This is a genomic window from Streptomyces sp. C (assembly GCF_000158895.1).
In the GTDB taxonomy this organism is placed as follows: domain Bacteria; phylum Actinomycetota; class Actinomycetes; order Streptomycetales; family Streptomycetaceae; genus Streptomyces; species Streptomyces racemochromogenes.
Genome location: NZ_GG657750.1, coordinates 2,864,029 through 2,916,917 on the forward strand (window position 1 = coordinate 2,864,029; position 52,889 = coordinate 2,916,917).

Annotated in this window: 73 protein-coding genes, 1 tRNA gene and 1 pseudogene (1 of these 75 running past the window's edge); 24 read left to right on the forward strand and 51 right to left on the reverse strand. The window is 67.9% G+C overall.

Going from position 1 to position 52,889, the window contains the following annotated elements; genetic code table 11:
• Positions 1-13: 13 nt before the first annotated feature.
• Complete coding sequence (locus tag SSNG_RS12685; RefSeq protein ID WP_042803406.1) at positions 14-1,435, reverse strand: peptidoglycan-binding protein; 1,422 nt, start codon at positions 1,433-1,435, stop codon at positions 14-16.
• Positions 1,436-1,661: 226 nt separating this feature from the next.
• Between SSNG_RS12685 and SSNG_RS12690 the strand changes: the two genes are divergently transcribed.
• A tRNA-Lys gene (locus tag SSNG_RS12690) sits at positions 1,662-1,735 on the forward strand.
• A 63-nt stretch (positions 1,736-1,798) separates the two neighbouring features.
• On the opposite strand, the gene SSNG_RS12695 is transcribed toward SSNG_RS12690, so the two are convergent.
• Both SSNG_RS12695 and SSNG_RS12700 read right to left on the reverse strand, forming a co-directional pair.
• Complete coding sequence (locus SSNG_RS12695) at positions 1,799-2,485, reverse strand: class F sortase (RefSeq protein ID WP_007264228.1); 687 nt, start codon at positions 2,483-2,485, stop codon at positions 1,799-1,801.
• The gene (locus tag SSNG_RS12700; RefSeq protein WP_007264229.1) at positions 2,482-3,081 is read right to left on the reverse strand and encodes a hypothetical protein; all 600 of its coding nucleotides are present in this window, start codon (positions 3,079-3,081) and stop codon (positions 2,482-2,484) included. Before SSNG_RS12700 ends, SSNG_RS12695 begins: the two co-directional genes overlap by 4 nt.
• A gap of 508 nt (positions 3,082-3,589) precedes the next feature.
• On the opposite strand from SSNG_RS12700, the pseudogene SSNG_RS12705 reads away from it, so the two are divergent.
• Positions 3,590-3,991 (forward strand): annotated as a pseudogene (locus SSNG_RS12705) (TIGR01457 family HAD-type hydrolase); the annotation flags it as partial.
• Between the two features lie 106 nt (positions 3,992-4,097).
• On the opposite strand, the gene SSNG_RS12710 reads toward SSNG_RS12705, so the two are convergent.
• The gene (locus tag SSNG_RS12710) at positions 4,098-4,877 is read right to left on the reverse strand and encodes an HAD-IIA family hydrolase (protein WP_007264231.1); all 780 of its coding nucleotides are present in this window, start codon (positions 4,875-4,877) and stop codon (positions 4,098-4,100) included.
• A gap of 256 nt (positions 4,878-5,133) precedes the next feature.
• Here SSNG_RS12710 and SSNG_RS12715 point away from each other — a divergent pair, with 256 nt between their 5' ends.
• Positions 5,134-6,330 (forward strand): hypothetical protein, encoded by a 1,197-nt coding sequence (locus SSNG_RS12715; protein WP_007264232.1) that lies wholly within the window; start codon positions 5,134-5,136, stop codon positions 6,328-6,330.
• On the opposite strand, the gene SSNG_RS12720 is transcribed toward SSNG_RS12715, so the two are convergent.
• Together SSNG_RS12720 and SSNG_RS12725 are read right to left on the reverse strand one after the other, a co-directional pair.
• Complete coding sequence (locus SSNG_RS12720) at positions 6,327-6,689, reverse strand: hypothetical protein (RefSeq protein WP_241695030.1); 363 nt, start codon at positions 6,687-6,689, stop codon at positions 6,327-6,329. The genes SSNG_RS12715 and SSNG_RS12720 overlap by 4 nt on opposite strands.
• Before the next feature lie 14 nt (positions 6,690-6,703).
• On the reverse strand, positions 6,704-7,918 hold the full coding sequence (locus SSNG_RS12725; RefSeq protein ID WP_007264234.1) for a helix-turn-helix transcriptional regulator: 1,215 nt from the start codon (positions 7,916-7,918) through the stop codon (positions 6,704-6,706).
• A gap of 158 nt (positions 7,919-8,076) precedes the next feature.
• On the opposite strand from SSNG_RS12725, the gene SSNG_RS12730 reads away from it, so the two are divergent.
• Genes SSNG_RS12730 through SSNG_RS12735 form a run of 3 tightly spaced genes read left to right on the forward strand, consistent with a single transcriptional unit; the run spans position 8,077 to position 8,724 of the window.
• The gene (locus SSNG_RS12730; protein ID WP_007264235.1) at positions 8,077-8,310 is read left to right on the forward strand and encodes a hypothetical protein; all 234 of its coding nucleotides are present in this window, start codon (positions 8,077-8,079) and stop codon (positions 8,308-8,310) included.
• Positions 8,300-8,464 carry a hypothetical protein gene (locus SSNG_RS42035; protein ID WP_165364996.1) on the forward strand — a complete coding sequence of 55 codons (165 nt, stop codon included), beginning with the start codon at positions 8,300-8,302 and terminating at the stop codon, positions 8,462-8,464. Before SSNG_RS12730 ends, SSNG_RS42035 begins: the two co-directional genes overlap by 11 nt.
• Positions 8,461-8,724: a hypothetical protein gene (locus SSNG_RS12735; RefSeq protein WP_007264236.1), complete on the forward strand. Its 264-nt coding sequence runs from the start codon at positions 8,461-8,463 to the stop codon at positions 8,722-8,724. Before SSNG_RS42035 ends, SSNG_RS12735 begins: the two co-directional genes overlap by 4 nt.
• Before the next feature lie 81 nt (positions 8,725-8,805).
• On the opposite strand, the gene SSNG_RS12740 is transcribed toward SSNG_RS12735, so the two are convergent.
• The 20 genes from SSNG_RS12740 to SSNG_RS12825 all read right to left on the reverse strand — a co-directional run bounded on the left by SSNG_RS12740 (position 8,806) and on the right by SSNG_RS12825 (position 20,390).
• The gene (locus SSNG_RS12740; protein ID WP_007264237.1) at positions 8,806-9,081 is read right to left on the reverse strand and encodes a hypothetical protein; all 276 of its coding nucleotides are present in this window, start codon (positions 9,079-9,081) and stop codon (positions 8,806-8,808) included.
• Positions 9,082-9,145: 64 nt separating this feature from the next.
• Positions 9,146-9,418, reverse strand: coding sequence for a hypothetical protein (locus SSNG_RS12745; protein ID WP_042800920.1), 273 nt, complete (start codon positions 9,416-9,418; stop codon positions 9,146-9,148).
• Positions 9,419-9,450: 32 nt separating this feature from the next.
• Positions 9,451-11,595, reverse strand: a complete 2,145-nt coding sequence (gene nrdJ / locus SSNG_RS12750) for a ribonucleoside-triphosphate reductase, adenosylcobalamin-dependent (RefSeq protein WP_241695031.1) — start codon at positions 11,593-11,595, stop codon at positions 9,451-9,453.
• A 2-nt stretch (positions 11,596-11,597) separates the two neighbouring features.
• The gene (locus SSNG_RS12755; protein ID WP_007264240.1) at positions 11,598-12,005 is read right to left on the reverse strand and encodes a hypothetical protein; all 408 of its coding nucleotides are present in this window, start codon (positions 12,003-12,005) and stop codon (positions 11,598-11,600) included.
• Positions 12,002-12,385, reverse strand: coding sequence for a hypothetical protein (locus tag SSNG_RS12760; RefSeq protein WP_007264241.1), 384 nt, complete (start codon positions 12,383-12,385; stop codon positions 12,002-12,004). The genes SSNG_RS12755 and SSNG_RS12760 overlap by 4 nt, the downstream gene beginning before the upstream one ends.
• Complete coding sequence (locus tag SSNG_RS12765; RefSeq protein WP_050779612.1) at positions 12,382-12,702, reverse strand: hypothetical protein; 321 nt, start codon at positions 12,700-12,702, stop codon at positions 12,382-12,384. The genes SSNG_RS12760 and SSNG_RS12765 overlap by 4 nt, the downstream gene beginning before the upstream one ends.
• On the reverse strand, positions 12,699-13,892 hold the full coding sequence (locus tag SSNG_RS12770) for a hypothetical protein (protein WP_042800921.1): 1,194 nt from the start codon (positions 13,890-13,892) through the stop codon (positions 12,699-12,701). Before SSNG_RS12770 ends, SSNG_RS12765 begins: the two co-directional genes overlap by 4 nt.
• Before the next feature lie 3 nt (positions 13,893-13,895).
• Entirely contained in the window at positions 13,896-14,099 is a 204-nt protein-coding gene (locus SSNG_RS12775; protein WP_007264244.1) for a hypothetical protein, read from the reverse strand.
• On the reverse strand, positions 14,096-14,461 hold the full coding sequence (locus SSNG_RS12780; protein ID WP_007264245.1) for a hypothetical protein: 366 nt from the start codon (positions 14,459-14,461) through the stop codon (positions 14,096-14,098). Before SSNG_RS12780 ends, SSNG_RS12775 begins: the two co-directional genes overlap by 4 nt.
• Positions 14,458-15,126, reverse strand: coding sequence for a hypothetical protein (locus SSNG_RS12785; RefSeq protein ID WP_007264246.1), 669 nt, complete (start codon positions 15,124-15,126; stop codon positions 14,458-14,460). Before SSNG_RS12785 ends, SSNG_RS12780 begins: the two co-directional genes overlap by 4 nt.
• A gap of 246 nt (positions 15,127-15,372) precedes the next feature.
• Positions 15,373-15,525 (reverse strand): hypothetical protein, encoded by a 153-nt coding sequence (locus SSNG_RS42040; protein WP_007264248.1) that lies wholly within the window; start codon positions 15,523-15,525, stop codon positions 15,373-15,375.
• Complete coding sequence (locus tag SSNG_RS12790) at positions 15,522-15,899, reverse strand: hypothetical protein (protein ID WP_007264249.1); 378 nt, start codon at positions 15,897-15,899, stop codon at positions 15,522-15,524. Before SSNG_RS12790 ends, SSNG_RS42040 begins: the two co-directional genes overlap by 4 nt.
• Positions 15,900-15,915: 16 nt before the next feature.
• Positions 15,916-16,779, reverse strand: coding sequence for an AAA family ATPase (locus tag SSNG_RS12795; protein WP_042800922.1), 864 nt, complete (start codon positions 16,777-16,779; stop codon positions 15,916-15,918).
• 13 nt (positions 16,780-16,792) lie between these two features.
• Positions 16,793-17,176 carry a deaminase gene (locus SSNG_RS12800; protein ID WP_042800923.1) on the reverse strand — a complete coding sequence of 128 codons (384 nt, stop codon included), beginning with the start codon at positions 17,174-17,176 and terminating at the stop codon, positions 16,793-16,795.
• Between the two features lie 63 nt (positions 17,177-17,239).
• Positions 17,240-17,677: a hypothetical protein gene (locus SSNG_RS12805; protein ID WP_007264252.1), complete on the reverse strand. Its 438-nt coding sequence runs from the start codon at positions 17,675-17,677 to the stop codon at positions 17,240-17,242.
• Entirely contained in the window at positions 17,674-17,799 is a 126-nt protein-coding gene (locus SSNG_RS44805; RefSeq protein ID WP_277752145.1) for a hypothetical protein, read from the reverse strand. Before SSNG_RS44805 ends, SSNG_RS12805 begins: the two co-directional genes overlap by 4 nt.
• A gap of 4 nt (positions 17,800-17,803) precedes the next feature.
• Positions 17,804-18,292: a hypothetical protein gene (locus tag SSNG_RS12810; RefSeq protein WP_007264253.1), complete on the reverse strand. Its 489-nt coding sequence runs from the start codon at positions 18,290-18,292 to the stop codon at positions 17,804-17,806.
• A 45-nt stretch (positions 18,293-18,337) separates the two neighbouring features.
• Positions 18,338-19,270, reverse strand: a complete 933-nt coding sequence (locus SSNG_RS12815) for a hypothetical protein (RefSeq protein WP_007264254.1) — start codon at positions 19,268-19,270, stop codon at positions 18,338-18,340.
• Positions 19,267-19,692, reverse strand: coding sequence for a hypothetical protein (locus SSNG_RS12820; RefSeq protein ID WP_007264255.1), 426 nt, complete (start codon positions 19,690-19,692; stop codon positions 19,267-19,269). Before SSNG_RS12820 ends, SSNG_RS12815 begins: the two co-directional genes overlap by 4 nt.
• Before the next feature lie 248 nt (positions 19,693-19,940).
• Complete coding sequence (locus SSNG_RS12825) at positions 19,941-20,390, reverse strand: hypothetical protein (protein ID WP_042800924.1); 450 nt, start codon at positions 20,388-20,390, stop codon at positions 19,941-19,943.
• 204 nt (positions 20,391-20,594) lie between these two features.
• Between SSNG_RS12825 and SSNG_RS12830 the strand changes: the two genes are divergently transcribed.
• From SSNG_RS12830 to SSNG_RS12840, 3 genes are all read left to right on the forward strand, one after another.
• Positions 20,595-21,548 (forward strand): hypothetical protein, encoded by a 954-nt coding sequence (locus SSNG_RS12830; protein ID WP_007264257.1) that lies wholly within the window; start codon positions 20,595-20,597, stop codon positions 21,546-21,548.
• Positions 21,549-21,607: 59 nt separating this feature from the next.
• Positions 21,608-22,282, forward strand: coding sequence for a hypothetical protein (locus SSNG_RS37895; protein WP_050779613.1), 675 nt, complete (start codon positions 21,608-21,610; stop codon positions 22,280-22,282).
• Positions 22,283-22,437: 155 nt separating this feature from the next.
• On the forward strand, positions 22,438-22,683 hold the full coding sequence (locus SSNG_RS12840) for a hypothetical protein (protein WP_042800925.1): 246 nt from the start codon (positions 22,438-22,440) through the stop codon (positions 22,681-22,683).
• Positions 22,684-22,738: 55 nt separating this feature from the next.
• On the opposite strand, the gene SSNG_RS12845 is transcribed toward SSNG_RS12840, so the two are convergent.
• From SSNG_RS12845 to SSNG_RS12965, 25 genes are all read right to left on the reverse strand, one after another.
• Positions 22,739-22,948, reverse strand: a complete 210-nt coding sequence (locus tag SSNG_RS12845) for a hypothetical protein (RefSeq protein WP_007264260.1) — start codon at positions 22,946-22,948, stop codon at positions 22,739-22,741.
• On the reverse strand, positions 22,945-23,775 hold the full coding sequence (locus SSNG_RS12850) for a CHAP domain-containing protein (RefSeq protein WP_241695032.1): 831 nt from the start codon (positions 23,773-23,775) through the stop codon (positions 22,945-22,947). Before SSNG_RS12850 ends, SSNG_RS12845 begins: the two co-directional genes overlap by 4 nt.
• Before the next feature lie 67 nt (positions 23,776-23,842).
• Entirely contained in the window at positions 23,843-24,187 is a 345-nt protein-coding gene (locus SSNG_RS12855; RefSeq protein ID WP_007264262.1) for a DUF2746 domain-containing protein, read from the reverse strand.
• Complete coding sequence (locus SSNG_RS12860) at positions 24,184-25,494, reverse strand: tail fiber domain-containing protein (RefSeq protein WP_007264263.1); 1,311 nt, start codon at positions 25,492-25,494, stop codon at positions 24,184-24,186. The genes SSNG_RS12855 and SSNG_RS12860 overlap by 4 nt, the downstream gene beginning before the upstream one ends.
• Before the next feature lie 11 nt (positions 25,495-25,505).
• Positions 25,506-27,707 (reverse strand): siphovirus ReqiPepy6 Gp37-like family protein, encoded by a 2,202-nt coding sequence (locus SSNG_RS39510; RefSeq protein WP_241695033.1) that lies wholly within the window; start codon positions 27,705-27,707, stop codon positions 25,506-25,508.
• A complete protein-coding gene (locus SSNG_RS12875) occupies positions 27,707-28,549 on the reverse strand; it encodes a phage tail domain-containing protein (protein WP_241695034.1) in 843 nt (280 codons plus the stop codon). Before SSNG_RS12875 ends, SSNG_RS39510 begins: the two co-directional genes overlap by 1 nt.
• Positions 28,546-33,396 carry a hypothetical protein gene (locus SSNG_RS12880; RefSeq protein WP_007264266.1) on the reverse strand — a complete coding sequence of 1,617 codons (4,851 nt, stop codon included), beginning with the start codon at positions 33,394-33,396 and terminating at the stop codon, positions 28,546-28,548. The genes SSNG_RS12875 and SSNG_RS12880 overlap by 4 nt, the downstream gene beginning before the upstream one ends.
• Positions 33,397-33,400: 4 nt before the next feature.
• The gene (locus SSNG_RS12885; protein ID WP_007264267.1) at positions 33,401-33,673 is read right to left on the reverse strand and encodes a hypothetical protein; all 273 of its coding nucleotides are present in this window, start codon (positions 33,671-33,673) and stop codon (positions 33,401-33,403) included.
• Between the two features lie 104 nt (positions 33,674-33,777).
• Complete coding sequence (locus tag SSNG_RS12890) at positions 33,778-34,116, reverse strand: phage tail assembly protein (protein ID WP_042800927.1); 339 nt, start codon at positions 34,114-34,116, stop codon at positions 33,778-33,780.
• A 108-nt stretch (positions 34,117-34,224) separates the two neighbouring features.
• On the reverse strand, positions 34,225-34,968 hold the full coding sequence (locus tag SSNG_RS12895) for a hypothetical protein (RefSeq protein WP_007264269.1): 744 nt from the start codon (positions 34,966-34,968) through the stop codon (positions 34,225-34,227).
• A gap of 72 nt (positions 34,969-35,040) precedes the next feature.
• Positions 35,041-35,535: a hypothetical protein gene (locus SSNG_RS12900; protein WP_007264270.1), complete on the reverse strand. Its 495-nt coding sequence runs from the start codon at positions 35,533-35,535 to the stop codon at positions 35,041-35,043.
• Positions 35,535-35,933: a hypothetical protein gene (locus tag SSNG_RS12905; RefSeq protein ID WP_042800928.1), complete on the reverse strand. Its 399-nt coding sequence runs from the start codon at positions 35,931-35,933 to the stop codon at positions 35,535-35,537. The genes SSNG_RS12900 and SSNG_RS12905 overlap by 1 nt, the downstream gene beginning before the upstream one ends.
• Positions 35,933-36,268, reverse strand: a complete 336-nt coding sequence (locus SSNG_RS12910; protein ID WP_042800929.1) for a hypothetical protein — start codon at positions 36,266-36,268, stop codon at positions 35,933-35,935. Before SSNG_RS12910 ends, SSNG_RS12905 begins: the two co-directional genes overlap by 1 nt.
• Positions 36,265-36,723, reverse strand: a complete 459-nt coding sequence (locus tag SSNG_RS12915; protein WP_007264273.1) for a hypothetical protein — start codon at positions 36,721-36,723, stop codon at positions 36,265-36,267. Before SSNG_RS12915 ends, SSNG_RS12910 begins: the two co-directional genes overlap by 4 nt.
• Before the next feature lie 77 nt (positions 36,724-36,800).
• Complete coding sequence (locus tag SSNG_RS12920) at positions 36,801-37,862, reverse strand: hypothetical protein (protein ID WP_007264274.1); 1,062 nt, start codon at positions 37,860-37,862, stop codon at positions 36,801-36,803.
• 77 nt (positions 37,863-37,939) lie between these two features.
• Complete coding sequence (locus SSNG_RS12925; RefSeq protein ID WP_007264275.1) at positions 37,940-38,455, reverse strand: hypothetical protein; 516 nt, start codon at positions 38,453-38,455, stop codon at positions 37,940-37,942.
• Between the two features lies 1 nt (position 38,456).
• Entirely contained in the window at positions 38,457-39,617 is a 1,161-nt protein-coding gene (locus SSNG_RS12930; protein WP_007264276.1) for a hypothetical protein, read from the reverse strand.
• The gene (locus SSNG_RS12935; RefSeq protein ID WP_007264277.1) at positions 39,614-41,047 is read right to left on the reverse strand and encodes a phage portal protein; all 1,434 of its coding nucleotides are present in this window, start codon (positions 41,045-41,047) and stop codon (positions 39,614-39,616) included. The genes SSNG_RS12930 and SSNG_RS12935 overlap by 4 nt, the downstream gene beginning before the upstream one ends.
• 32 nt (positions 41,048-41,079) lie before the next feature.
• Positions 41,080-42,264 carry a terminase gene (locus tag SSNG_RS12940; RefSeq protein ID WP_241695035.1) on the reverse strand — a complete coding sequence of 395 codons (1,185 nt, stop codon included), beginning with the start codon at positions 42,262-42,264 and terminating at the stop codon, positions 41,080-41,082.
• Between the two features lie 128 nt (positions 42,265-42,392).
• Positions 42,393-42,728, reverse strand: coding sequence for a hypothetical protein (locus SSNG_RS43725; protein WP_241695036.1), 336 nt, complete (start codon positions 42,726-42,728; stop codon positions 42,393-42,395).
• A gap of 37 nt (positions 42,729-42,765) precedes the next feature.
• Positions 42,766-43,194: a hypothetical protein gene (locus SSNG_RS12945; protein ID WP_007264279.1), complete on the reverse strand. Its 429-nt coding sequence runs from the start codon at positions 43,192-43,194 to the stop codon at positions 42,766-42,768.
• A gap of 17 nt (positions 43,195-43,211) precedes the next feature.
• Positions 43,212-43,376 (reverse strand): hypothetical protein, encoded by a 165-nt coding sequence (locus SSNG_RS42045; protein WP_007264280.1) that lies wholly within the window; start codon positions 43,374-43,376, stop codon positions 43,212-43,214.
• The gene (locus SSNG_RS12950; protein WP_128637455.1) at positions 43,376-43,600 is read right to left on the reverse strand and encodes a hypothetical protein; all 225 of its coding nucleotides are present in this window, start codon (positions 43,598-43,600) and stop codon (positions 43,376-43,378) included. Before SSNG_RS12950 ends, SSNG_RS42045 begins: the two co-directional genes overlap by 1 nt.
• 325 nt (positions 43,601-43,925) lie before the next feature.
• Positions 43,926-44,144 carry a hypothetical protein gene (locus SSNG_RS43730; RefSeq protein ID WP_241695037.1) on the reverse strand — a complete coding sequence of 73 codons (219 nt, stop codon included), beginning with the start codon at positions 44,142-44,144 and terminating at the stop codon, positions 43,926-43,928.
• Between the two features lie 193 nt (positions 44,145-44,337).
• Positions 44,338-44,937 carry a DNA cytosine methyltransferase gene (locus SSNG_RS12965; protein ID WP_241695038.1) on the reverse strand — a complete coding sequence of 200 codons (600 nt, stop codon included), beginning with the start codon at positions 44,935-44,937 and terminating at the stop codon, positions 44,338-44,340.
• A 300-nt stretch (positions 44,938-45,237) separates the two neighbouring features.
• Here SSNG_RS12965 and SSNG_RS12970 point away from each other — a divergent pair, with 300 nt between their 5' ends.
• The 15 genes from SSNG_RS12970 to SSNG_RS13040 form a co-directional block, all read left to right on the forward strand.
• A complete protein-coding gene (locus SSNG_RS12970; protein ID WP_129593302.1) occupies positions 45,238-45,696 on the forward strand; it encodes a hypothetical protein in 459 nt (152 codons plus the stop codon).
• Positions 45,697-46,574: 878 nt separating this feature from the next.
• Positions 46,575-46,979: a hypothetical protein gene (locus SSNG_RS12975; protein ID WP_007264285.1), complete on the forward strand. Its 405-nt coding sequence runs from the start codon at positions 46,575-46,577 to the stop codon at positions 46,977-46,979.
• An 82-nt stretch (positions 46,980-47,061) separates the two neighbouring features.
• Positions 47,062-47,688, forward strand: a complete 627-nt coding sequence (locus SSNG_RS12980; RefSeq protein ID WP_007264286.1) for a hypothetical protein — start codon at positions 47,062-47,064, stop codon at positions 47,686-47,688.
• Between the two features lie 157 nt (positions 47,689-47,845).
• Positions 47,846-48,310 carry a hypothetical protein gene (locus SSNG_RS12985; RefSeq protein ID WP_042800933.1) on the forward strand — a complete coding sequence of 155 codons (465 nt, stop codon included), beginning with the start codon at positions 47,846-47,848 and terminating at the stop codon, positions 48,308-48,310.
• A 29-nt stretch (positions 48,311-48,339) separates the two neighbouring features.
• A complete protein-coding gene (locus SSNG_RS12990; protein WP_042800934.1) occupies positions 48,340-48,585 on the forward strand; it encodes a hypothetical protein in 246 nt (81 codons plus the stop codon).
• A gap of 71 nt (positions 48,586-48,656) precedes the next feature.
• The gene (locus SSNG_RS37900) at positions 48,657-49,196 is read left to right on the forward strand and encodes an antirestriction protein ArdA (RefSeq protein ID WP_050779615.1); all 540 of its coding nucleotides are present in this window, start codon (positions 48,657-48,659) and stop codon (positions 49,194-49,196) included.
• A gap of 56 nt (positions 49,197-49,252) precedes the next feature.
• Entirely contained in the window at positions 49,253-49,534 is a 282-nt protein-coding gene (locus tag SSNG_RS13000) for a hypothetical protein (protein ID WP_007264289.1), read from the forward strand.
• Between the two features lie 59 nt (positions 49,535-49,593).
• A complete protein-coding gene (locus SSNG_RS13005) occupies positions 49,594-49,779 on the forward strand; it encodes a hypothetical protein (protein ID WP_007264290.1) in 186 nt (61 codons plus the stop codon).
• Positions 49,780-49,807: 28 nt separating this feature from the next.
• Entirely contained in the window at positions 49,808-50,218 is a 411-nt protein-coding gene (locus tag SSNG_RS13010) for a hypothetical protein (protein ID WP_007264291.1), read from the forward strand.
• 16 nt (positions 50,219-50,234) lie between these two features.
• Positions 50,235-50,501, forward strand: a complete 267-nt coding sequence (locus tag SSNG_RS13015) for a hypothetical protein (RefSeq protein WP_042800935.1) — start codon at positions 50,235-50,237, stop codon at positions 50,499-50,501.
• A 72-nt stretch (positions 50,502-50,573) separates the two neighbouring features.
• A complete protein-coding gene (locus tag SSNG_RS13020; RefSeq protein ID WP_007264293.1) occupies positions 50,574-51,137 on the forward strand; it encodes a hypothetical protein in 564 nt (187 codons plus the stop codon).
• 17 nt (positions 51,138-51,154) lie between these two features.
• The gene (locus SSNG_RS13025; RefSeq protein ID WP_042800936.1) at positions 51,155-51,481 is read left to right on the forward strand and encodes a hypothetical protein; all 327 of its coding nucleotides are present in this window, start codon (positions 51,155-51,157) and stop codon (positions 51,479-51,481) included.
• Positions 51,482-51,558: 77 nt separating this feature from the next.
• Complete coding sequence (locus SSNG_RS13030) at positions 51,559-52,260, forward strand: hypothetical protein (protein ID WP_042800937.1); 702 nt, start codon at positions 51,559-51,561, stop codon at positions 52,258-52,260.
• 26 nt (positions 52,261-52,286) lie between these two features.
• Complete coding sequence (locus tag SSNG_RS13035) at positions 52,287-52,850, forward strand: hypothetical protein (RefSeq protein WP_007264296.1); 564 nt, start codon at positions 52,287-52,289, stop codon at positions 52,848-52,850.
• Positions 52,851-52,879: 29 nt separating this feature from the next.
• A protein-coding gene (locus tag SSNG_RS13040) for a hypothetical protein (RefSeq protein WP_007264297.1) crosses the window boundary here: on the forward strand, positions 52,880-52,889 show its 5' portion. It continues 422 nt past the right edge of the window; the window shows 10 of its 432 coding nt (coding positions 1-10); its start codon is at positions 52,880-52,882; its stop codon lies beyond the right edge, outside the window.

Here is a 52,889-nt window from a genome sequence, read left to right on the forward strand (position 1 = left end):
ATCGTTGCCTCCGTCATGCGAACAGCCGGCGCCAGGTTTCCGGGCCCGGGTAGCCGTCGGCCGAGCCGCCGCGCCAGCCCTGGGCGCGCTGGAAGGCCTCGACGTTGCGGCGGTCGGCCTCGCTCCAGCGCAGGCCCGGGCCGGACGTGTAGTACTTGCCGAAGCCCTTCTGCGCCAGCCGGCGGCCGAGGGCGAGTACGGCCGGATGGGACTGCCCCGGGCGGAAGACCCGCAGCCCGGGGTAGGCCGGCACCCCGGCGGAACCCGGCAGGGCCCCCGGCGGCGCCTTCGGCGGCTTCACCGTGCCCGGCGCCGTGCCCGGAGCCGTGCGGCCCGTCGGCGGGATGTCCTTGCCCTGGCGCTGGACCAGCAGCCGCCAGGTGTGCTCGCCGGGAATGCCGTCGGCGTCGGCGTCCGTCCAGCCCTGCGCCTGCTGGAAGGCCTGCGTGGCCTGCCGGTCGGCCTCGCTCCACTTCGAGCTCGGCCCCTTGGGGTAGAACCGCAGGGCGCCCCGCCCGATCAGCATCTTGGCCAGCTCGGTGACGTACTCGTTGTCCGCGCCCGGGCCGAACTTCGCCGCGCCGGGGAAGGCCGCCGTGCCCGCCGCCGGGGCGCCCGGCACCGGCACGTCCGGCAGGACCCCGGTGGTCACGCCGTTGTAGCGGTACGGGAGGTACTTCTCCGAGTTCTTCCAGTACCCGTACGGCGTGGCCAGCTTCCGCGTGTACGGGCGGGTCTGCTCGTACGCGACGTAGTGGGTGCGCGTCTCGTCGGCCCAGCCGCCGAAGATGACGACGTGCGAGCCGTTGTTGGGGTCCGCCGGGTTGTGGAAGAGCAGCATGTCCCCCGGGAGCAGCTCCTCCTTCGTGATCTTCGTGGCGAAGGTGTCGAGGCTGCCGGTCCACTCGTTCGTACCGAGGTTCCAGACCATGGAGACGTACCCCGAGCAGTCCTGCCGGTAGCCGTCCGACCAGTACTCGGACATGCTGTAGGGGACCTGGGCGTCCAGCCAGAGCTTCGCCCGGTTGATGATCGTGGCCCGGTCGATGGCCCGCACCGCGGGCGGCGCGCCGGGCCGGCCCGCCGCCGAGGACGGCGGACGCGGTCCCGTGGCGGGGGCCGGGCGTCCGTGCAGCGGGGCCCGGCCGCCCTGCGGGCTGCCCGGACCGTCCGCACCGCCGCGGTCGTCCAGCGCCACCGGCCCCGGACCGGGCACCGGCGCGGCCGCGGCCAGCGCCGCCGAACCGCCGCCGCCGAGCACCACGCCGGCCGCGGTCGCCAGTACCAGCGCCCGGCGCGCCCCGCGCGCGGCCGGGTGGCCGCCGTCGCGGAGCGCTATGGCCCGCCCGCGCGCGAGGGTGCGGCGCCGCTGCGCGCACCCGAGGCACACGCAGTCACCGGCGGGCTCGTACTCCTCGAAGACCGGCATCGTCATCGGCGTCGGCATCTGCACATGCACCGGAGGCTGCATCGTCATGCGGTTCCGTCCACTCCCCTGCTCGTCCACTGGTCGGCCGGGCACGCATCTGTCGGGGCATCAGATTCGGCTCGACCAGACATATCGTGCACGATAAACCCCCAAACATGGGTTAATCGGACAACGCGGGCGCGGCTGGTCACGAGCACCTCGGCAGGTGGGGTAGAGTTTTCCCTGTCAGCAAGCGCCGCTAGCTCAGTTGGTTAGAGCAGCTGACTCTTAATCAGCGGGTCCGGGGTTCGAGTCCCTGGCGGCGCACAGACGAGGGGAAGCCCCCGCAGCGAAAGCTGCGGGGGCTTCTTCGTTCCCGGTCCGGACGGGCTAGACCGCGGCCGCCCCCGTCCGCGCGCCCGTCCCCGCCCCCGTCCCCGCGCCCGTCAGGTACGCGGAGACCACCACGTTCGCCGAGTACTGCCCGGCCGCCTTGTCGTAGTTCCCGCCGCAGGTCACGAGCCGCAGTTCGGCCCGGCCCCGCACCCGGGGTCCGTACGCCGCGTGCGGGTCGAAGCCCGCGCGCTCGTAGACGCGTACGTCCTCCACCGTGAACTCGGCGACCGTCGCGTCCGCCCGCGCCACGCGGATCTTCTGGCCCGGCTTGAGCGTGCTCAGGCCGTAGAAGACGGCCGGCTTGGACTTCGTGTCCACGTGCCCCACCATCAGCGCGGCCCCCGCCGCTCCGGGCGCGGGACCCGCCCCCCACCAGCCCACCGTGCCCGGGAGCTCGTACGGCGGCGGGTCGATCGCCCCCCGCGCGTCCAGACCGCGCGCGATCACCGGCGCCCGGACGCCCAGGTCCGGTACCTCGACCCGCGCGGGCATCGCCCCGGACAGCGGGGCCCGCGCGGCCGGGAGGGCCGGCCCCTGCTGTCCGGCGGCCTGCTGCCCGGCGGGCGGAGCGGGCGGAACCCCGGTGATCTCCTTGCCCCACAGCCACAGGCCCATCACCAGCACCGCCCAGGCGGCGAAGGTCAGCAGCCGGCCGCCGGCGGAGGCCCTGGGCTCGCTCATCCGCCGTTGCGGCGGCGGCGCAGGGTGATCGCCCGGCCGGCGACCGCCAGGGTGGCCGCGGCGGCGAGGACGGCGCCGATCACGGTGTGGGGCAGCCCGGGGCCGTCGCCGCCGTGGCTCTTCTTCGCGGCCGCCGCCAGCCGGGTCGTCTCCGCGACCTCGGCGGACATCCCGCCGCCGCCCGCGTGGACCGGCCACACCGGTGAGTGGTGCGGGTCGGGGCGGTGGTGGTCGCGGCGGACCTCGATGGAGCCGCGCAGGCCGTCGGCGCCCTCGCACTTGATCCGGATCTCGTGCCAGCCCGGGTCGGCGTGCGGGCGGATCTTCGCCTCGCCGTGCAGGGTCCGGCCGTCGCCGTGCCCCGAGGAGAGCCGGGCGTCGGAGACGAAGACGGGCGAACGGGCCACCCCCCAGTCGCCGTCGCACCCCCGGACGCGGATCTTGACGTGCGCTCCCGGGTCGGCCGGGTTCGGTTCCGCCGAGACGCCGCCGCGGTCCCACTCGTTCGCGAGGGCGGCGGGGGCGGTCACGGCGGCGGACGCCGTCAGGGCGACGGCGGCCCCTGCGACACGGAGAGCGATCAGAGAACAGCGCATGGTGAACCTCCTCAACAAGGAGATTCACGCGCGGCGCGCCGCTCCGCATCCGGAGCGGCGCTCTCTTGGCCCGTACGTGTCAGCCGTACGCGCTAACGCGCGGCTGCGCGCGCCCGGACGATGGGCTACAGCAGCGTCCGGGTACGTGCTGCGAAACCCCCGCCTGTGCGGGTACCGCGCCCGTGCCCCGCAGGAGGTCCGAGAGCGGTCGGACCGAGGGAACCCTGAAGCGGATCGGTCCGGACAAGGCCGAGGCACGCCGACTGCGCGCGGACGACCTGCTGTCCCTGAAGCGGGAAGAGATCACCAGAGCATCGAGGGTCGTGATCGAACCCGTCGGAAAGGGCGGTCAACAGCGGGCGTTCCGTGCCGAACTGATCGAGATCGCCTGGCGGGAGCAGCCACGACAGGAACGGACCGACGGCTTTCGGCCTCGATAGGCTGGGGCTGTCGGCACAGCGTCGTCCCGGCGCCCCACAGCCAGCCATGCATACAGGAGACCGGCAAAATGGCAGAGCGCAAGCCCATCGAATCGTGGCTCACCGACATGGACGGCGTGCTGATGCACGAAGGCATCCCGGTGCCGGGTGCGGACGCTTTCATCAAGAAGCTGCGCGACTCCGGCCGTCCTTTCCTGGTCCTCACGAACAACTCGATCTACACCGCGCGTGACCTGAACGCCCGTCTCAGCCGTATCGGTCTGGACATCCCCGTTGAGAACATCTGGACCTCGGCGCTGGCCACCGCGAAGTTCCTCGACAACCAGCACCCCGGTGGATCGGCGTACGTGATCGGCGAGGCAGGCCTCACCACGGCGATGCACGAGGTCGGCTACGTCCTCACGGACACCGATCCCGACTTCGTGATCCTGGGCGAGACCCGCACACCCAAAACATATTTGGCCCTGACCTGCGGTTTGTCGCCCTCCGTGAGAGGTAGACCTACAGGCAGCTACCAATCAGAGAAGGCCCTCCCAACATACCGGGAGGGCCTTCTCTGTGTCTGCTGAAAGATCGTCACACCTGGTCGACGAGATCCGCGATCGAGTCCACGACGTGTGAGGGCCGGAACGGGTACCGCGCAATGTCGGCGTCGGTCGTCAGTCCGGTGCGGACGAGGAACGTCGTCATGCCAGCCTCAAGGCCCGCGAGTACGTCCGTGTCCATCCGGTCACCGATCATGGCCGAGGTCTCAGAGTGGGCGCCGATCGCGTTCAGCCCGGCCCGCATCATCAGCGGGTTCGGCTTCCCGACGAAGTACGGGTCCTTCCCCGTGGCCTTCGTGATCAAGGCGGCGACCGAGCCCGTGGCGGGCAGGGCGCCCTCGGGCGAGGGGCCGGTGTTGTCGGGGTTGGTCGCGATGAACCGCGAGCCGTTGTTGATCAGGCGGATGGCCTTCGTGAGCGCCTCGAAGCTGTACTGCCTCGTTTCGCCGAGTACGACGAATTCGGGGTCCTGGTCGGTCAGGACGTACCCGACGTCATGCAGGGCCGTGGTCAGGCCCGCCTCGCCGATGACGTACGCCGTACCGCCGGGCCGCTGGTCATCCATGAACTTCGCGGTGGCCAGGGCCGAGGTCCAGATGTTCTCCGCCGGCACTTGCAGGCCCATGCGGGAGAGCCGGGCCGCGAGGTCTCGGGGCGTATAGATCGAGTTGTTCGTCAGGACGAGGAACGGCTTGCCGGAGTCGCGGAGCTGCTTCAGGAAGGCGTCGGCGCCTGGGATCGGTACGCCTTCATGGATGAGCACGCCGTCCATGTCGGTCAGCCACGATTCGATCGGCTTGCGCTCTGCCATAGGGGTGTTTCTCCTGCCGGACGCGTTGGACGAGGCGGCTTGCGCTCGTCGTAGACATTACCGCCGGCACCTGTTCGATTCCGATGTGGTCGGATGTGTCCGATATTCGGATGTCGGTCCCCGGATACTGGACAGTCAAAACGTGACCATGCTCACCTTATCCGGTGCAAAGTTCAAGGTTTGCACCCCAAAACGATCTTCTCGGGCGTGATTGGATTCACCGGAAGAACACATTCCGTTTGGGGGAGGTTCACCCATGGGTCGCCACGCTTCGTCACCGCAGGACGAGAAGATCAGCGAGCACCCCATCGGCAGAATCCTCGCGCTACCGGCCAAGGGAGAGCCGAGCCGGAAGACCGCCATCGCGGCCTACTCGCTCCTTGTGGGCGGTGTCTTCAGTGCTCTGACCTGGGCCACTGTGCGCGATGATCCAGCGCCGACCCGCGCGGCTCCGCCGCAAGGCGTCCGGGAAGACGACGCTTACACGGAGACGCTCGATCCCGGCTACCAGCCGACGTACCTCGACGGCGGAGGCGGCATCGCGGGTGTTCCGCTCACCGACGAGCAGCGCAAGGCACTGATCGCCGAGGCTCGGCGTCGCGGCCTCTCTCTATCGGAGGCGTATGCGCTCGCGTACGGCGATGGGGTCCGCATCAGCACCGGCAAAGACGGCAAGGTGAAGGTCGACACGAGCGAAGTGAAGGTAGCGAATCGGCCGGTCTACATACGGGCCGTCCAGCCGGTCACCGGTCACAAGGCCGGGCAAGCCAGCCTCACTACGTCCGGCAAGTTCGACGACGAGGAGACCGCCAGCGCCGCCGGCAGGGGCGAGGCCAGGACGATGGCCGAGAAGAAGGACGAGAAGCTCGACAACGGGAAGACCAACGGCAACGGCAAGGCCGAGGCGGAGCCCGCTCCTGAAGACGAGTATTACCCCAGCTCGGGTGACAACTACTACGAGGAGGAGAAGAAGGAGAAGAACTCGGGCCTCAAGTCGATCCTCCCTCCCTCACTGGACTCGCTCGTCGACCAGGCCAGTGAAGTGACCGAGTTCCTCGGTCAGGCGTCGCCCGGACAGGTCGAAGTGGTTGGCCCGGTTCAGCGAGGCAACCGCGTCATGATGATGATGTCGGCGCCCGTCGCGGAAGACCTGACAGTGCATACGACCATCTCCGCCCCACTCGGGGACGAGGCGCCGTTGAAGCCCGTGGTGACCACGGTCGCCGTGAACACGGACACGGGCGAGGTCGTGGCCAAGGAGAAGGACCACTGCGATCACGTGGACGAGGTGCCCACGGTCGCGATCGGGCAAGTCGTCGATGTCGTCCTCGAAGCCCGCGAGGAGATGGACAACGACGCCGAGCTGACCGCCGTCGCGGCCGAGATAGCCGAAGCCCCCAGCGAGGCCGCACGCGAAGAGGAGACGGCGCTCGTGGGGGCCACGGAAGGCTAGGAGAGGGCATCCTCTACGGCCTCGAAGATGTCGCTGTCCGTCTCCTTCTGCCAGTCCGGCAGCTCGGGCCAGTCGGCGACATACGCAGGCTTCGGGTCGCCGAAGTGCTTGTACATCTGAGCCGTCCAGCACGTTGCGACGAAGCGGCCCTTCTGTTCGCGGGAGAGCCGCTTCGCGTGCCCCTCGGACACGTCGAGGAACTGCGCGACCTGCGACCACACGGAAGCAGCGGCCTCGCGCTCCCAGTCCGGCGTCTCCTCCCACGGGGTGACGTAGCTCGGCTTCGGCTCGCCGGGGAAGTGCTTCTGCACGCCCGCGATCCACGCCTCGCGGAATCGTCGCCCGTTCTCCTCCGTCACGCTGTCCCCTCTCATCAGGCGGCCAACTCGGCAAGCTCGGCGTCCAGCTCGGCCGCGCGTACGTCACTGGCGACGGGCCGCAGCTCGACCCGCAGCGTTCGCAGCTTACGGGCCACGTACCCCGAGCCCGAGCGTCGCGCGAGATCCATTGCCTCGCGGGCGTACACCGCTACCTCGTCCAGGTCCCGCCGCTTCGCGCCGACTATGGCGAGGTCGGCCAGGACGGCACCCCTGCGCCGGTACGACTGACCCCGGCCAAGCTCGGCCTGTTGCAGGGCGCCCAGGAGGGCCGTCTCGGCGAGGTCCAGCCTGCCCAGCTCGACGTACCGGGCCCCGCGCTCCTCGGCCAGGCGGGAGGAGTCGAACCGCAGCCATCCGCCATTCACGGAATCCGCGGTGAGGTCGAGGACCCGCTCGGCCTCGTCTAGGCTCCGCTCGCAGGCGTCGAGGTTCCCCATGCCGGCGAACGCCTGCGCCTGCACGGCTGCGACCCAATGCCGGGTGGCGAGGTGGCTGTCCCCTCGCCGGGCCACCCTCTCGGCGGCCGTGAGCACGCCTGCCGCGTCGGCCCACTGCCGCTCGTACAGGGAGACGTACGCGTGCCTGGTGAGCGCGCACGCCCAGAGGTCGAAGTGCCGCGCCTCGCGGCTGGCAGAGGCCGCCAGGGTGTACGAGGCCGCCGCGTCGGTGTAGCGGTTCTGGTCGAAGGCAAGCTCGCCCGCGAGCTGGAAGAGATCCCCGGCCGCCATGCACAGGCCGGTCGTGTCGCGGCCGTCCTTCAGCTCGTCTGTGAGGGCGGCGAGCTGGTCCCTCACGATCGGGTACACGCCCCGCTTCGAGCGGGCGAGCTGGTACACCTGCCACAGGTGCTCGTTCATCGCGCGGAAGTCGGCGGCCTCGTCGAGAACTCCGTCCGCCGGCAGAGCGGGCAGGGCTCCGGCGACCGCGAGAATGCGCAAGAAGTCGCGTCGGATCATGTCGTCACCACTGTCACTGGTCAGGTCGTCGAGGTGCCCCTCGGCCTCCTGCGTGACAGCTTGTGGCGATAGCAGGGCGCCCAGGCCCGCCAGGTCCAGCCCTAACAGCTCGGCGAGCCTTGGCCGCAAGGGCGGCTGCGGTTCTGTTTCCCCCCGCTCCCACCGGCCAACCGTCGTGCGGTCGACGCCCACAGCGACGGCGAAGGACTCCTGACTGTAGCCGCGCGCCTTCCGCCGCTCCTTCAGGCCCACGGCCTACCCCCTTCGCTGCCTGACTCCGGTCTACCCGGCGCAACGACGTGCATCACAAGTGCGTCATCACTGCGTCAATCCTGCCGTGGCCACACCGATCGTGCAGGCGAAAACTGGACCCCGGGGGTTGGCGGTGAAGGACGGATAGGAGAGACGCGATGCCGACAGCGAAACAGCTCATGATCGACGGCAACGGCAAGACCGGTGAGTTCATGGGGACTGTCGCTGGTCGGTGGCTGCTCCGCCCCCCTGGCGGCGGGAAGGAGTGGGAGGTTCAGCCGGGGACCGCTCGCGGTCTCACCCCGGAAGAGGAGAGGCGACTTCGGTCGAATGACACCGACGCCGAGGGCGAGCCCGAGTACGACTTCGCGGACCAGATCAGTGCCGAGTGACCCGCCCAAGCCCGTGGACGGGTGCGAGAAGTGCGCGGAGCTGGCCGCCAAGAGAACCGCCCGCTTCCAGGCAGGGGACCGCAGCGGGGAGAGCGACTGCAACGTCTACCTGCGCCGGCACCTCGCGGCGTCACATGCGGGGGTGAGGGCGTGACCGTCAAGAGCAGGCACTCGTTCGAGCCCTATCGCGTTGACCCGGACCCGGCGGTCGACTGGGTCATACAGGCCCGGTGCGTCTTCAAGGGCGAGACCGACTGCAAGGCGACGTCCCCTGAGATGTCGGACCAGCAGAAGGTGACGAAGTGGATCGCCCAGCATCGCGCCGAGGCCGGGCACGCGAGGTTCGAGGAGACCTACCGGCGCGCGGTCATCGCGACCATCGACTTGCGGGCAGGCCGCCGACCCCGTCCCTGACCCGCAGGCGGCAGCCCTCCCCCCGTGGGGCTGTCGAGCACAGAGACCCCCCTCCGAACCGCAGCGGAGGGGGGTTGTGCGTTACGCGGCCGGGGTGAGGACGACGAGGAGAGGCCCCGCGGCCTTGTCCCAGCCCTGGCCGGTCTCGACTGCGGTCCTGCCGGCGCCTGCGATGCCGTCCCGGACGGGAGCGAGGAACGTCTCGCGGAAGTGGGCCTGCGCGTCGGGGTTCATGCCGCTTACGGAGACGGCTGCGCCGACCCTCTCGTCCAGGACGGCAGCCGCCTCGCTGAAGTCGTCGCCGGTCCACTCGTCTGCGTGCTCGGCGACCAGCGCCCACGTCATCTTGAACGTCATGCAGGCATTCTACCTGCGGAAACGCCAGAAGGGCCCCCAGGAAGGGGCCCAACAGGCTTGCATTTTATGGGAGTTGATTCTCCTCGACGAGCTGTCCGCCGATGGGCTTTCCGTCCCGGATCAGGAGGATCAGGGGGCGAGCGACGTCCTTCTCCTCCAGCCCGCCTTCCGGGATCATCAGCCTGCCGAGGGCGTCACGCGTGCTGCCCTCGTTGGGGTAGTCCCACACCCACTTCGGATGCTCGGACCGAACCCGAATGTCACCCTTGGCGTCGAGAACGACATCGCCGGGCTTCCAGGTGGCGTCGAGGCTGGTGATCTTGTGCACGCGGTCCATGTGACCATCATGCCCGCCCCCACTGACAGCGGTCAGCGCACCGGACAGGCGCCGGTCGAGCACTCCTCGTCGATCGAGTCCTCGACGATGTACGTCTCGTGCTTCTCGAACTCGGCCCGGCTGATCCGCTCGTACGGCGCCTGCGGTCGGGTGCCGTCGACCATGACCGTCGTCCCCTTCAGGAGGGGGAGCCACGCCTCGATCACGTCGGCCGTCTCGTCGAGGTCCAGGCCCTCGGGCACGTTCGCGGTGAAGCTCACCGCGTTGTCGGCGTACTCGGTCTGGTACATCGCCTGGAAGGCGAGGAGCTGGTTCAGGCTCAACTCGTCGGCGGACTCGACCAGATCGGCCGGGTAGCCGCGAGCCTCCACCTCCTCGACGAGCCGCTCCAGCGTCGGGAACACCACGATGAACGTGTTGCCGCTCGGGTCGTACTGGCACACCTCGACCGGGTACCCCTGCGCCTCGAAGGCGGCGACCTTCGCGGCCTGGTCCGGGTCGGCCATGGAGAAGCGAACTCGTCGCAGGAACGTCCTCGCGTAGATCGGGTGGATGCCCTCGGTCGTGCCGGGGAGCTTGGCGATCGTGCCGGTCGGTGCGACCGTCGTGCACTTCACGGGCTCGGGAATCCGCAGCTCGAACGCGTAGTCGCGGGCGGCCTGGCGGACGACCCTCTTCATGCGGCCGAGGAGGAGGCGGAACCGGGTGTGTGCCGGCGCTTCGCTGTACCTCACGCCCTGCTTCGCGAGGAACGCCTGAACTCCCAGATGGCCGACGCCTATTCGCCGGTTGGCGGCCAGGCGCTCGGCCTGCTCGGCGTCGTTGACGTCGCCGTACGTGGCCCGGATCAGGAAGCGCGTCATCAGCTCGTGCGCCCGCTTCAGGCCGCTCTCGTCGAACGCCTCGTGCCCGTCCAGCACGAAGGCGTCGAGGTTGATGTGCCCGAGGTTGCAGTTCTCCCAGGCTTCGAGCGCGATCTCGCCGCACGGATTCGTGGCGATGACCTCGCCCACTTCTCCGGCATTGGAGTAGGTCGAGTTCCAGTAGCCGGGCTCGCCGTTCGCGAGCATCCCCTCGACGACCTTGCGGTGCACCATGTAGGCCATCTCGGCGCCGCCGGGGCCGAAGTCGTCGTGCTTGCCGTTCGACAGGTAGTCGATGAAGTCCTGGTCGATCTCCACGCTGATGTTCGTGGTCCAGTGACGGCCCGGGTCCTGCTTGCAGGCGAGGAACTCCTCGATGTACGGGTCGTTCCATGCACAGATGGCCATTCGTGCCGACCTGCGGTTCCCCCCGCTGACCACGCATTCCGCGATGGCGTGGTCGATCTCCATGGATTCGGTGGGGAGAAGGTGACCGCGAGCCCGGAGGCCGCGCTCGTGGCTGCGGAAGGCGCCGGACAGGATGCGGCCGATCTCCTGCATCATCCGGCCGAACGGGGCCGGGCCCGAGGCGACGCCTCCGAAGGTCTTCAGTCGGGCGCCCTTGCCTCGGACGCGGCTCACGTCGTAGACGCGGTGGGAGTGCTTCACCTCGCCGTCCGTCATGAAGGTGTCGATCAGGTCGGTCATCGCCGAGGCCCAGCCCTCGCGGGAGTCCTCGACCTCGAAGGCGCCGTCCCAGTCGGAGTCGTAGGCATCGGACAGCACACCCGCGGATCGCATGTCCTCGTAGCCCGGGTGGGAGGGGTCGCACACGATGTGCACCCGCAGTTCCCGGCGGGGCAGGCCGTACGGCGCGAGGTACTTCGAGCTGTAGTTCGCGCCGACCCCGCCTCCTTCCATCAGCCGAAGGAAGGTGAACTCGTGGTGCCGGCTGAGCTGCTCGCCCCAGCCCGCAACGTGGCAGTTGAAGAGGTACTGCCTGCCCTTCACTCCAGACGCCCACAGATGGCGCCCTGCGGGGAGAACGGCGAAGCGGTCCAACAGAGAGACCAGCTCGTCATGCTCGGCCCGTACAGCCTCGCTCCAACCCTCCGGCGGACCGTAGACGAGGGCGAGGTTCCCGGACGCCACGCGGCGTACGGTGTCCGGCCACTGTTCCTTCGAGCCGTCCGGCAGGGTGCGGGAGTAGGTCCGCTCGTAGACGGTCTGACCGGTCGGGCCGAAGGGGACAGCGGTGGTCGGGGTGGTGATGGGAGACTCCTTCAGGTGGTGGGGGTGGTCGGTTGTGCTCAAGGTCAGACCGGCTTGTTCAGCATCACGGCGATCACCTTGATGAGCCGCTTCAGCGTCCCGGCGCTGTAGGCCGCGAGGTCGGCCACCACTCGCGCCTGTGCTGCCGACTCCTCGGCGGTCGGCGCCGGGTTGGCCAGGAAGGCGAGGCAGAGGTCGATCCGGTCGTCGAGGTACTCGATCGCGAACGCGGCCTCGGCGTGCAAGGAGTCGATCGCCAACTCGGCTTGCTGCTGTGCGACTTCGGACTCATTGAAAGGGCGGGCGATGACCGTGCCGTCCGCTCGCCGCTCGTAGAAGGTCTGGGTCGAGTTATCCCAGAACTCGAAGTCCTCCGGGCCCATACTGGCGGGCGGCTCGACTCCGGGCTCGGGCTCCTCGGTGACGGGCTCCTCGGGCAGGGGCTCGCTCACGCTGCGGTCTCCAATTCGTCGTAACTGTCGATGTACTCAAGGCCGTTAAGGTGGGCGGCGAGCTTGCCGACCCCCCGCTCCAGCCGGTAGCGGACGGCCCGGTCGGTGACCGCCTCGCGGGCCGCGATTCGCCGGTCTTCCCAGTCGAGGGCGAACCGCATGAACAGGGCTCGCTTCTCGACCAGGGACAGGGGGGCCGTCTTCCAGCCGCGCCGGATGTCGGCGAGATGCGCGAACAGAGTCCCCGCGGCCTTCTTGTCGACGGTCCCCTTCGGCATGTCGGCATCCGGGGCGGTGGGGTTCCGAATGCCGTACGCGGCCTCGATGTCCCACACCGCCGGCAGCAGATGCTCGACGAGCCGCCTGTCGTACCCGCTCACACACGCCCCTTCTCGGCCGCATCACAGGCGGCCTCGTAGGAGGTGTGCCGGATGCGGTACTTCGCTTCGGTCTTCACTCGGTCGATCAGGTCGCGGACGAGGCGGTGATAGAGGACGCCGAGGCCGAGCGAGTCATCGGACAGGCACTCGTTCACCATGTCCGGCTTCGTGGCGAGGATGATCAGCGCCTCTTGGCGGGCGTCCTCGTACTCCATCGTGAGCGTGTCCTCGTAGCCGTCCGCGATGCGGCGGGCCGCCCGACCGGCGAGCGCTACGACCTGGGGGAGATCGAGCACTCGCCAGTCCGGGGCCGTCACCTGACCACTTCCTTCACGGGCACGTCGCCGTCCTTCGTGACCATGACCATCAGGCCCGGCGCCCCGCGCGTGCCCTTGAGGTGCCGCCACCACGTCGACTCGGACTCCATCGCCGGCACCTGGATGAAGGTGCGCGGGCCGTCCGTGTCCACGAACTCGTGGTGCAGGTGCGCCGCGAGAAGCAGGTCGGCGGTGTGCATCGCGGACGTCTTGTCGAACGCCTGGGCCCGCCACCACTCGAAGTGCTTGCCCGGCCGCCACTGGTGCCCGTGGGCGTGGGCGACGACTGTTCCCGAGCACTCGACGACGACCGTCAGCTCGTCCGTCTCCGGGACGAACACCTCGACGTGCGCGTACTCCTCGCCCGCCAGGGCCAGGGCCTCGCTCACGGAGATCAGGGCGTCCGTGTCGTGGCTGTCGTCGTACCTCGTCACGCCCTTGCCGCCGGGCCTGACGGCCTCGCCGTGATTGCCGGGGACTGCGACGACGGTAAGGCGGCTGACCTGCGGGGCGAACTTGATGATCGCGTACGCCATCAGGCGCCGGGTGAGGCGGATCTGTTCCGTGAGGGTCAGTTGAGTCCGCCACACGTTCGCGCCGCCCTGCGAGACGAATCCCTCGACGTGATCGCCGAGCCACGCAAGGTGGACGTGCTCGATATCGAATCGCTCGCGGTACTCGTCGAGGAGGCGGGCGGCCTGGTCGATGCACTCGATCGCCCGGCGAAGCGTGCCCTCGTACCCGTCTCCGTCGATCTTGCCGAACTGCATGTCACCCAAGGCGACGACGAACGTGAACTCGCCCTCCTCGTCGCCCTGGACGGAGCCCGGCGCCTCGTCGAACACGCGGAGGAGTTCGTCGACATTGGGACGCTCGAGAACCGCCGGCACCTTGCGACGGCCGAAGGAGAAGCGGGCGCTCACGCCCGGCTCACCGCTTGCCATGGTCCATTCGCTCGACCGGAAGCCGGTCACCTCCCACTCGGAAGGGTCGAGGCCGTGAGCCCGCAGCACGTCGGCCGCGCTCGACTCGGGGTCGATGCCCTCGGGGCCTCGGACGGTCACCTCGGCAGCGTCCCCGGACACCTCGATCTGGCGCGTGAAGTCCTTCTCCGGGTCGGCCTGGCGGCCGGGTACGGCCGGGGCGGTCGGCGTCTTGAGGAGGTCGGTCAGAAGCTCGGAGTGGTCCAAAATTTACACCTCGCGGAGAGAGCGTCGGTACGTGCGGATCGTGGAAGCGGAGACGGTGTGCCCGTGCTTGCGGAGGACCAGGGCCAGGCGCTCGGCAGAGGAGCCGATGTCAAGGAGGCGGACGACGACGGTCTCCCGTACGTCCGGCTCCAGCTCCTCATAGATGCGCTTGAGGGTCGGGCCAGGGGTGCCGGGCAGGTCGCTCACTTCCGGCCCCCGTCGATCTGGCCGATGGCGGCGACCGCGAGCGAGGCCAGGCGGACGAGGCCCTTGCGGATCTCTTCGGGGGTGCGCCCTCCGAAGGCGGCGAAGGCGACCTCGATCGCCAGGCCATCGACGCCCAGGACGCCCACCTCGCCCCGGTCGGCGTTGATGATCGCCCACTCCTCGCCCCTCTTTCTGTAGGCGTCGATGCCCCGCTCGGGGTACACGCCGCCGACGAGGTGAGGCGGCAGGGGGCCGATCTTCTGGGCGGCGGCCCGCACCTCCGCGAGCACGTCCGCGAGCGGGTCGGCCTTCCGTGCCGGCGCCTTGCGAGGCGTGGCCTTCTTGGCGGGGGCGGTGGTCACTGGTCGTTCTCCTTGATCAGGTCGAGAAGGGCCTGAGCGCCCCCCTGCATGTACGTCTCGCTCACGTCGCCGTCCCGCAGCCGCACGCCCTTGGCGGACCGCAGTGACCGGCAGATTCGGGCGGTGAACTCGGCTCCCGCGTCGTCCGGGTCACCCCAGACGCGGACGCGGTTGAAGCCCGCGAGCATCCGCCTGTGGCGCCCCTGCCAGAGGGAGGCGCCAGGGATGGCGACCGCGTGAAGGCCGATCTTGCGGAGGATGATCCGGTCGAGTTCGCCCTCGGTCACCTCGATCGTGTCCCCGGCCTGGTGCACGTCGGCGATGCCGTACATGCGGGGCGGGTCATCCTTGATCGTGTTGTACTTGCCGTGGAAGGCGGCTCGGTGGTCGTGCTCCTCCAGGCATCGGAAGCGCACGGTCAGCGGGGCGCCGTTGCGGTCGAGGTAGGGAATCGCGAGCATTCCGCGGAAGCGTTCGTGGCCGGGGAACGGCCGGTCACCGACGACGCCAAGCCGGTGTGTAACCGCCTCCTCGCGGCCGATTCCCCTGTCGAGGAGATACCGCGCGACGCCCGGCGTAAGAGCTTCCTGATAGGCGCTCGTCGCCTCCTCCAGCATCTCGCGTTGCGAAGGCGAGAGAGGCTGCAAGGGCTCGTGCTCCGACAAAGTCAGTGCCTTCCTTTTCCATGATCAGATTGAATGAGTCACCGCCCTTTCCGCAGGAGTGGCACTTCCAGAGCTGCCGGTCCGTGTTCCACGAGAAGGACGGGGTGTCGTCCTCGTGGAAGGGGCAGTGGCTCATGCCGGTGGCGCGGTGTGAGTTGAAGTCGATGTCGTAGTGCTCGAAGACGGCTTCGAGCGTGGGCTTCTCGTGGTCCTGGTCCTCGTGGTCGGTGTCGACCCGGCGGAACTTCACGGCACTCGCCGCCCGACGAACCAGCCCTTGTCGTCGTCGTAGCCGAGGGACTCAAGCCCTGCGCTGCCGGCGGATGCTGGATCGAAGCGGCCCAGCTCCTCGACCAGGCGCTCGTACTCGGCGGCCTCTTCGAAGGTGGTGGCGTTCACTCGGCGGCGTCCAGGCCGAAGTACGCCTCGACCGTGGTCAGGACGAAGGCTTGCCGCCAGCCCTTCCCCCGGCGCTTGACGACGACGATCGACTCCACGCAGTCCGGATCGATGCCCCGATGCTTGGCGAAGTTCATGCGCTCGCGGTGAGCCTCGTCGAGGAAGGGGCCGGGCTCGAACTTGGCGTTCTTCGCCTCGACGATGGTGAAGAGGCCGCCGTCCTCGCGTATGGCGAGGTCGCCCTCGTCCTCCGCACCGGTCAGCCGCAGCCGTTCCACGTCTTCGCCGACGGACCGCAGGCCCGTCATCAGCTCGATCTCCCAGTCGGCACCCTTGCGCTTGTTGGCTCGGTTGCGCTTGACGATCGGGTCCAAAATTTACACCTACCTTCTACTTGATCAGGGCATCTGTGGGAGACCAGGGCTTCGCCGGGGTAGCCGCCGGCACCATGCGTTCGAGCTTGGAGAAGCGCGTCACCTCGGGGTGGCAGCGCATCGACGCGTACCGCCTGGCCGTGGGGTCGCAGGGGCCCATGCGCTGTTTGATCACCGCGACGCGGTACTCGTGTGAGGTCGGGTCCAGCGCGACGGACAAGGACAGCTCGGGCTTCTCCGACAGGCCGCCCTTCACCTGGTCGCGGGACGGCGGGGCCCACGGGTCGGACTTGGCTTCCCAGCTCTTGTCACTCGCGTGATGCAGGACGATCACGGTTGCACCCGTGGCGCGGGCCAGTTCGGTGAGGCCGCTCATCACGGCCATCTGCTCGGTGTAGTCGGACTCGGCCCCGTCGAAGTCCATGAGGTTGTCGAACACGAAGACCTGGGGGTAGGCGTCCCACAGCTCGATGAACGCTTCCAGCTCCTCGTCGATGTTCTTCCAGGTGATCGGCGAGCCGAAGGCGAAGGTGATGTTCGAGCCCGCGAGGGCGGACAGGTACTCCTGGCGGTGCCGTCCGCCCGCAGCCATCCCGGCCTCGACCATCTCCGTGGTGTCGCCGGTAGCCATGGACGCCAGACGCGAACTCGCCGTGAAGGCGGACATGTCCGCGCTGAAGTACAGCGTCGGCAGGTTCATCATCGCGGCCCAGTAGAGGGCGAACCCACTCTTCTGGGTGCCGGACCGGCCCGCGATCATGATGACCTCGCCGTGACGCGGGCGGCACCCCATCCCGTACAGGGCGTCGAACGCCTCGACGCGGGGCAGCTCCTTGCCGGATTCGGCATGCAGCGCCAGCGACCTTGCGGGGGTCAGCACTAAGCGGCTCCTTTCATCTGTGGACGACGCGGCGGATGCCCGCCGAGCGGATCAGGGTCGTGCAGGCCGGACACGGCATGCGGGTGACGTACAAGGTCGAGCCCCGGAGCTGAGTGGGGTCGGCGTGATGAATGGCATTGGCCTCGGCATGGACGGCTGCGCAGTTCGAGTAGTCCGAGTCGCGGGCGCACTCCTCGGTCGTGAGCCGCCCTCGCGGGCAGTTCGCGGCCGTCGCGCAGCCGGGCAGTCCCGCCGGCAAGCCGTTGTAGCCGACGCTCAGGACGCGGTTCGTGCGGGACAGGAGCACGGCGCCGACCTGTGCGCGCGTGCAGTCGGCACGGGACGACACGGCTTCGGCGATGCTCATGGCCCAGCAGTCCCAGTCGGGACGGGTCACGGGTCCTCCAGACCCGCGAGGCGGGGGCCAGCCGGACGACCGACCCCCAGCACCTCGCGTGCGTCAGTCGAAGTCGGGGGCGTCGGCGACGGCCGCGTTCACGGCGGCCTCGCGCGCCTGCGCGTACTCGATGACCTTCTGGCGGACCCCGGCGTCGTTCACCGGACGCCAGACCCAGGCCGGGTGAGCGCCCGGTCGCTTCGGCGGGACCTGGTCCAGCTTGACGATCGTGGCGTTGCCGACGACCTTCTCCAGGTCGCGGGCGAGGAGGGTCTGTTCGACCCGCGTGCCCTTGTTGATCTCGGGGGAGAGCTTCTCCAGGCTCTCGCGGTCCTTGAAGACCGTGATGTCGCAGAGGGCGGAGTCCTTCGGCCCGTTCGGGGTGGGGCGCTGGGCCTCGTACGAGTTGACCTCGATCAGGAACGCCACCGCGTCCTTCACATCGGCAGGCTTGAACCAGCCGCCGCCAGCGGTGGGGATCTCGACGAAGTTCAGGGTCACTCGGTTTCTCCTTCTGTGGGGATGTCGTTGCGGTAGTAGGGGGTCGGCTCGGTGGTGCGCGGGACGATGACGGAGCCCAGCGCGGAGCTGACCAGGACGAAGGCGAGGATCACGGCGGGCATGGCGTCACCCGTTCTTCAGGGCCCGGCCGCGGGCCTTGTAGGCGGCCATAACGGCGGGGTCCTCGAACATGGCCTGGTTCGCGGCCCAGAGCTTCTTCAGCTCGTCGAGGCTGGGCGCCTTCTCGATCTCGCCCAGAATCCAGGCGGACTTGTTGGCGGTGGGCTGCTCGGGCGTGGAGGCCGAGGCAGCCGCCCACGGGTCGTTCTCCGGAGTCGGAGCGGGAGCATCGGAGATGATCCGGGCGTCGAGGATCGAGGCGATGTTGCCCTTGCCGTGCGCGAGGTTCGTCGCGTTGACAACGAGGTCGCTGAGCGATAGTCCGGTCCAATCTTTACACTCGAATCCGAAGAAACCGCAGATCTGCGTGCGGACCTGCTCCACGGAGCCCCGGAAGACGGCCCAGGTGTCCGCGTAGCCCGCGCCGTATTTGATGGTGACGCCGATCGATCCGTCCGCGCTGGACGTGACCGGCTCCGCCTGGTCTGCCTTCACTTCAACTCCCTTGCTCTTGGTCCAAACTTAACACCTGGGCGGCAGTTATGCAGCACTGGTTTCTGTGACGCCACTCACCCACGGGAGCATGGCGCCCTTCAGGCTGCGGGTCGCGCGGACCTCTAGCGCCAGGCGTGCGGCGGCCCAGCCGATCTCCAGGTCGACCCAGTGAAGCGTGCACTCGCCGGACCCGGCCGGGAGGTTGATGATCACGCCCCACTTCTGCGACACCCCTTGCAGGGGCGCGTACGCCTGCGCGGCCTCGGCCGCCGGCACCTCTCGCTTCTTCCAGGCGGCAAAAGCCTTGCGGTCGGCGGGGTCGACGGGGAAGCGGGTGTAGTCGTAGAACTCGCCTCGCGAGTACACGGCGAGCTGCATCGCCATCTTCAGCGCTCCGTACTGGACGGAGCCTGTCTTCAGGTCGCCGATGAACAGGCCCTCGACGTGCTCGCCGTCCGGGCCGGGCCCGGCGTATTCGAGGAGTCGGTCGAACGTCCCGCCCGTGCGCAGCTCGGGCACGACGACGAACTTCTCCACGGCCCTCACATCGAAGTCCACGGTTGCCGCCATGTAGGCCGCCATGTCGAGTACGTCCTTGGCCGCGGTGCCGGCGGGCAGAGGTTCGCCTCGGTCGACGTACTCCGAGAGCGTGTGAAGGTGAGTCCCCTTCTCGCGCTTCCGGTTCGCCCCCGAGATGTCCTGGGCCTGCTCGGCGAGGGCGTTCAGCCTCTTCTTGCCGTCCGGGTCCTCCGGGTCGAGCTGCCTCACCACGTCGAGGATGGACGGCCGCTTCGCGGCCCCCACCAGGGTCATCCGCGCCTTCCAGTCGGAGATGGCGCTCTTGTCCTCGATGCAGTCGATGAAGGTCGTGGTGCGGGTCAGGGACACGGGCTTGCCGCCCTGCTTCGGGATGACGAGCGGCCGGTCCCATCCGTCACGGGGGACGGTCAGCTCGGGCGTCAGGTCGATGATCTTCAAGCTCTGGACTCCATGTCCTCGTCGGCTGCGAACGGGTCTTCAGGGGTGATGGGGACCAACCACAGGCGGACCGATCCGTCCTCAAGCCACTCGGGCTCGGACTCGTCCTCGTCCAGAGGTTCGAGCCCGAGGAGCTGGAGCACGGCCAGTCCCTTGCGCATGTCTGCGGGGGAGGTGTCGGGCTGGACGATCAGCGCCTGGTCCCAGTTGGCCCTATCGCCCACGAGGCTCATGCCGGTCGGAAGGCTGATCTTGCTAGCGGCGAGCACCCAGCGGCCGATCTGGTCCTCGCCCAAGGCGTAGAGGTCGGCCAGGCTGTCTTCATGCGGCACGTCTTCCTTGTCGCGCACGAACAGGCACTTCGTAGTGAACTTCGAGTGGGGCTCGACACCGTCAGTAGTCAGAATCCCGGTCAGCGGCATCGCTGTGGCCCCTGGTACGTGTAAAGATTGGACTTGCTGAGTCCATTTCTACGTGGGGCCTACACAGGCTGTCAACCGGCCGTGTACACGGGCTCACCCACGGGTGTTCCACAAGCGGACGCACGGCGTCCACCTGGCGTTCACACTATCTAGCCGCAGGTCAGGGCCCTATACGCCTTGAGGATGAGAAAACCCCCCGTCAGTCTCAGACGAGGGGTGGATTCGAACGAAAATCGAACACGTGCAGGCTAGTCACGTGCCTGGTTGCCGGTCCTGACTTCCGGCTCGCGGATGAGGTCGGTGTCGCGCTCCTCGCGCGGAACGAAGAAGAAGCCCTCTTCCGTGTCGTAGTCGTAGTGCACGACGAGGTTGTTCTCTTCGAGGTACTGCTTCCAGCTCGCGAGCTTCTTCGCCTTGTCCGCAGCCACGGGCTTGCCAGCCCTCTGGCGCCCCTCGGTCCGGAGCATCATGGCGGGATACAGATGCCTGTGATCTTCCCTGAGCTTCCAGGGTAGAAGGTCCTCTGACCTGGTATTACGCCGGTCGATGCCGTTCCGCCGGCGGAAGGCAGCCCACATCGGCTCCGTGGTCGTGATGCCGTACTTCTCCTTGTACTGCTCCACCATCCAGGCGTACGTCTTCTCCTCGCGGAACCAACGCAACACCTCGGTCTTGTCCACGATCTTCGAGGCGGGCATGTTTCCCCCTTGTCTGTGAGCGGTCTGTGGCGGTGATCTCAATCAGTCGGACTCGTACAACCTTCTGCGTCCAACGTAAAGATTGACCTAGAGCGGATGATCATGTCAAGCTGTGACCAACAAGAGGGCAGACGCCCGAGTAAATAGGTGACCCCGGCAGCGCGCCAACGCTCCGGGGTCCGGCACTGAGAGTGGTAGCTCCCAATGCGTATCCATCGTACCCGGCACGACCGTGACTTCACGGTGGTGCCCAACCGCACCGCCCGCAACCGCAAGCTGTCCTTCACGGCGCGCGGCCTGTGGCTGCACCTGATCTCCCTGCCCGATGGGGCCAAGGAAGACGTGCGCACGCTGGCCGACAACAACCCCGGCGTAGGCCGCAAGGGCGTCGCCAATGCTCTCGATGAGCTGGTCGCCCACGGCTACTACTTCCGCTTCACCATCCGTGACCCGGAGACCGGCCGCGTGTGGACCGAGACGGCCATCCACGACCTTCCCCAGACCGAGGACTCCCCGGTTCCCGCACCCCCGGCAACCGGAGACCCGGCCCCTGGGAACGCGGGAGCGTCCCCTTCGGGGGAAAGCAACTCCTCTAAGAACCAGGGAAAGATCCCTCCCTTCCCTCCGCAGGACAGCGACGCGCCGTCCGAGGCTGAGCAGAGGGAGGGCACCAGCGAGAAGCAGGACAAGCAGATGGGCGAGGCCGCCCGCATCCTGCGCCGCTTCGCTGCGATCGACGGCCGCCTGAAGCTCTCCGAGCGGCAGGTCGCCAAGCTCGCCCCCTCCGTCGCTGACTGGCTCCACCGTGGCGCCACCATCGGCGAGATCACGGACGCCGTGACCCAGGGCCTTCCCGCGAAGGTCTACTCCGCCGCACGCCTGGTCGCCGACCGCCTCGACCGCAAGCGCCCCGAGGCCAAGCGGCAGTGGAAGACCTACGCCGACTGCTCCGAGCGCTGTGGCAACGTTCTGCCCGCTGGCCAGGACACCGGCATCTGCGCTGACTGCGCTCTCGGCACCATCGCGTACTTCGAGATCGACTGCGCCACGGGCGAGGCCACCGATACCCCCGGCGCCCCCGCGCTCGACGTGCCCGGCCCGCTCGCGCCCGAGGGCCTCGCCGCCTTCCGCGCTGCCCGCGCAGCCATGGCCAAGTAACCCCCCCTTCCTTCACCCGCGCCACCTCGAAAGGCACAGCCATGTCTCAGCCTGCCCGTATGCCCCGGTACGCCTACGTCGTCGGCGGCCTGGTGCTCGCCGTCGCCCTCGCGATGTCCGCCCCCGGCGAGTACCAGCTCGCCCGCACCGCCGGATGGAACGAGTGGGTCGCCGCCGGCATGCCGGTCTGCATGTCCGTGTACGCCGTCGTCGCGGTCTGGTTCACCGAGAGCAGGGCCAAGGGCGAGAAGGGCCGGGGCAGCGCCATAGCGGGAGCCGTGGGCGCCCTTGGCATGACCCTCGCCGGTCAGGTCGTCGCGCACTGGATCGCCGCCGGTTACATGACCTCCTCGAAGGAGCTGGTCGCCGCCGTGTCCGCTGTCCCCGCGATCGTCGCTGGACACGTCGCACACATGGTGATCCGAGCCGCGAAGCACGTGCCGGCGGAGGCCGCGATGGTCGTCGAGGACGAGATCGACGACGAGCACCAGGACCAGGACGCCGAGCCGGTTCAGCCGACCCTCGACGGCGAGGAGCTGCCGGTCGACGAGGTGGCCAAGGCTCGGGCTCGTCGTCGCCCTGGCCGCCCGGCCCCCAGCCTCGACGAGATCAAGGAGGCCGCGAAGGCCCTGATCGCCAAGGGCGAGGAGATCAACGGCCCGAACCTCGCGAAGATCATGGGCCGCGACCGCCGGACCGGCAGCCGCTACCTCCAGAAGCTCAACGCCTCCTGACCCAACCCCGAGCCGCAGCCCCTAGGAGTGGGGGACAATGTTTACGAGACGTACCTCACTCCTGGGGAAGCGGAGGAATGGACCTAACAATCACCGTGCGTGTCTGTGATAAGTGCAAGCGGCAGGACCGGCCTGCCACGAGGTACCACCTGCGCGTGGACGAGGGCGAACCGGCCGAACGCGACTTGTGCGACGAGGACGCGGCGCCCCTGCTGGACCTCTTCGACCTGTCCCCGGCCGAGGAGTCCGAGCCTGCCCCGTCCGAGGCGAAGCCCCCAGCGCAGAGGCGAGCCGCCAAGAAGACGGCCGCCAAGAAGACGACTTCCCGCAGGCGTGGCCGGACCCCGGTCACCACCGTGGAGGAGATCGAGGCGCGCAAGGCGGCAGCCGCCCAGGAGTGAGACGCAGAAAAGCGCCCCCCTGCCGACCCGCGAGGGCCAACAGGGGGGCGCAGTGCTACTCGGCGTCGCCGGAGTCCGAGCCCTCGACGATGCCCAGCGCGGTAGCGATCTGGACGATCAGGGCGACCTCGGGCTTGTCGGCGTAGACGATGGCGGCGACGCTCACCATTACGCCCAGGGCCGCAACGACGGCCCCGAAGCGCGAGCGGTAGCGGACGGGCAGGGCGGACAGGATCAGGGACGCGGGCTTGCGGTGCTTGCTCATCGGCGGCCCGCCTGCTTCTGGAGCGCGACGAAGCCCTTGGGGCCGATCCGCGGGTCGTGCAGGCCGCTGCGGTAAGCCGGGTTCCGGTCGTGGAAGCGGGCGACCGCGCGCTGAGTCTCCGGGCCGTAGAACCGGGTCACGGCTCCCTTGATCGGGCCGTACCCCGCCTTGATGAGGAGCTGCTGAAGCTCGGCGACCTGAGCGTGAGTCGCGCCCGGCTTGACCGCCGAGTTCAGGGCGACGATCTGAGAGACCGGCTTGGGTGCCGGCGGAGTCGGCTTGGGCTCCGGCTTCGGCTCGGGCTTCGGCGCCTTGTCCTTCCAGGCCGGGTCAGCCGAGACGATGCCCTCGGCGAAGTCCGGGTAGCCGTAGCCGTACACGTAGGCGTCGGTGCGGCGGTGGCGCTTCTCGTACACGCCGTCGCCCTCGGGGGAGCCGTCCGCGTTGGTGTTGCCCTCGACCGTGTAGATCCACTCACTGTCGAAATCGATGCACAGGCCGGTGTGCGTCCCGCCGTTCCGGCCGAAGAACACCATCGCACCCCGGGCGGGATACGCGCTGAAGCGGCCCTGCTTCTTGAACCAGGCGACACCGGCCTCGCAGCTCGCGGTCTTCGGGTACAGGGCCGAGAGGCCCGCCTCGGCCGCACACCAGGCGACGAACGCCGCGCACCACGGCCAGCCGTAGCCGTCCTGGTCGTAGCCGGGGATCTTGCCGAACCACCGGTTGTACTTGGAGTCGTTGACCCAGTGGCCGCCCGACCGCTTCTCGTGGGTGCCGACCTCGGCCTTCGCTATGCCGCTGATCTTGCTTACCTGACTGGTCACGAAAGACCCTCCTCGGGACATGCGGAAGGCCCCGCCGACAGGGCAGGGCCTTCAAGGGGTGGAAGTCTCAGACGGAGACAGAAGAGATGTGGGAGTCGAGGCGCTCGGCGACCGCCAGGCGCTCGACGCGTTCATGGGACAGCTCGGCCCGCAACTCGCGGATGTCCCGGCTGTGTTCGGCCTGGCCTTCGAGGACGCGATCGAGTCCCGAGATCACGCGGTCGAGGTCGTCCCGGAGATTCGTCGTGTGCGTGTTGGAGACCTGATCTCTGGCCTCCTGTGTGTGCTCGCGTACTTCGGCGAGGGCCGCGCCCTGGCGCCGGACCAGCTCGATCACGACGCCCATGAAGGCTGCGGAGACCACTCCGCCGGCGGAGACGAGAGCCACCTGAACGTTGGGGTCGAGGGTCATCGGGACATGTCCCTTACGAGCTGCTCCAGACGCTCGATGCGCTCGGCCTGGTCCTGCACGACGGACAGCAGAGCCACGCCGAGGAGGTCATAGCGGAGAGCGTCGATGCGTCCCTCCTCGTCGTAGGTGACGATCTCGGGGAGCGTCTCGGCGACCTCTTCGGCGATCAGGCCGAACTCGTCCCGGAGGTAGTCGTCGCTGCCCTCTTCCTTCGGGCGTCGGTCGTATATGCGGGGACGCAGGGACAGGACCGCATCGGGGTCGATGTCGATGTCCCGAACGTTCTGCTTGAAGCGGCGCGAGCTGGTGTTGCGCGCGAAGGTGCCGTCACCCTGAACCCACACCGCGTAGTACGTCCCGGAGCCGGAGACGGAATCTGCGTGCACGCGCTTCGTGCCGTTGGACCAGGCGATCGTGTCCCCGGACTCCAGGTAGGACGAGTGCGAGTGGGACGACGGCGTGAACGTCGTCGGCTTCGAGGTGATGTCCGTCCACGCGTGGGAGTGCGCCGAGGGGGCGAAGGTCGTCGGCTTGCCGGTCACTTCCGTCCACGCGTGCGTGTGCGCGCTCGGGACAAAACTCGTCGGCTTGCTGGTGACCTGAGACCAGTCGTGCGTGTGCGCGGCCGGAGGCAGGGACGAAGGGCGGTCGGTGATGTCCGCCCACAGGTGCGTGTGCGTCGAGGGCGTGAACGTCGTCGGCTTGCCGGTCAGGGTCGACCAGGACACATTGCCGATCAGCGGCGCCCACGCCGTGTCGTTCCAGAACTCGAAGGAGGACGTATCAGCGTTCCAGCCGATCTGACCCAGACGCGGGGACGCCGGGCGGGTGTTCGTGTTCCAGCACAGGATGCGTGTCCCGACGAAGGGACGCGTTCGCGTGATGTCCGAGGACGTAATAGAGGTGACGTTCGCGTTCACGGTGACCTGCGCGAGCGGCAGCTCGTAGATGCCGGTGTCCGTCTGGGTCAGGGACGGCGGAGTCGACGAACCCGCGGTGCCCGTCTTGACCGCGAGGACGACGGAGTTCAGTGCCGGGTCGAGGCGCAGGATCACTCGGTCGACGCGCAGGGACGTATTCGCGGCCGGGATGGTGACCGTCTCCGTCGCGGTCGCCTGGGCCATGAATCCGCGGAGGAACGCCAGGCCGGAGGAGACGTTCAGGGTCATCGCGGTGCCGGCGGTGACCGTGAAGCCGGAGGAGCCGAAGCTCGCCACGACGCCCGAGTCCTGGAACTCGCGGAACATCTGCGAGAACTGGGTCTCGGTGACGGCCTGGGCGTCGAACGGGTAGGAGGTGATAGCCAAAGGGGAACTCCTTAGATGGCCGCGCCCGCGTCCTCGATCACGAGTTGCGACAGGGAGCCAGGCAGGTAACGGACCATGCCGTACGTCGCGGCGGCTCTGCGGGTGTTGAGGGTGACGCCGACCGTGACTGCCCCGGCCGGGGGGTTGTTGATGAAGCAGGCCATGTTGAGGCCGGTCGCCGAGTTCGAGTCGTCGTCGAACGTCGTGCTGAAGAAGTCGCCAGCGAGGGAACTCGTGGTCGCTACGGTCGTTCCGCTCGCCCAACGGACGGTCGTGTATCCGCCCTGCTTCGCGTAGCGGATGGCCGTGTTGGCGTTATCGCCCGTGCCGTCCGTGTCGACGGCTGCGATGCGAAGTGTGACCCGGTAGCACCTGCCCGCCTCGGCGGTGAACTGCTGGGTGTAGATCATGGTCGCGGTGTCGCCGACGTAGGCCGAGGTCGCGAGCGTCTGCATGACGACGATGCCCTTCGCGGTGTTGTCCGCGTAGACCAGGCGCCGCCACGGTGCCCAGCCGCTCGTAGGGGAGCCGTGCCGGACCCACTCTTCGTGCTTCTGGCCGTTGCCTCCGGTGCTTGACCACCGCTGGGTGACGTAGCCGGTAGTGGAGCCTGTAGACCAGAGGTAGCCGCCCATATCCAGGGAGGCGAAGGGCCAGCCGCCCGCCGTGGCGTCGGTTGAGGTGAGGTAGAGACGCGAGTCCTCGTAGGGGTAGGCGGTCGGGAGGGTCGCATTGTTGAAGTCGGCGGGCGAGATGATGTTCTTGTAGGCGAGCTGGCGCCACGGTGCCCAGCCCGTATTGCGGTTGCCGCCTCGAATCCAGTCCTCGCGGTTCGTCGTGGCCGCGTGCGCCCGGTTCCAGACCTGGAAGGCGTCGCCGTTCGCGACCCGGCGGGTCGTGACCCAACCGAACTTCCCGCCGAAGTCCCATCCGCCGGCGGTGGCCTCCGTCGCCGTGAGATACATGACCGACTGGCCCTCGGGATAGTCGTCGGGGATGCTCGCCTGCGTGAGGAGTCCGGCCGGGATCTCGCGCGGACCGGCCGGTTTCGCTTCCGCCGTCCGCTCCAGCGAGGAGACGCGGGACTCCAACTCCTTCTGAGTCTTCGCGTCGGCCGAGCTTTGATCGAGAGGGGTCGGGTCGCCGAGCATCGCGCCGAGCCGGTAGCCATCCTCGGTGACCCGCAGGACCATGCTCGTCACGACGGCCGCCATCTCGGTACCGCCGACGATGACGGTCACCTTGTCGCCGAGGAACCAGTCGCGGCCGAAGTCGAGCGCGCTGTCTTCCATCGGTACGGCCTGGGCCGCCTTGACCGTGGTCCCGCCATCGACGAGGGCCTCGGTCCCCTTCTGGGTTAGCTCGGCCGTGTCGGACGAGGAACGCTCATCGACGAAGCTCTCGATCCGGCGTCCCCAGTCGGACTCGGCTGCGAGGGAAGCGGCGTTGTCGACGGGGACGAACATGCGGTTCGAGCCGTCGCCGTCGCCGGCAACGATTACTCGAGTTTTTGCCGGCGTCGACACCGAGACGCGCTGACCGGCGAGCGTGTTGTTCACGACGCCCAGGCGGACTTCCTTCGTGCGGTCGGCGACCGCGTACGTCTCGAAGACCAGGTTCGAGCCCCGTTGGATGATGCGGAACCCGAGGCCCGCCGGTTCGGCCAGGGCCTTGCACAGCTCTCCGAGCTGCTCGAAGCGCGCGGCCTTCGTGACGGTCGCACCGCGGCCTCCGTTGGTGCCCATGATGAGCCCGGTCCGGCGCCGGTTGGCCGGGGCCGAGGGCCCACAGTTGAGGTTGACGTACGCGTGCATGAGCGCCTCGGCCGTACCCGTGCGCTCGTCGTACGCGAAGTTCTGCGTGTCCGCGTTGCCGTTGCCTGGGTCGGGCCAGGCGAGCATGTCCGACAGGATGATCGTGTCGTCCACGCCCTCGACGGTCAGCGTGCCCAGGGGGTCAGTCGCCGTGACTGCCGTCTCGGTCTTCGTCACCGGCCCCGAGAACAGGACGTCGGTCGGGCCGGTGACGATGATGCCCGCGCCGGGCGTCGCCAGGACGGAGGCGAGCGGATGGTCCGCGCTGATCGAGAGCTTCCACGTCGAGACGTTGTTGAAGATGTCCTCGGACTCCAAGAGGAGGAGGTCGGCCGGGATGGCGCCGATCCGGGTCAAGGTCTTATCCCGGACCTCGACGAGCAGATCGTCTTGCCGCACTAGATCACCACCCACTTACGGGGACGCCACGAGCACACGACCTTCGAGGCCGATGTCGTGTTCAGGAGAGAGGCCGTCACGGTGGACTGGCCGGGCGGCACCGACCAGAAGCGCGGCGCCGTCGCGAGGAGGCTGTACTTGTTCACGCCGTTGCCGTCCCTGACGGTGCCGGCGCCCATGTCGATGACGAGCTTCTCGCCGACCGCGAGCGTCCCCGACCACTGGAGCGTTTCGCCCGTAGGGCTGATCGCCTTGAACGTGTCGCCGGGGCCCGTGACCTCCCATACGGGATAGGCCGCAACGTCGCCATCGTTGGAGAGCTGGACGGAGCCGATCGCCTGCGACGGAGCGACCGGCAGGGCAACCAGGGTGCTCAGGAAGGCGCCCGAGGCAGCCCCGCCGATGGAGACCGTCTGCGCAGACTCCGACAGGAAGTAGGGGTTCGGGGCCCGGAGGGAGATCACCGTCTGCGTGTCCCGGTCACCCAAGCCCGGATCGATCGCCCCTCCGCCGGTCCAGCGGACCGGAGTTGACCAGCGCCCGCCGACATCATCGGCGTAGGTCAGGGTGCACTCGTCGGCCAGCACCCGCGCGAGGCGAGTCACCAGCTCGGCGAGGTGCACCCTGTCCCGACCAACGATGTCGAGGGGGATGTCGATGTCGCGGGGGAGGACGCGCCGCCCACGGTAGGCGGCGCCGTCCCCGGCCCCTTCGAGCCACTGCACGGCGAGCTGGGGCAGGCCCAGGCCGGTTATCCCGGCGAGGGCCTGGAACCCAACTCCATCCGTTTGCACCCCGGCCAGATCGAGCCTGTCCGAGGCGCTGCTCAGTTCGAGCTTCACCAGCCGACCATCCTTGCCCGCGAGGTAGCCGCGAACAGCTCCTCCTCGGACGAGAGGGAGTTGCCGGAACCCGCGTAGTAGTTCAGAACCTTCGTGACCGACTGGCCGGGGCCAGCCGCCGCGAGGCCGCCAGAGACGGCGGCAGAGACGGAGCGGGACGCGCCAGAGGTGGCGCTCTCCGCGAGGGCGTTGGACGCCCGCTCGACGTTGCCCGCCTGGTCCTCGACGCCGAGGCCGAAGCCCAGGCCCACGAAGTTGCCGAGCTTGCGGAACAGTCGCGAAGGAGAATGGATATCGAGCGCCTTCTTGATGGCATTCACCATCGCGTCGGCGATCTTCAACATCTGCTTCTCGATCGCGTCCTGCTGCTTTTCGAGGCCCTTGACGATGCCCTCGGCAGCCCGGATTCCCGCGTCGTACATGTAGTGCGCCGCAGTGGAACCCGCCGCGTTGGCGTACTTCTCCAGATCCTTTTGAAGCTCGTTGATCTGGAGTACGCCATCGACACCGGCATTCGCGATGGACTCGGCCGCAGCGAGGCCAGCCTCGGGACCGGCCATAGCGATCTGATCGAACGTGGCCTGATTCAGGCCGAGATCCTTCAGTCGCTTCAGGACCGCCGCGAACTTCTTAGCCTGGTCGACCGCGTTCTTCAGGTTCGACGTAACACCCTCGAACGAGGAGTCGTCGGCCTTTGTCACGTCGCCCAGACTGATAATGCGGTCTGCGACCTGCTCCTTGTACTTGACCAGATCCTCGCGGAGCTTCTTGAGCTTGTCCCGCGCGGCCTCCAGCTTCTTACTCAGGCCGTCCCACTGGGCGGCGAGTTGCAGAAGCGCGGTCCGGTCCTTGCCGATTCGATCCTTCAGGGCCTTCGAGGCGTTCTTCGGGATCTTCGCCGTCAGGTCGTTCAGTGACTTCTTGACGTTGTCGAACTCGGACTCAAGGCCCTTGATCAGACCCTTGATGATGAGGCGACCGGCGTCGTACAGAAGGACGGAGTCCTTCTTCTTCGGACCCTTCCAGTCCGGAAGCAGGTCCGTCAGCTCGCCGAGCTTGTCCTTGACCGCACCGAACATGCCGGCGATGCCAGAGATGAAGCCCTTGATCAGGGCGATACCGGCGTCCTTCAGGGTCGAGGCCAGCGAGCCGAGCTTCTCCTTGGCCAGCTTCGGCAGCTCGGCGACCTTGTCGGCACCCTTGCCGATCCACTCCTCGATCGTCTTCACCAGGGCGGTGAACTTCTCCATGGCCGTCGTACGGATCGAGGTCCAGCCGTCGGAGAAGAACTGCTTGATCTTCCCGAGGCCGCTAAGGGCCTTTGATCCGAGGCCGGAGAAGAATCCCGAGAAGCCCTCACTGATCGATGCCCAGGCGCTCTTGCCGAAGTCGACGACCGCCTTCCAGCCCGACTTAAAGGCTTCCTTGATGGCCATCAGGCCCTTCTTGGCGGCACCCAGCACGCCGACCGAGAGCCACGTAAGGAAAGCACCGAGGATCGTGTTCCACAGGCCCTTGATGATTTCCCACATGGACTTCAGGATGTTGAGAACATCCGTGCCCAGCTCATCCCAGTTGCCGGTAAAGAGATCCTTCCAGAACTCAAAGACGGCCATGATGTAATCGAAGGCGCCCGAGAAAATCTGCTTCAGGCCCTCCAGGATCAAGGACACGCCATTGATGGCGGAGATGAGCGATCCGACCAGTAGCTCGGCGATGAACTGAATTGCAGGCGCGAGGACCGGCATCAGGAAATCGATAAGCGACTTGATCGCTTCGAGGAAAGGCATGGCCGCCTCGACCAGGCGACCCCAGGCTTCCGCCAGGAGAGGCAGCATCGTTGCGGCGATGTTCTGTACCACTGGAATCAGTGGAAGCAGAACAGCCTGGAGAATCTCCAGAAGCACCGACACGAGCGGCATGGTTGCCTCGACGACGGCGCCGATGAACTGCGCGACGACCGGCAGGATCGGGGCCAGGCCCGAGATGAGCTGCGCCACGAGCGGAGCGACCGCAGTCATGATCTGCATGAACGCCTCAGCGACGATCGGCAGGACCGCAGAGAGCGCCGTGAACGCCTGGCCGAGGGCCTCGGAGATCACCGGGACCAGGGCCGCGATGATCGGCGAGAGCTGCTGGAAGACGCCGGTCAGGGCGCCGCCCAGAAGCTCGATGATCGGCAGGATCGACGGGGCCAGCGCGGTGAAGCCTTCCGCGAGCGGGGTCAGCGCTGCGGCGACGAGCGGGCCGAGCTGGGCCGCGAGGGCGCCGACGAGCTTCAGCAGGGAGCCGAACGCCGCGCCCAGGGGAGCCATCGCCGGGGCCAGGCCGTTGACCGCAGCCTGTATGCCGTCGAACAGGGCGTAGACCCCGCTGAAGACCTCGTCCTGGTTGAGGGCCGCAGAGATGGCGCCCACGGCCGTACCGAGGATCGTGCCGACCTGCGGGAGGATCTGAGTCAGGAGCCCAACGAACTGCCCGATGAACGCCTTGAACTCTTCGCCGCCAACCTTGTTCAGGTTGCTCATGGCGTCGTGCGCTGCTGTGAACAGGCCGACGAGCTTCGCCTGAACGCCGCTACTGTCGACGGCTTCGTGAATGCCGGCGAGGGTGTCGCGGAGCATTCCGAGCGTCGAGCCGCCAGCCTCGTTAGCCGCGCGAGCGAGGCCCGCGAAGATGCCGCCGGTCTCGTAGATGACGCCGCCGAGATCCTTCAGGGCGGTGATGCCCTGGTCGATCTCCTCGCGGAGACCGGACTCACCCTTCTTCTTGAGCCAGGTGTCCGCCTTCTCGGCCACGTCCACGAACCACTGGGCCAGGCGCGGGAGGTATCCGGCGCCGACCTCACCGAGGATCTTGATGATGCTCGCGAAGTGCTCCGTGCCGCCCGTGGCGATCTCGATCGACTTCGAGAGGTCGTCGAACATGCCGCCCAAAGCGGGGGCGAGAGCGCCCTTCAGGGAGGTGGCGAACCCGCCGAAGAACGAGCCGAGCTGAGTCGAGGTCTTGGCGAACCCGTCGCGCAGCTCCGGGAGGAGCGTGTCGATCAGACCCCTGATCGGCTCCTTGGCCTTGTCCCAGAAGTTCGAGCTGATCAGGTCTTGCAGCTTGGAGAACTGGCCCTTGACCTCGGGAAGAACCTTGTTGAAGTCCTTGAAGGCCGCGACCGTTGCACCAAGGCCGATCGCCATTCCGCCGAGAATTCCGGGCAGGGCGAGGGACGTTGCGCCGATCTGCGCCAGGGACGCGGACAGCGTGAAGAGGTTCGACGCGGCCGAGATGCCCCATGCCGACAGGCCCGCTATCGCGGTCGCGATGGTGCCGATGATCGGCGTGGACCGGTCGAGGTTCCGCAGGGTGTTGCCTAGCTTCTCGAAGATGTCGCCCAGGACGCGCCCGCCCGACAGTGCCGCAAGCATGGCGCCGGCAGACGCAGCGGCCGACAGGGAGACCTTCGGGAACAGGTTGACCACGCGGTCGCGGGTCAGGCGGGCCAACGCGAGCGCGACCGCAGCCATCGCGCCGTGCGACACCTCCGGCTCGACGGTCGCCTTGAGCTTGTCGATCTTGTCCTGAAGGTCGTCGATCTCCCGCTCGACCTTGCGCTTCTCCATCGCGTCAAGCTCGGGCGTGATCTTCGCCTTGAGGCTCTGCATCTGCTCGAAGGCCGCTTCGAGCTGCCGCTTGGTCGCGGCGACTTCCTTCTCGTCGAGCTTCGGCCGGACCTTGATCCCGTCCATCTGGGCCTGAATCTCGTCGCGCGCCTTCTGCGCGGCCTCGCGATCCGCGGCGACCTTGGCCCGAGCCTCCGTTTCGAGGATCGCCTTCATCTCGGCCTGAGCCTTGAGGAGCGACTTCTTGTCGAGCTTGACCTTGATCTCTTCGCGGCCCAGCTCGGCGAGCTGCTCCTCGACCTGGGCGAGGGCGGCCTCGACCGAGGACATCGACTTCTTGTCGACCTTCAGGTCCAGCGTCAGGTGCTTCTCAAGGCGCTTGCGCGCCTTCTGGAGAGCCTTCTCGTCGAGCTGGACCGACAGGTCGATCGTCTTGAACTTCGCGAGTTCAGCGTCGATCTGGCCAATCGCAGCCCGCACCGAGTTGGACGAGCGGGGGTCGAACTCGATCTCCAGCCGGCGGAGCTTTTCGAGGCGAGCCTTGGCGGCCTCCAGCGAGGCCCGGTCGAGCTTGACCTTCAGCTCTACCTCGTCGAGCTTGGACAGCTCGCGCTCGATCTCGGAGATGGCCGCGTTGATCGAGCCCTGCGACTTCTCGTCGACCCGCAGCGTGATGTGCGCGATCTCGTCGAGCCGCTCCTCGAACATGTCGAGTCCGGCGTTCAGGTCATCCGAGTTGAGACCGATCTCGATGTCGGTCTCGCCGAGCGCTTCGAGGGCGGCCTTCACCTTGGCCACGGCCGCGACGACCGAGCCCTGAGAGTCGAGGTTGACCCCGAGGTGCAGGTCGGTCAGCTCCGCCTGTGCGGCGTTGCGGGAGCGGCGGGCCTCGTCTACAACCTGCTTGCCGTTGGCGCGGAAGATGATGCGGTGCTGGTTCGCCTTGTTCTGGTACGCCTGCACGGCATTCTTGACCTCGGTGGCCATGCCGTGAAAGTCGAGCCGCGTATAGAAGGCGATCTTGCGGACATCGGTGGACTTGTTGTCCCGGTTGATGTCCCGCACGATTTGCAGGACATCGGCCCGCGCACCCTTGGGATCGGCCTTCGTCTGAATGGCGATCGTGAGATCGTTCTCGATCTTCTCAAGCTGCTTCTTGAGTTGCTGCTTGAAGCCGGATGTATCCGGCACGACCTTGACCGCTACGCGGCCGACTACTTGAGCATCCGACACCGGCTTACCTCCGCTGGAACAGCTTGTGAAGTTCCGCGACGGAGCGCGGCTTCGGCGAATCCGCCTTCTTTTCGGCCTTCTTCGGCTGCGGCCTCGGATAAGCAGGGATCTTCGGGGCCTTGCCCTTACCCCACTGGCCAGTGGCCCTCGTGTTCTGATTGATCGCGTCGAACAGGTCGGCCGACATATGCCGGTCCTGACCCCAGCCGAAATGCTCACGGCCGCCCGACGCGAGGGCGACCGTAAGAGAGGTGTCGGGGAGCCTCTGCACAAGCATGAGGACGAGAGCGGGAGAGGGCCCCCGGCCCTCTATCACCTCGGTCAGATCGACGCCGAAGTGAAAGAGGAGATCCGGGTAAAGGCCCTCCCCGTATTCGTCAATCAGCCCTGCGAGGCCGAGGCTTCCCCCGACTGGGTGCTCTCCCCGTAGTGGCCGAAGATTTCGGCCAGGATCGCGAGGTCGTCACCCACGGCTTCGAGCAGCTTGTTCGCCGCGGCCTCCGAGGCGGCGACGACGCGGATCGCCTGCGAGAGCACGGCGGCCTGGTCGCTGTCCTCCTTGCCGAGCTGGTCCTGAACGGACATCAGCTCGTCGCGCTTGGCCTTCGTCAGGCGGAGGGGGTTGAGGAGACGAACGACGTCGCCGCCGAACTCGATGTCGGTCGAGCCGTACTTGCGCTCAGCGGCGGCGCGGATGTCGTCGAGAGAGTAAGAAGCCATGGGGTTGCGGACCTCCGTGTGAAAGGGAAAGGGGGGAGAGCTGCGGACCTGAGAGAGAGGGGAGAGCCCGGCGCGGACGGGTCCGCACACATCCGCGCCGGGTGGTCATCACGGAGCCTGGCCAGCCACCCAGGTGGTTCCGTTCCAGTACGCCTTCGAGGTGCCGTCGGCGAGGAGGACGTACTTGCCGGTCGTCCAGGCGCTCGTCGGGGTGGCGATCACGCTGGACAGGGCGGCGAGGGTGGCGGGAACGTCAGCGCCATCGGGGGTGTAGGTGCCCGGGGTGCCGGCGGATGCGCCGGTCGCCAGGAGGCCGCCCAGCGGGGTGATGGCGTAGGTCCAGACGTTCGAGCCGTAGGCCATCGGCTTGACGCCGAGAGGGAGACCGGCGAGCGACTCGGTGTCCGAGATCGCCATGTCGTCGGCTCGGTAGATTTCCGCCTTCGGAGCGTAGAAGGCGAAGTGGTTATCGCCGTCCACGAAAATGGCCAGGAAGGCCGACTGCGTGGGCTCCGGGCTGGTCGGAACACCGACCGAACCGTCCGGCAGAATCGGCGCGTTGGCGCCGAAGTACAGCTTCAGTGCAGCGGTGTCGAACTGCTGCAAAGTGAAAGTCATGGTCTCGGTTCGCGCCGAGTACTTCGTCCGCAGGCTCTTGTTCTGGAGAGAGCCGATGGTCGTCGCCTCGCCGCCCTCGGAGGTGATTCCGAAGACGTCTTCGAGCGAGGTGTGGCCGACGTTGGCCCACGGAGAAGTGGGGGTCAGAAGGTCCGCCGGCATCGCGGTTCCGACGGGCGCGGTCAGGTAGTTACCGGACCCGACGACCAGAGTTGCGCTGTCGTTGATCGGCAAGGAGTTGCATCCTTTCGGGCACGCAAAAGGCCCGCACCTCGGATAGGCACGGGCCTTGCGTGAGTGGGTTGGTCAGAGGGAGTAAGGGCGAATCCGCGGCTTGCGGATCTGGATGTCGTAAATCGACTCGTAGCGCCAAACCCCCGTGGGGAGGTCCGCGTATTGCACCGGCCCCGTCGCGGTGGCCCAATCCGTTGCGCGTCGCGGCGCGGAATTCAGGTCCACGCGGATGATGTGGCCGAGCCGGGGATAGACCTTCTGGTTCAGCCACGCATTACGCAGGACGACGCGGACGGCCTCGGAGAGGATCGCCGCCTCTTCGTCGCCGTTAGGGTCCGGGACGAAGCAGTTGATGACGATGCGAGCTGCATCGGTGAAGCGGGTGTCTCCCTGCCACTCGCCCCACGTCGGGTCGCGGCGGACCAGGACGAGGGGGAACGTCTCGTGCGCGTCTACGAGGGACTTGACCCGGATGCCGGGCAGGCCCTCGCGCAGGACGGAAAGGAGGAGATCCTCGACCGGTGACAGCTCGGCCATCGCCTTGATGTGATCGGGCAGTCCGGCCATCAGTCGAGATGCACCTTCCCTCTCCGCCGCTTCGTCAGGTTGGCGGCGCGGGTCAGGATGAACAGGCCGTCGGCGGCCGGGATGATGTCGAGGTAGGTCTGACCGTCCTTGCGCTTGCGCGTGATGAACTGCTCGGCGCGGCCGAACTCGATCGAGAGCGCGGCCTTGTCGCCTCGGTCGTCGTCGAGGATCACGTACTTGTCGACGTCGCCGTCTGCGACATCGATCGACGAGTGCCCCTCGGCGTACGCGGACTCGGCGCGGGCCTGAAGGAGAAGCTCCTCGGCGCGTACGGCGATCTGGAACCGCCGCTTGTCGAGTTCGGCCTGAACGTTGGGCAGGACCGCGACGACGCGTTCGAGCTTCCGCTTCCCGCCGTAGTCGTAGATGTCTGCCATCAGGGCCGCTCCCGAATGTCGATGGACCAGTGACGGGTACGGCGCTCGCCGTGGTGGTAGGCCGGAGGCGTCACCACGTCCCACATGCGGCCCTGCCACTGAACGCGGGACCACAGGGAGACGCCCTGAACATGGGCGTCCACGATCATCCGCGTCACGTTGATTTGCTGCTGACCAGGAACCTCCGCCTTGCCGGACCGCTGCGGCACGAACGCCGCCCGGACCGAGATCGGGTGGTCCTCGTCGAGGGCGATGACCGTGTTACCCCGCCGGTCGACGGTCTCCTTCGTCGCCCACACGATCGCGCGCTGACCGCGCTTGCGCTGGACGCTCACCAGGGACTCACCGCATCACCGAATAGAGGGAAGGGGTCGCCCTGGCCGGTCGGCACGTATCCGCCGGCATCAACTGACTGGGGCTTCGTACCCCAGGCGGAGACGCTCGCGCTGTAGATGCCGCGCTTGCGGCCCGCGAGTTCCTCCAGGAGCCGGACCTCTTCGCGGGTGAAGTACACCGACCCCGAGTCCCGCCCGTGCGCGTCGGACCACTGGAGCATTTCGTCTCCGGCCCTCGACTGGACGTAGCCGTTGGGGTTGCGCACGTAGCGCGCGGCCGACTTCAGGACGAGCGTCTTCACCAGGCGGGGCGCCTGGTCCTCGGGCCACTCGCGGCCGTAGGTGGCCGCCAGGTCCGAAGCATCCTCCAGCGCCCCGGCGGCGATACGAAGCTCGTCCTCGTCCAACTCCCAGTCGATCCGGCCCTTCAGCTCGTCGAGGGTTGCGTACGCCATGCCTCGACCTCCTCTCTGAAAGGCGGGCGGGCCGCGCTCCCGGTCTGCCCCAGGTCACGCGGCCCGCCCTAGTCGGATCAGACGTTGGCCGGGTCGGTCTCCGCCTTGTAACCGGCCGGGGTCCAGACCTTCGCGTCCGAGACGCCGGTGATGACGGCCAGCTCGGAGCCCGCGGCCGGGTAGTCCGACTTGTCGTCGAGCTTCAGCTTGATGCCGCGCACGAAGTGCTCAGAGGTCGAGATGACCTCCTTGCCGTTCGCCTGGTCCCAGCCGACAAGGACGTCCTTGACGGTCTGGAAGCCCGCGTAGGTGTTCACGACCGAGCGGTCCTGCATGTACGTCGGGTCGTAGTCGCGGACCCAGCGGGCCGCGATGCCCTCGAAGGACTGGGTCGCGCCGAACGGGACGGACTGAGGGACGGACGGGGCGCCGGTCAGGAAGATGAACGCGGAGCCAGAGAAGGCGTACGCCTCGTCGGCCGGGATGGTCTGGTCGACGACGATGCGGAAGCCGTAGCGGTCGCCCAGGGTGGCGGTGCGGATCGCGGACTCGGCCGCGTCGTCGCCGACGTTCTGTGCGAGGTTCATCTTGTCGTCGTTCAGGAGCGCCGACTCGAAGTCGGTGCCGACCAGGAGGTACCGGTTCCCCTCCGGCGCGTGGAACGCGTTCAGGACTCGACGCGCCTCGATCAGCGCGCCCCGAAGGTTCTGCTGAGCGTTGCCGATCTTGACGTTGTAGGAGGCGCCGGTCAGGGTCGAGACAGCCCGGCGGGCCAGACCGCGAGCGACCGCCTTGACCTGCGGGCGCAGGAGCTTGGACCACTGGTCGATGTCGAAGTCATACTGCTCGTCGGTCAGCTTGACGGCCGAGTACACGTTGCCGCCGAAGGTGACGGGGATCTTCCGCTCGCTGTACTCGTCGAAGACGATCGGGTTGGACCGGTCGTTACGGAACGCGTAGTCGTGGAACGGCAGGACGCCCTCGACGGGGACGGAGATGGTGTCGTTCTCCGCGCCCTTGAACTGGTCGATCCCCTGCTTCTGCATGAGGTTGGGGATGATCAGCTCCTGCTCCAGCATCCCGACCGCAGTGGCGGCGAGCTTCTGGGGCTTGACGATCTGGTGCTGCACGGTGGGCACTGAGGCTTACCTCCGGGGCATGAAAAAACCCCCGGCCGGTCAGCACGGGGGGCGAATGAGGGTGGTCATCGGGGGCGCTAGAAGCGCCGCGAGCGCCGCGCGAGCTTGCGCGGATTCATCTCTCCGTCGTCTTCGTCGGACGGGTCGAGGCCGCCGCTCAGGGCGGGCGGGGCGGTGGGGGCGAGAAGCGCCTGAAGGGCCTTCGCGTCGGCCTCCAGCTCCTCGGGCGTCGCGCCGGTCAGGCGGGAAGCGAGGGTCTCGGGGAGGTCGAACTTGCGGGCCACAGTGGCGACGAGGACGGAGCGCTCAAGGCGAGCGTTCTCGGCCTTCACCTCGGAGAGGGCGGCCTCGAACTCCTCGGCCGTCTTGGCGCCGGAGAGCTTCTCCTCGGCGTCCCGCAGTCGAGTGCGGTAACCGGCCGCTTCGGTACGAGCCTTCGTCAGCTCCTTGCGGGCCCACGGGGGAAGCTCGTCTTCGCTGCCGCCGGACTCGGCGCCGGCACTCTCCTTGTCGTCCGGCTTCTGCTCGTCGTCCGGCTTCTCGCCGGGCGGGGCCTCGCCGGTCGGGTTCTCCTCGTTGGGCTTCTCAGACACTTCACGCCTCCGGGGCAGTGGTCGTGGATTCCCGCGCCTCCTGGGCTGCGGCTCTCTGCTTCTGGCGGATGAATCGGCGCCAGACCGATACGGCGTCCTTGCCGGTGTGGCCCTTCGTGACCTCTGGCCACAGGGCCATGTACTGACGGGACAGGGCCGTCAACTCGCTCGCCTGGAACTGATCCCGATTCCAGATCGGCATCGCGTAGCAGTGGCAGTTGTCGTGATATCGGTCGCCGTCCTTGAACAGGGCGGACGACTGGGTCTTGTAGACCGCACCGCGGCTGATGAGCATCGCGCACCAACCGCAGGGGGTACCGGTGCGCGACAGGCGTACGTAGCCGATCGCCCGCCGGTCACGGGTCATGTGGGTCCAGTTCGAGGACCGGCCGCCGTTCATGGCGATACGGGACGCGGCTGCGGCCTGACGGGCGCCCGCCTGGCGGTGGGCGTCGTCCGGGTCGGCGTCCTCGACGGTGAGCTTCTGGTCGAGGTTGCGGGGGCCGAGCGCTTCCAGGATGAGCCGTAGCTCCTCCTCGGCTTGGCGCTCGATCCGCTCCTCTTCCTCGCGAAGGCCCTTCAGCTCCTCGACGAGGATGCGGTCCCAGTCGTCTTCCTCTTCGTCCTGTTCCTCGTCGTCGGTGACCGGCTCGAAGTCCTCGTCCTGGTCCTCGTCGTCCTGGTCCTCGTCGACCGGCCGTGAACTGTCGGGCGCCTGGCCCGGTCGGTTCTCTTCGGCTGCGGTCTCCTGGGTGCCGGCGGACCTCGAGGTTTTTGAGTCCTGGACAGGGGGTCGATCCGAGGGCGACTGCGCGGGTGGCTCGTACGTACCGGCCAGCGCCGCGAACTCCCGCCGAAGGTCGGCGAGCGTCACGTACGTGGGCTCGGGGTGGTACGGGTCGGCGACGGTCGACCCCGTCTGGAGCGCTCGCGCCAGTCTGTAGTAGGCCCGCGCGAGGTCGCGCGACTGGCGACGCCGGGACATCACCATCGTGATGGCCTTACGCAGCCATCCGCCCGCAGTGACGGCCCGAGAATTGGCCGGGACGTCCGCCCAAAGACGCATCGCCTCGACCGTGGTCTCTGCACCGATCTGGGTCAGGGCAAGGTGGTAGGCGGCCGAGACGTCATCGGTCTCGGCCTGCCTCGTCGTGCGCGTCATGCAGCCGCCGGCACTTCGTCCGGCACCTCACCCGAAGGGAAGGGGTCGCCGGTCGCCCGCGACAGCGCGGAAGCGAGCTGCCCGACCGAATCCTCTTCGTCCGCGAGGTCGTCCCACTCGTCCAGCTCGGTTTGCGTGACGTTCGGGACGCGCTTCCACAGGCCCTTGGCCGGGATGCCGAGCTGCTCGCGCAGCTTGCCCAGCGCGTCAGCGGCCTGCGCGAGGGAGCGCTGTTCCATGTCGCGCCAGAGAACCTCGCCCTTGAAGTCGTCGATTCCGGACGCGCCTTCCAGCTCGGCCGCCAGGCGGAACACCCTCTCCCAGGACTCGCCGAAGAGGGTCCGGAACTCCTGGATTTTGCGACTCAGGGCGGTCTCGGCGGCCTGGAGAGCCTCGGCGCTCAGGTTCGCGATCTGGCCAAGCAAGTGATGCGGCGGGGTCTGCGAGATGGCACTGAGGTGCCTGATGGACATGTCGATCGAGTCGATGAACCCGCCGAGCGGGGTCTCGTCGAGGCTGCCGAATCTCGTGTCCGGGTCCTCCGCGAAGAGGAACCTCTTGGCGTTGTGGTTGATCGGCAGCGGGATCGGGTTGCCGTCCGTGTCGAGGACGATCTCGCCCGTCTCCGGGTCGCGCTGGACCGGCGGGGCCATGCCCGTGACCGTCCTGACCTTCACCGAGGCGTAGGTCTGCGCGACGAGGAGATCGAACACCGTCTGATTGATCCGGTTCTGCAACGGGATCATCGGCTCGACCACGCCGACTGTCCGGCCTTCGAGGTCGACCGACGCCGCGAAGCGGGTGACGGGGCATTCCGAGGCGCCGTGGCGCTTGCCCCTGCCGACCCGAACGCTCTGTAGGTCGTCCAGCGAGACGAAGGTGACCTCGTGCTCGAAGCGGGCGTCCCACATACGGGCCTTGCCGCGCTTGCCGTCCTTCGGCCAGGCCGTCACAGTCAGCGCGGCGTACGGGGTGTCGTCGTTCGCGGCGTCCTCGTACAGCGCGGCCGTGCGCATGGCGGACAGACCCTTCGTCAGGACCCGTCCCTTCACGCGCTCGGTCAGCGTGAAGCTGTGACCGTAGGTGAGAGCGCCCCTGTAGACGGCCGTCTGTCGGGCGTCGAGCCGGGAACGCTGCCAGTGCTCCCACTGCGGGGAGGACAGGTCCGTCGCCGAGCCCTTGCCCTGGTCGTCGCCTGCGCGGTAGCCGTCCACGTAGAGCGCCTGTACTGGCGTGTTGACCAGCAGGGGCGTCCAGTTGGAGACGGCCCGCTTCGCGAGGAGGCGGTACTCGTCGTCGGCCATGGCGGGCATGTACGGGTCGTCATGCTTGCCGTGGAGATAGTCGTCGATCCGCTGGAGCCGGAGCTTGTCCCGACCGAGGATGGCGAGCAGTTCCGCCGCGAGGGCGGTGGTTGTGGGGTCAGCCATGGTTCACCACCCTTGGTCTCATATTTACACCACTACAGGAAGAACCCTCGGCCGGACCGTTGACGGACCTTCTTGCCTCGGGCGCGCAGGTCGAACAGGGCCTCGTGCGCCAACATGAGCGCGGCGTAGGCGTCGACCTTGCGGGGCGACTCCCGGCTTTCCTTGCCGAAGGAGACGCCGTAGTTGTTCGTGCGCCGGACTGCATTCAGCACGTGCCGGCGGAGCTTGAGGTCGCCGTCGTGGACGAGCTTCTTGTCGAAGACCGTGCGCATCAGGCGCTCGTGCGCCATCGTCGCGGCCTTCAGCGAGGACCGCATGTCCCAGCCGATCGCGTCCTTGCCGGGCGCCTTCACGGCCAGGCCCTCGCCGTACGTCTCCGACCACTCGGAGATGTACGACTCCCACAAGGCAACATCGGCGTAGAAGCCCTGCACGGAGAACACCTTGAAGGCGTCGTGCACGGCGCTGTCGACCTGCAAGCGTGGGACTTCCCAGTCCTTACCGGCCGGGCCGTCCGGCTTCTCCCACAGGCCGATCACGAAGGCGTACGAGTCCGAGATGCGCAGCCCGATCAAGGCTGTGCTGTCGTCTCTCAGGCCGCCATCGAAGCCCATGACGATCTCGTCGCCGGGCTTCAGCTCCAGCTCATCGCGCCGCAGGACATCCCACTCGGCCGGGCCGTACAGGGCATCCTCGGAGGCAACGATCTGGTTCAGCCACATACGCCGCGAGCGGCTCGGCGCGATCGTCGTGTCGAGGATGGACTGAAGGATCGTTTCGACCCGGAGCCAGACGGCGTCGCCCCTGATCTTCGGCAGGACGATCCGGATCGCCTCGGGCGTCAGTGGGGTTGCCGGGTGCGCCTCGATCGAGTCGTACATGAAGCCGATGTCCGAGGCCCGGCCTTCGCGGATCTTCTCGAAGGCTTCGCGCATCCGCTCGGCGACTGAATCCTCGCCGGGGAGGTAGGCGTTCGTGATCGCGAGGTAACGGCTGTCCTTCTTGGTGGCGTTACCGTCGATCGTCTCGTACATGCGATCGCCGTTATTGCCGGTCACCCAGTGGTGCGTTTCGTTCAGCACGGTGAAGGTGACCCGGCCGCCCTCCAGGGCACGGAAGGAGCTGGTGACCGCTTCAAGTCTCTGCCGGCCACCGTTCGCACGGATCAGCTCGGCGCCCGCCTTGATGCCGTACGTCTCGATCAGCTTGTCGCTCATCAGGGACGGCATCAGGGTCATGGTGTTGCGGGTCTGGTCGCGCGATACGGCCGCGATCTGTACCCACGCCTGGGGGTGGGGGACGCCTACCGGCTGCCCGTCCTGCCAGTGGGAAAAGCGGCTCGGGCCTACGAACTCGACGAGCGAGACGACCGCGAGGAGAGGGTCCTTGCCGGTAAGCCCCAGCCCTTCAAGCGCTGGAGAACTCCCTTGCGGTAGACGAAGCGGCCGTTCTCGTCGACCGCGTACCACCACAGGACGAAGCGGAGCTGCTCGCGCGTGAAGCGCCAGGGCCCGCCGTCCTCCGCCTTGAGGAACTCTGCGGCCCAACCGGCGATCTGCCAGCCGAGTGTGTGCTCGGGCAGCTTCCAGGACCGGTCAGGGTTCCGCAGCCATGTCGGGCCGAGGAACGTCGGCTCCAAGGCGTCGATCTCTTCTGCTGTGAGGGCTGAAATAGGACTCACCTCCCCTCGTGGTTGGGCCGCCCGAAGGGCGGCTCACCTACTCGGCGAGGCCCAAGTCCTTCTTGTAGTCGGCGATGGCGAGCACGGCCGCGGATTGCTCCTCGGGCTCGGGCTCGTGAAGCTCGATGCGCACACGGCGCCGGTCGCCCTCGGCGACGAGCAGCCGCTCAAAGGCGCTGTAGATGGTCTGGAGCATCTGGCCCGACCGCTTCCCCGACTTCTTGTAGTAGGAGAGGTCTTCGCAGAGCGAGTACGCGAGGGCCCAGTCGCTCGCCTGGTAGAAGTCGGCCTGCCCGGACTCCTTCAGGGAGTCCCACAGGCGCTTCGCGATCGGGTGCCAGTTGCGGTCACCGTTGGGAACCTTCGTCGGGCGCGCGAGACCGCGCGTCACCGACTGCACATCACTGCCCTTGCGTTCGCGGGGGCGAGCGAGGTCGGCCTCTCGGTTGGGTACGGGGCCGGGCATCGGCTCACCCCCTCACATCAGGCGACGAAGACGTACACGTAGTGGCCGAAGGAGCCCACGGCGAAGCCGATAGCCGAGCGCCAAGGGTGATCCCGGTTGTAGTGGACGGGTCCGACATGTAGCGGAAGCCACCTGACCCAGGTCCGTGCGCGGGCCGTGCCGAAGTGCAGGTTGCGTCGCATCAGAACGTGCCCCCGGTTAGGAAGTGGATGGAGAGCCAGGCCATGCCGCAGGCCAGGACCGCGCGGCGAAGTCGAGTGGTGCCGTCCGGCACGGTGTCCTTCGCGGTGTGGAACCACTTCCAGACGTGCTCGGACAGGGTGTCGCCGGGTTGCCGGCGGGCGAGGGCCACGCCCTCGATCACGACGAAGGACGCGATCCACGCGACCCATGCAGCGGTGAACATGGCCACCCCCTTACATCAGACCGGGGTGAGCCTCGGTCCGGCGGAACCGCCTGTTGATCCGGCGCCGGTTGGCAGCCATAGCGAGGGCCCCCTCGCGGGACGACTTGGCCTGGTGATGAAACCCGCAGAGCGCTCGAAGGTTGGTCTCTCGATGGTCATCACCAGGCACGATGTGGTCGACGTCCGTAGCGGGCTCGGCACAGCGCTCGCCGTACTGATCGCGGTGAGTGCAGCGGTGTCCGTCCCGCCGAAGGACGCGAAGTCGGATGCGCGGCCAGTCCGCCGGCAACCTCTCGCGCCGGTCGGAGCCGTTCCAGTTCGGCACCTACACCCCCAGGTCGAGGAGAGCCTTGAAGGCGCATGCGGCCTGCTGGGGCACGACGCCGTTTCCGAGGATCTGGAGCTGCTGTCCGCGCGTCAGGCCGGGGATGCCGGTCACGTAGCCGAGGGGGAGGCCCATCAGCCACTCAACCCACTCGACCGTGACGCGCGGGCCGCCCTTGCGGCCCACCTCGGTAGGGGGCGGGGCGGCGCGGCCGGTCACGTCCTCCCACTGCCGGATGGCAGCGAGGTACTCGCCCCACCAGTGAGCGGGAGAGTGGGGACCGTCTACCGCGGCTTCGGGCTCGCGGCCTTCTCGGATCGCTTCCGAGTAGGGGAGGAGGTAGCAGACCTCGTCGTCGAGGGTCGGACCGTGGCCGCCTGCGCGACGCTCAGCGGGTGGGCGAGCGCCGCCGTTAGATCCGAGGTTCGCCGTCGGTGTCTTCAGGGGTCGCGATACAGAACCACCGGTCACGGAGGTGAGGGGCTTGAGCTGCGGTAGCTCGTACGCAGATCCACCGCGCGCTATACCCGATCTGGGCCAGGTCACGGAGGACGACTTCGAGGCCGCGCGTCCGGAGGTTCGACACGTTCTCCAGGAAGACGTATCGCGGTCGTAGCGCGCGAACGCCGTCAAGGACGTTGACCCAAACTCCAGAGCGAGAGCCTCGAATTCCAACTCGTGACCCCGCAATGCTGATGTCCTGGCAGGGGAACCCTGCCGTGATCACGTCGACCTTGCCGACGAGCTGTGTCCAGTCGATCTCGCGGATGTCGCCCAGGTTCGGAGCGTCCGGGTACCTCTCGGCGAGGACCGCGCTCGGGCCTGGGGCGCTCTCCGCTACGTACGCGATGCGTCCGCCGACGAGCGGGGCGACAGCCATTCCCAGGCCGCCGTACCCTGCGCAGAGTTCGAGGATCTCCAGAAGACCCCCGACCCCGAAGTACGTATGTACGTACTTCGTCTTTCCCAGGTGGCCCCTCCGGGGCCAAGCCTGCAACTCGCGAACGTGCAAGGCGTCTTCATGCTGGCGAGCGCCGACAGGCGCTCAAGCCTCGCGAGCCTTGCGACTTACGTACTTACACTTATAAGTCGCTAGTTGATCTTGATTCCGGAAAGGCGAAAGCCTGTGACGTGCGTCACTTCTCGGCGGCGCCCGAAGGGCGACGGCGGAAGGAGGCAGCGGCGAGAGAAGAGGCGCCCCGCAGGGGCGACAGCGTGAAGACGGCAAGCGGATGTGGCGGCCGGTAGGCCGCCCCTTCATGAAGACGTGAAGACGTACTTCGCCCAGTCGAGCGCGGATAGAGTCGGCGCCATGGACGAGAGCGAGACCACCTTCACCTACGAGCTTCGCGTGCCGGCGGCAGCCAACGCGGGTGAGGGCTGGCAGGAGCCTGCCCACTCGGGCGAGATGACGACGTGGGGCGGCACCGCTCATGACCTCGGCCGCCTGGTCCTGGCGCGCTGGCGCGAGACGGCACCGGAGAAGTACACCGGGCTTCCGGCCGCCGTCGAGGTGCGCAGCGACGATGGGCGGCACGCTGTGATCGACGACCCGACTCCGGTTCACGGGCCGACGCTCGCGCTTGAGTGCGCGATCGAGGACGCGCAGGCCGCCGACCTTGCCCGGGACGTGAAGCGGCAGGAGCTTGCCGAGGCGATGCGGGACGCGAGGGAGTTCGACGCCCTGTCCGACCGGAACATCGAGCACCGCGTGCGCTTCGTCCTGGACCCCGACGAGGCGCGCCGAGCCCTGGGCGACGGCAAAGACTGACCTCGCCGCGGCTTCATTCCTGTGCAGTGCCGGCGGAGCCGCTGCAGGACGGCTGTACGGGCGCTGACCTGCGCATATGGACGCGGGGGCGGGCGAGCGCCGAGGGCCTCGTCGACCCTGGAACCGTGGCAGAATCCGAGCTGCTAAGACCTGGCGGCCCGGAAAGCCTCGCCCGAGGGGTCATTGCCCCACCCCCGCCCGCATCCCCCCACCTGCACGCATGTCGGCACACGAGGGCATCAGGCCGGCGTTTGCATGCGAAACGGACATCACGACATCAGGCCGGCGTTCGGCGGACACAAACGGACATGCATGGTCATCACTGTGCATTGAGTGCATCCCAAGACGTAGCGCACACCATGGCGCACAGCAGCACACACAGAGCACACAGCGCAGAGCAGGGCAGGCACAGGCACAGCAGCACACACAGCACAGAGCAGGCCAGAGCGGGCAGTGCGCACGCGCGTAAAGAGGCTAAAGACTCCGGGCCCTCACAGGCTGTGGAAACCGGGGGTTGTGGTGCGGCCCGTCGGTCGTGTTAAGGTGTGACCACACCACGACGAACGGCCCGGCAACGGGGCGGACGGATGGCACGCAGGACCGGGAAAACCGCAGCTCACGCAAGGGGGTTGCGGATCGGACCGGGAAGTGTGTTAAGGTGTGACCACGCCGACCGGGCCGCAAGGTTCGGGAGGGGTGCCGCAAGCGGCCACACGGTCCGGGCGGTAGGACAATGGGAGTGCCTACCGCTGACCAGGCCAAACGCGAAACTCCGAACGGCAAGCGTGATAAGGTGAGACCACGCCGAACCAGCCCGGTTCGGCAAAAAATACCGGCTGGTGTAAACTTTGGACCAGCCCTCACGGAAGACAGGTCACATGACCGAGTACGTGTTCAGCGACGCCGACCGCGAGTACGGCAAGCGCGTCGGAGTCAAGAAGTCGGACGGCGACTTCAGGTGCTACCAGTGCATCGACTTCTCCTTCTACGAGCGGGAGGTCGCCGAGGCGGACGCGGAGGAGCGGTGCGCCTACTGTGCCGGCTTCGTCTTCATCGCCCCGCAGGTGATCGCCCAGATGGAGGCCCCGAAGTCGGTCCGTCCGGTCAACCTGGCCAAGCGTGAGGTCCAGCGGTTCGACCTGCTGACCATCGCCTACAACCTCGGCCAGCGTCTCGAAGAGGTCTCGTACGCCTACGACAAGGCCCGTCACCGGATCGCGGAGCTGGAGGCCCAGCTCGCCGAGCGGGAGGACGCCGGTTTCGTCGAGACCAGCTCTCTCTAAAACCTCGGTGTAAACATTGGACCAGGCCGCCCCTACCCGCACAGGGAGAGGGCAGGGGCGGCCCCTCTCGAAACGAGGACACATGTCTACGATCGTTGCCCCTTCCGAGGCCCGCTGGTACCTGATGCTGATCGTCGAGGACGCCGAAGGCGAGACGACGTACATCGACCACTACCTCGACGACGAGCCCGAGGACGTGACCGCATTCCTGCCCGAGGGCTGGGAGCTGCTCGAAGACGAGTCGCAGGAGATCATCCGAGGCGCGCACGACTGCGAGTGCTGCGGGATGCACATCATGAACGCCCACGAGTGCGAGTCCTGCCGCAACGAAGACTGCGACCCGGCTAACTCGTGGCACTGCTTCACCGGGTACTGCGACGGCTCCGGGTGCACCTTCGAGGGCGAGTGCGAGCCGAACCACGAGGTCCGGGTCTGGCGTGAGAACGGCGACCTGGTGGGCCTGTGGGAGGTCGAAGCGCAGGCGACTGGCCGAGTCCTGGTGACGCAGCGCGAGGGATACGAGCGCGACGCCGAGTCCCACTTCACCTCGCTGTGGTCGGCCTGGCAGTACGCCCAGGGCTGCGCCCAGATGCACGCACAGACGCTCCGTGAGGAGTGCGAGTGCGGCGAGGACGACTGCGGCGTCCTGCACGAGCACGGGATCTCCGTGCAGGAGGTCACCTCGAACAGCGACCTCGCACGGGCCTGAGCCCCCTCTACTGCCGTCCCTCCCTGACTCCCCTCTCGGGGAGGGGCGGTCCCCAGCGCAAAGGCGAAACGCCCTCCGGGCGTCAGCGACAGGCGGGCCCTGTCCTCTGAACGAGCCATCCAGCGCCGTCAGTTCACCCCTCCGAAGTGAGGATCACATGAGCACCCTTCCCGACGCGATCAAGGCTGCCGCCGGCATGGTGGACCAGCACCGCGGAGTGGTCTGTCTCGCCCTCCAGACCGACAGCGAATCGCTGCGGCTCGCGGCCATCCGCTTCCGCAACAAGGCGATTCACCACCTGGCCAACGAGCGCGACGACGAGTCCGGCCTCGCGGGTCACGTCGCTACCGCACTGGCGAACTTCTCCAACACCCCGGCCCACTGGGTCGAGCACCACTGGCAGACCATCTTGGCCGCCGTGGTGCGCCGCGAGGCGGCAGACCTCGCGCACCGCCAGTCGATCTTGAAGTGGCTGGGCGGGTACGAGGGCCCGACCGACGCCCCCGTCTTCAAGACGCAGTCCTGGCAGTACAAGTCGGCCGGGGAGCGCGCCGAGGCGCTTGCCGAGGTCAAGGCCGCGCTTACCGCCGTACGCGACGCCTCCACCCCCGCCGCTGCCTGACCCCCTCCTCCCACGAAAGCGAGCCAACCATGATCACGCCCGACGACAAGATCGCCTTCATCGCCCCCGAGTGCGGCGCACTGTCCCTCCTCGTCCGAGTCGGCGACGTAGTGATCGCAGGATTCTTCGAGCCGCTCGAAGCCGACCCCCTCGCTCAGGTGGTCACGAACTTCGACTACCCGACCTACGCCGAGCGCGAGGCCGCAGCCAAGGCCCACATCGACAGCGCCGCGATCACCCACATCCTCGACGGCTGGGACCTGATCTCCGCCTGACCCCACCCACCGGCCGCCCCTGCCCAGACAGGGAGTGGGAGGGGCGGCCCCCTACCTCGAAGCGAGGACACATGATCACGGCCCGCAAGATCGACCCGCAAGTCTGGATCGGCTGCCTGGCCTGCTACAACGCCGGTCGCCTGGTGGGTGATTGGTACTCCGCCGACACGGCCGACCTGGTCACCCCGGCCGACCTGCACAAGCGGGAGACCTCCCACGAGGAACTGTGGGTGATGGACCACGAGGGGTTCTTCGGCGCGCTGGAGGGCGAGTGCTCGCCGTCCGAGGCGGCCGAGATCGCCGAGGCCCTGGCCAGCCTGACCGAGGACGAGGCCGGAGCGTTCGCCTGCTGGGTCGAGGTGTTCGGCGAGCAGTCCGACCGCGCCCACTGGGTCGACAAGTTCCGCGACGCCTACCGGGGCTTCTACGACGACGAGGCGGCCTACGCCCAGGAGTGGGCCGAGATGACCTCCTCGGACGAGGACAAGGAGCGCATGACGCGCTGGCCCTTCAACGAGATCGACTGGACGAGGGCGGCCGAGGAGCTGTTCAGCGGCGGCCTGCACGCCGAAGAGGTGCTCGGCGGAATCCACGTCTTCTGGTCCGACTGACCCGACCCCTTCTCGCAACCCGCAGTGTAAACATGTGACCACAGAGAGATACGCACATGATGCCGTCCATCAAGAACGCCGAGTCGATCGCGTTCAGCCGGATCAAGCTCCTCGTCGCCGACGTGCTGAAGGCCGCGCGAGAGGTCACTCGACGCGACGACGCCCCCGACACCCAGGAGGCGTACGCGCTCCTGAACCTCGCCCAGACCGCCGAGAGCCTGGCCCTCTCATTGCCGGTCGAGATGCTCCCCGACGAGGAGTGGCGCTACGTCAGCGACGCCGAGTACGCGGCCTGCGACGAGCTGCTCGCGATCCTCGCGGACCTCCCGAAGGACTGACCCAGGCGAGCGGCCCCTCCTCACAGGGAGCGAGGAGGGGCCAGCCCGAAAGGCTACCAATGATCACGATCATCTGCTCCGAGTGCAGCAAGGCCCCCTTCGGGGTGACGGCCTCCGGTCTCTTCCGCTGCGACCACTGCGCCTCCGAGATCACCGCCCGCGACCTGGTGCTCGAACCCGGCGAGGTCTGGGCCGTCGACTCCGCCGGCACCCTCGGCTACCTCCCCGCGCCCGACCACGCCTGACCCCCAACTCGCCTGAAAGGCAGGACACATGAGCACCGCCCCGTTCCTCGCGCCGTTCCTGAAGCCCACCCCGCGCAACCTGGAGACCCTTCCGGTCGCCTGGGCCCGCATGACCGAACTCGGTTACTCCCCTCGCTCCACCCCGGTCCCCGAGCCGGAGGGCTGCACCCGCACCCGGTGCGCCGGAGCCCACCACGGCTACCCCGGAAGCGAGCACCGCTGGGCCCTGGTCGACGAGCTGTGCGGCCAGGAGTTCACCGCCTACTACTCGCACATGCGGGACCGCAAGGGAGCCAACCCGGCGCCGCCCCGCCGTCACAAGGGCTGCCCGTACTCCGGCGCGGCGAACGCCGCGAAGCGTGCCGCCCGGTACGCCGAGATCGGCCGCCCCGTCCCCGCCTGGGACACCGACGCCCTCACCGCCACCCAGACCGCCTGACCCGAAGGGAACCAACATGACCGCCCAGCCCTACCGCTCCAAGCCCGTCGTCGGCGAGACCTTCGAAGCCGAGAAGGCCCAGATCGAGGCCGACATGCGCGAGGCACAGTCCCTCCCGATCGACGAATACTGCGGGTTCCTCGGCGACTACGGCCGCGTCCTCCGGAACATGGCCGACGCCTACCAGTCGCCCGATGTGGCCTACGGCATCCTCCTGCGCCACTCCGACGCCGTTCTCGACCGCATCGCCGACGAGGCCGACGCCGAGAAGCCCGGCGCCTAACCCCCAGCACGTATCCGGCCGCCCCTGCATACAGGGAGAGCGGGGGCGGCCCCCAGACGAGAGGCACCCGCCATGACCGATGTCCTGTCCACCACCGACGACGGCCGCCTCCGCGTCCGCCTGGTCCGCGACGAGCACGCCGAGAACCCCCGCAACGACGCCGAGACGATCGCCCACGTGATCACCATCGACACCCACCTCGGCCAGTACGGGCCGGTCGACCAGGACGGCGGACCCCTCGCCCACATCTGGCGCCGCCTGGCCTGGAACCAGTGGAAGGGAGTGGAGACCTTCGAGCGGTACGTCGCGATCATGCACGGCGGGGTCGTCCTGGAGTCCTCGCCCGAGCGGGGCCCGCGCTCCCTCTGGTACGTGACCGGCGAGGAGGCCCTCGCCCTCGACGCCGGACTCCTGACCGAGGGGTACGTCGAGGCCGAGATGCAGGAGTACGAGGCATGGCTCGCCGGAGACGTGTGGGGCTTCGTCGTCGAGGAGACCGACCAGCCCGACGCCGACGAGCCCGAGTGGGCCGAGGTCGACTCCTGCCACGGCTTCTACGGCGGGCCGTTCGCCCGAGCCCAGGCCCGCGACGCCCTCCGCTTCTACGCCGGGCGATCCGCCGGCACCACTGCCTGAACCCGAAGGGAAGTCCCATGAAGACACACACCGACCGCCTGCCCCTCTCGGACGGCGCGAGCATCCGAGTACGCATCGAACGCGGCCTCACGGGCGACGCGGTGTTCCACGAGCAGAACACCAACAACCCGCGCGGCGGGGGCCGGGTCTACTGGAGCGGCGAGGGCCTCTACCTGATGTTCGGCAACGAGCTGCTCCGCATGCAGAACTCCCGCTTCGAGTTCGCCGAAACCGTCGCCGACGCCGCCGAGAAGTCCCTCGCCTTCTTCGTGGAGTGCGCCGAGAGCTGCATCCGCCACGCCCGAGACGAAGGCATTCCTGTCTCGCAGTGCTACGGCGACTGACCACCACCCACCCCCACGGCCGCCCCGTCCATACAGGGAGAGGGCAGGGCGGCCCCCTCACAGAGAGCAGAGAGACCATGAGCGAGACCGAGACCTTCGAGTACGCCGGGCACGTCGGCCTGTCCTTCGGGACCGTCTACTTCGAGCGCCTGGCCGAGGAGCCCAACGACAAGCCCTGGGCCACCACCAACCGGCCGTGGGTGACCGCGTACCGGGTGACCGGCCCCCGAATCCGCGGGACGATCCGGATCGCCCCCAAGTACGACGAGCCGCTCGTCACCTGGCACACGAACGGCCCCAACGAGAACGCCTGGGAGTTCCTCCCGTCCGGCTTCTACGTCGGGTACGGCCGGAGCCACTACGCGGATTGCGAGGGCGACCTCGACGTCTGGGGATCGGAACTGGCCGAAGGCGTCCACGTCTACACGAAGCGCGAGATGGACTGGAACTTCTCGGTGCGCCGCAAGGAGGGCGGCATCGACGACTACGCGGCGCCCAGGGGGACGCGCGACAAGACGCGTGAGCTGATCCGCGCTCTGGTCGAGCTGCACCAGGAGGACGCCGCCCTCGTCCACGAGAAGGCCGCCGCGCTTGCCCGCGAGAAGCGCTCGAAGCGCACGGCCGCGCTCCGCGAGGAGTACCGCGAGGTCGACCGGATGCTCCGCGAACTCCAGGGCCGTCACGCCGAGCTTCAGATGCGCCGCAGCCTCATGGAGGGCGAGTGGTCCTTTGAGACCGCCATTGACGAGGCTGCCCCCGCCGTCGCGCAGACCGCCTGACCCCGCCCTACGAAGGAGACAGCCAGATGAACGCCCCCCTGATCGGACTTGCCGGCGCGGCACGCTCGGGCAAGGACGCCGCCGCTCAAGCCCTGCTCGACCTGGGCTGGTCCCGCCGGGCCTTCGCCGACAAGGTGAAGGAAGTCCTGTACGCGATGAACCCGACCCTCCCCGAGCCCGAGTACCGCGACGGCATCACCAATCTCCGGTACGAGGTCGACATGTACGGCTGGGACACCACGAAGGAGCTGTACCCGCAGGTCCGCGAATACCTCCAGCGCCTCGGCACCGAAGGCGTGCGGGACGTGCTCGGCGAGAACGCCTGGGTGGACGGCCTCTTCCGCGACGCGGACACCTGGGGCCCGACCGTCATCACCGACGTCCGGTTCCCGAACGAGGCCGAGGCAATCCGGGAACGCGGCGGCTTGGTCGTCCTGATCCGGCGACCCGGCCAGGCGCCCGCCCACGGCTCCAAGCACTCCAGCGAGAACGCCCTCGCCGGGTACCTCTTCGATGACGTGATCGAGAACGACGGCAGCCTCGCCCAGCTCCACGACCGTGTGATGCAGCTCATCCCGCTCGCTATGTAAATATGGGACCGCGCTGTTAAGGTTGGTCCATGCGACTGA

Excerpts from the sequence above, each read along its gene's own strand:
- SSNG_RS12885 (WP_007264267.1), bottom strand. The coding sequence starts at position 33,673 with ATGCTTGTGCAGAGGCTCCCCGACACCTCTCTTACGGTCGCCCTCGCG.
- SSNG_RS12930 (WP_007264276.1), bottom strand. The coding sequence starts at position 39,617 with ATGACGCGCACGACGAGGCAGGCCGAGACCGATGACGTCTCGGCCGCC.
- SSNG_RS12950 (WP_128637455.1), bottom strand. The coding sequence starts at position 43,600 with ATGTTCACCGCTGCATGGGTCGCGTGGATCGCGTCCTTCGTCGTGATC.
- SSNG_RS12945 (WP_007264279.1), bottom strand. The coding sequence starts at position 43,194 with ATGCCCGGCCCCGTACCCAACCGAGAGGCCGACCTCGCTCGCCCCCGC.
- SSNG_RS12830 (WP_007264257.1), top strand. The coding sequence starts at position 20,595 with ATGCGTATCCATCGTACCCGGCACGACCGTGACTTCACGGTGGTGCCC.
- SSNG_RS12825 (WP_042800924.1), bottom strand. The coding sequence starts at position 20,390 with ATGCCCGCCTCGAAGATCGTGGACAAGACCGAGGTGTTGCGTTGGTTC.
- SSNG_RS13035 (WP_007264296.1), top strand. The coding sequence starts at position 52,287 with ATGAACGCCCCCCTGATCGGACTTGCCGGCGCGGCACGCTCGGGCAAG.
- SSNG_RS12890 (WP_042800927.1), bottom strand. The coding sequence starts at position 34,116 with ATGGCTTCTTACTCTCTCGACGACATCCGCGCCGCCGCTGAGCGCAAG.
- SSNG_RS12935 (WP_007264277.1), bottom strand. The coding sequence starts at position 41,047 with ATGGCTGACCCCACAACCACCGCCCTCGCGGCGGAACTGCTCGCCATC.
- SSNG_RS44805 (WP_277752145.1), bottom strand. The coding sequence starts at position 17,799 with ATGCCCGCCGTGATCCTCGCCTTCGTCCTGGTCAGCTCCGCGCTGGGC.
- SSNG_RS13030 (WP_042800937.1), top strand. The coding sequence starts at position 51,559 with ATGAGCGAGACCGAGACCTTCGAGTACGCCGGGCACGTCGGCCTGTCC.
- SSNG_RS37900 (WP_050779615.1), top strand. The coding sequence starts at position 48,657 with ATGATCACGGCCCGCAAGATCGACCCGCAAGTCTGGATCGGCTGCCTG.
- SSNG_RS12855 (WP_007264262.1), bottom strand. The coding sequence starts at position 24,187 with ATGACCCTCGACCCCAACGTTCAGGTGGCTCTCGTCTCCGCCGGCGGA.
- SSNG_RS12985 (WP_042800933.1), top strand. The coding sequence starts at position 47,846 with ATGAGCACCCTTCCCGACGCGATCAAGGCTGCCGCCGGCATGGTGGAC.
- SSNG_RS13025 (WP_042800936.1), top strand. The coding sequence starts at position 51,155 with ATGAAGACACACACCGACCGCCTGCCCCTCTCGGACGGCGCGAGCATC.
- SSNG_RS12970 (WP_129593302.1), top strand. The coding sequence starts at position 45,238 with ATGGACGAGAGCGAGACCACCTTCACCTACGAGCTTCGCGTGCCGGCG.
- SSNG_RS12710 (WP_007264231.1), bottom strand. The coding sequence starts at position 4,877 with ATGGCAGAGCGCAAGCCGATCGAATCGTGGCTGACCGACATGGACGGC.
- SSNG_RS12820 (WP_007264255.1), bottom strand. The coding sequence starts at position 19,692 with ATGCCGCTGACCGGGATTCTGACTACTGACGGTGTCGAGCCCCACTCG.
- SSNG_RS13010 (WP_007264291.1), top strand. The coding sequence starts at position 49,808 with ATGAGCACCGCCCCGTTCCTCGCGCCGTTCCTGAAGCCCACCCCGCGC.
- SSNG_RS12730 (WP_007264235.1), top strand. The coding sequence starts at position 8,077 with ATGCCGACAGCGAAACAGCTCATGATCGACGGCAACGGCAAGACCGGT.
- SSNG_RS12915 (WP_007264273.1), bottom strand. The coding sequence starts at position 36,723 with ATGGCGTACGCAACCCTCGACGAGCTGAAGGGCCGGATCGACTGGGAG.
- SSNG_RS12845 (WP_007264260.1), bottom strand. The coding sequence starts at position 22,948 with ATGAGCAAGCACCGCAAGCCCGCGTCCCTGATCCTGTCCGCCCTGCCC.
- SSNG_RS12980 (WP_007264286.1), top strand. The coding sequence starts at position 47,062 with ATGTCTACGATCGTTGCCCCTTCCGAGGCCCGCTGGTACCTGATGCTG.
- SSNG_RS13020 (WP_007264293.1), top strand. The coding sequence starts at position 50,574 with ATGACCGATGTCCTGTCCACCACCGACGACGGCCGCCTCCGCGTCCGC.
- SSNG_RS12975 (WP_007264285.1), top strand. The coding sequence starts at position 46,575 with ATGACCGAGTACGTGTTCAGCGACGCCGACCGCGAGTACGGCAAGCGC.
- SSNG_RS12900 (WP_007264270.1), bottom strand. The coding sequence starts at position 35,535 with ATGGCCGGACTGCCCGATCACATCAAGGCGATGGCCGAGCTGTCACCG.
- SSNG_RS12715 (WP_007264232.1), top strand. The coding sequence starts at position 5,134 with ATGGGTCGCCACGCTTCGTCACCGCAGGACGAGAAGATCAGCGAGCAC.
- SSNG_RS12700 (WP_007264229.1), bottom strand. The coding sequence starts at position 3,081 with ATGCGCTGTTCTCTGATCGCTCTCCGTGTCGCAGGGGCCGCCGTCGCC.
- SSNG_RS12685 (WP_042803406.1), bottom strand. The coding sequence starts at position 1,435 with ATGACGATGCCGGTCTTCGAGGAGTACGAGCCCGCCGGTGACTGCGTG.
- SSNG_RS13015 (WP_042800935.1), top strand. The coding sequence starts at position 50,235 with ATGACCGCCCAGCCCTACCGCTCCAAGCCCGTCGTCGGCGAGACCTTC.
- SSNG_RS12745 (WP_042800920.1), bottom strand. The coding sequence starts at position 9,418 with ATGGACCGCGTGCACAAGATCACCAGCCTCGACGCCACCTGGAAGCCC.
- SSNG_RS13000 (WP_007264289.1), top strand. The coding sequence starts at position 49,253 with ATGATGCCGTCCATCAAGAACGCCGAGTCGATCGCGTTCAGCCGGATC.
- SSNG_RS42045 (WP_007264280.1), bottom strand. The coding sequence starts at position 43,376 with ATGCGACGCAACCTGCACTTCGGCACGGCCCGCGCACGGACCTGGGTC.
- SSNG_RS12695 (WP_007264228.1), bottom strand. The coding sequence starts at position 2,485 with ATGAGCGAGCCCAGGGCCTCCGCCGGCGGCCGGCTGCTGACCTTCGCC.
- SSNG_RS12740 (WP_007264237.1), bottom strand. The coding sequence starts at position 9,081 with ATGACGTTCAAGATGACGTGGGCGCTGGTCGCCGAGCACGCAGACGAG.
- SSNG_RS13005 (WP_007264290.1), top strand. The coding sequence starts at position 49,594 with ATGATCACGATCATCTGCTCCGAGTGCAGCAAGGCCCCCTTCGGGGTG.
- SSNG_RS12990 (WP_042800934.1), top strand. The coding sequence starts at position 48,340 with ATGATCACGCCCGACGACAAGATCGCCTTCATCGCCCCCGAGTGCGGC.
- SSNG_RS37895 (WP_050779613.1), top strand. The coding sequence starts at position 21,608 with ATGCCCCGGTACGCCTACGTCGTCGGCGGCCTGGTGCTCGCCGTCGCC.
- SSNG_RS12940 (WP_241695035.1), bottom strand. The coding sequence starts at position 42,264 with ATGAGCGACAAGCTGATCGAGACGTACGGCATCAAGGCGGGCGCCGAG.
- SSNG_RS12905 (WP_042800928.1), bottom strand. The coding sequence starts at position 35,933 with ATGGCAGACATCTACGACTACGGCGGGAAGCGGAAGCTCGAACGCGTC.